Below are 55949 nucleotides of genomic sequence, written 5' to 3'. Positions count from 1 at the left end.
TACCGCGTCGGCGGGCTGGACTATCTGCTGAAGCGGGGCGACATCGACGAGAGCAAGGCGGGGAACAAGCACCCGGGGTAGCCGCGTCGCCCTGGCGAAAGCCAGGACCCATTACCCCAAGCGGTCGTTGACGCGCACAGCTGGCAACCACGAGTCCTCGTCAAACTTCTCGCGGTGGTAATGGGTCCTGGATCTGCGCTTCGCTTGTCCAGGACGACAACGGAGGATGACGCTGTCGCCTCCCCTTCCGCTACGGCAGCCCGACGATCACGCCCTCATTGCCGCGCAGATCCAGCACGCCCTCCAGCTTCTCGCCCTCGCGATCGAGGAACGTCGACAGCAAGACCTCGCTGCCGAACCTGATCGCGCTGGTGGTCACCGCGATCGGGTCGGGGCCGAGATTGAGCACTGCGATCACCGACTTGCCTGCGGCCTCGCGGCGATAGATCAGGAGGTCGCCTTGCGCCGAGATCGGATGATAGTCGCCCGCGACCAGCGGCGGGCAATCGCGCCGCAGCGCGATCAGGCGCTTGTAGAGGCTAAGGATCGAGCGCGGATCGGCTTCGAGATTGGCGACGTTCTCGCGGATGTGATCCTCGGGCAGCGGCAGCCATGGCCTCGCCTGCGAGAAGCCGGCGAAGTCGGAGGAATCCCATTGCATCGGCGTGCGGCAGCCGTCGCGACCGACGCCGATACCGGGCACGTTCTTCTCGAAGGGATCGCGCACGTCCTCGGGCGCGATCGCGAGCTGGTGCATGCCGATCTCGTCGCCGTAATAGAGCGTCGGCGTGCCGCGCAAGGTCAGCAGCAGCATGGCGGCGACACGCGCCTGCTCGGGCCCGACGCGGCTCGCCACGCGCGGACGATCGTGGTTGCCGAGCACCCAGTTCGGCCAGGCGCCTTTCGGCAGCGCCTTCTCGTAATCCTCGACGATCTTTTCGATCGAGCGCGCGCTCCAGAAGGTCGAGAGCAGCGCGAAGTTGAACGGCATCTGCGCGCCGGTGAGATCGTTACCGTAATAGGCCATCAGACGATGCAGCGGCAGATAGATCTCGCCGATCAGCACGCGGGCAGAATACGCATCCGTGACGCGCCGCATCTCGGCGATGACGCCATGCACCTCGTCCTGGTCAGTGGAATATTGCGTGAGGATCCTCTCGTTCGGCGGCCGGCCCTCGACGTAATGCGGGTTCGGCGGATTGTCGCGGAAGTCGGCGTCCTTGATCAGGTGCCAGATCACGTCGACGCGGAAACCGTCGACGCCCCTGTCGAGCCAGAACCGCATCGCATCGTAGATCGCGGCGCGGACGTCGGGATTGCGCCAGTTGAGGTCCGGCTGCTGGGCGAGGAAGGCGTGGTAATAATATTGGCCCGTGGTCTCGTCGAATTGCCACGCGCTGCCGCCGAACTCGGACAGCCAATTGTTCGGCACGCCGCCATCGGGCGCCGGATCGCGCCAGATGTACCAGTCGCGTTTGGGATTGTCGCGCGAGGCGCGGCTCTCGACGAACCAGGGATGCTGGTCGGAGGTATGGTTCGGCACGAGGTCGAGGATCAGCTTCAGGCCGCTATCATGCGCGGCCGCAATCAGCGCGTCGAAATCGTCCATCGTGCCGAACAGCGGCTCGATGCCGGTATAGTCGGAGATGTCGTAGCCGAAATCGGCCATCGGCGAGGCAAAGATCGGCGACAGCCAGATCGCGTCGACGCCGAGCGACCTAACGTAAGGCAGGCGCTGCAGGATGCCGGCGAGATCGCCGACACCGTCGCCGTCGCTATCCTGATAGGAGCGCGGATAGATCTGATAGAAGATGCCGTCGCGCCACCAATTGTCGTCGCTGTGAGCCAAGATCGTCCCCCGAATGTACTTCGCGCGGAAGGCAACGCGGGATCGCGCCAACGGTTCACACAAACGTTCCCGCCGGGGATCGAGACCAACAGGGCTTTGGGACGGCTCTGTGACGTGCGCGGCGGCGATCATGTCGTCCGGGTCCGCAAAGCGCGATTTCGCGCGGAAAGGCCGCAATTCCGGGCGAGTCCGGCCATTGTTCCGGCTTCAGCCGACCGCGATGCCAGTGGAACCTCGGTTCCGAGGGACGAAACCACTGGAGGGACCCATGAGGTCACGCATCACACTGTGCTCGCTCGTCTTCGCTCTCGCCGCCCTGCCGCTCTCGGCCGGGCTCTCCCCCGCCACCGCGAAGCCGACCGTCGAGGTCGCCTTCGTGCTCGACACCACGGGCTCGATGGCGCGCCTGATCGAAGGCGCCAAGCGCAAGATCTGGTCGATCGCCACCGCGATCGTCGATTCCAATCCGGACGCCGACATCCGCATGGGCCTCGTCGCCTATCGCGACATCGGCGATGACTACGTCACGTCGAAGATCGAGCTCACCCGCGACATCCAGGATCTCTACGCCAACCTGCTGGAGCTGAAGGCGCGCGGCGGCGGCGACTGGCCCGAAAGCGTCAACGAGGCGCTCGACGTCGCCGTCAACAAGCTGCAATGGACGCAAGGCGGCGACGTCAGGCACATCGTGTTCCTGGTCGGCGACGCGCCGCCGCACATGGACTACACGCAGGACACCAAATATCCGACGACGCTCAGCGTTGCCCGGCAGAAGGACATCATCGTCAACGCCGTGCTCGCCGGCGATGCCCGCGATACCGAGCGGGTGTGGCGCGACATCGCGCAGATCGGCCAGGGCCGCTTCATCCCGATTCCGCAGGACGGCGGGCAAGTCGTGATCATCGAGACCCCGTACGACCAGGACATCATCATCCTGCAGCAGCAGCTCAACGGCACCGTGATTCCGTACGGCCCGCGCGAGATGCAGAAGCGGACCGAGATGAAGGTGCAGCAGCAGGCGAGCGTAGCGGCGTCCGCACCGTCAACCGCCAGCGACATGGCGAGCTATATCAGCAAGCGATCCGCATCGACCTCGGAAGCCGTCACCGGCGGCGGCGATCTCGTCGCCGACGCCGCCAAGGGCAAGACCAGCGTCGCCACCGTGGCCGACGCCGACCTGCCCGAAAAGCTGCGCGCCATGAAGCCCGAGCAGCGCGAGGCCGAGGTCGCCAAACAGGTCGAGCAACGCAAGGCCCTGAGCGAGAAGCTCGCCGCGCTGGTCGCCAAGCGTGACAAATACATCGCCGATCAGGCCGTGAAGTCCCCCAAGACGTCCTCTTTCGACGGGGTCGTCCGGGAGACGCTGAAGGCGCAGATCACGCGGTAACAGGAACGCCCGGGAACGGTCCGCTTCGAACGGGCCGCTCCCGGCCCTCGCACGAATCTTTTGCTTGGCGGCATGGCAAAAATCGGCATTGTGGCGCCATGACCGAGCAAAATGACAACAAACCCAAGGCGGGCGCGATCATCGTTCCCGTGACGCTGTTCGAGCAGAACTGCACCATCATCTGGGACGAGCCCAGCAAGAAGGCCGTGGTGATCGATCCCGGCGGCGACGTGCCGAAGATCCTGGAAGCGATCAAGCAGACCGGCGTCACCGTGGAGAAGATCTGGCTGACCCACGGCCATATCGACCATGTCGGCGGCGCCGCCGACTTGCGCGATGAGCTGAAGGTGCCGATCGAGGGCCCGCATCAGGCCGACAAGTTCCTGCTCGACAACGTGGTCGAGAGCGGCGCGCGCTTCGGCATGACCGGGGTACGCAATTTCGCGCCGGACCGCTGGCTCGAGGAAGGCGAGACCGTGTCGATCGGCGACCTCACGTTCGACATCTTCCACTGCCCCGGCCATTCGCCCGGCAGCGTGGTGTTCTTCAACAAGGAGCTGCGCTTTGCCCATGTCGGCGACGTTCTGTTCGCGGGCTCGGTGGGACGCACGGACCTGCCCGGCGGCAGTCACGCGACGCTGATCAATTCGATCCTGACAAAACTGCTGCCGCTCGGCGACGATGTCGGCTTCATCTGCGGCCACGGCGCCGGCTCGAGCATCGGCCAGGAGCGGATGACCAATCCGTTCATCACCGGCGAGATGTAGGTTTTATTCGGCGGCGTCAGCCAGCGCCGCCGTCTCGCTCAGATTACGCTCGCCCCATTCGCGGATCGCGGCGACGACGGGCACGAAGCTCTTGCCTTTGCGGGTGAGGCGATACTCGACCTTCGGTGGCACCTCGCCGAAATCCTTGCGGTCGATCAGGCCGCTCTCCGTCAGCGCCTTCAATTCGCGGCTGAGCACGCGCGGGGTGATTTCCGCGCTGCCGCTCGCGCCCCGCAGCAGGCCGCTCCTGATCTCGCCATAGCGGCGCGGGCCGTCTTTCAAGTCCCAGACGATGCGGAGCTTGTACTTGCCGCTGATCATCTTCTGAAACGCCGCGACCGGACAGGTGCGCTGCCGAATTGCCTTCGCCATGTCGTCTCCTCCACGAGCAACCAGCAAGCGAAGAGGATAGGAGCGGCAGCGAAAAAGTCCATACTATCAATTTTGTCCATACTTGCAGGATCGCCCGCAAGGCGCAGATGATGACGCACAAGACGAACAGGGAGCGTCACATGAAGCACTTCATGATCCGATACGAGTTCAAGGACGGCACGACGGAGGAATGGCACCGGGAGATCGGCCGCTTCATCAAGGCGATCGACGGCGATCCGGAGCTGAAGGGACGGATCTCCTACCGCGTCCTGAAGGTCCGCGACGGCGGCAGCTATTTCCACCTTGCCGGCGCCGCCGACGAGGACGCGCAAAAAGCGCTGCAGTCGCGGGAGTTCTTCAAGAATTATCAGGCAATGACGCGGAAGGTCGCCGGCGGCGAGGTGACGGTGACGCCGATTGAGGTGATCGATCAGACGGCTTAGCCGTCATTCCGGGGCGCAGCGCAGTCGCCACAAACTCAGCTGTCGTCCCGGCCTAGCGCGCAATTGCGCGCTAGGCCGGGACGACGAGGGAGTGTTTGTTCGCTTACTATGCGCGAAAACTACTTCATCAATCCCGCGGCCGTCAGCGCACGCGTGATGATCTGGCCGAGGTCGAAGCCGCGAGCTTCCGGCTTCGGCTCGGCGGGATCGGCGACGTTCGCACGGATCGAGCGGGCGAGATGCGGCGCGGGCGAGCGGCTCGGCTTGCCCGCGACGGCCGGCTTTGCCTCCACCTTCTTCGCGGCGTCCGGAATCCATCCGGTCAGGCCGAAGAACTTTGCGATGTGATAGGACGAGGAGATGCCGGCCTCGATCAGGAACGCGCCTTCCATTCCGTAGCGCTGGTCGTTGTCGGCAAGGCCAAGCGGCGTGCCGTGCGCCATGTCGGTGATGGCGTAGGACTCGACCAGCGTCTCGCCGTCCTTGTTCCACCAGGCTTGGCGCGGATAGCCGTCGACATTAGTCTCCGCCATCGGCACGGCGGGCAGGTCATGCAGGTCGAGCCACTGCTTGACGATCTCGTTGGCATTGCCGGGATTGACGGTGCGGTCGGCGCTGCCGTGCCACACCGAGACCCGCGGCCATGGCCCGCGATGATCAGAGGCGCGCCGCACGAAATCGCCGAGCTCGCGTTCGGGCCGCTGCGGCGAATGAAACATGCCGTCGAGCGCCTCGCGCAGATTCGAGGCGATGCCGTAGGGCAGGCCCGCAATGATCGCGCCGGCCGCGAAGACTTCCGGATAGGTCGCGAGCATCACCGACGTCATGCCTCCGCCCGCGGACAGGCCGGTGATGAAGACGCGCCTGGGATCGATGCGATGAGCGTCCGCCATATGCGCGATCATCTCGCGGATCGAGCGCGCTTCGCCGCTGTCACGCGCGGTGTCTTCCGGATTGAACCAGTTGAAGCAGGTGTTGCCGTTGTTGATGCGCTGCTGCTCGGGCATCAGCAGCGCGAAGCCGTAGTGCTGGGCGAGCGTCGACCAGCCGGCGCCGAGATCGTAACCGGCCGCCGTCTGTCCGCAGCCGTGCAGCACGACGACGAGCGCGCGCGACTTCTGCAGCTGCGCCGGGACGAACGCGAACATGCGCAGATTGCCGGGATTGTCGCCGAAGCCCGTGACCTCTTCCAGCGGGCTGGATGAATCGGGGCTGCGGCCGAACTCGGCAAGGCGCAGACCGTCCAGCTTCGGCAGACGTCTCAACAGATCGACATTTCTGGCTAACGACACGGCAAGTTCCTGGTGGGCGGCTTTCAACGTTAAGCACCACCAGATAGTTGCTGCGTTGCAAAATAAAAAGACCGTGCGCTGTCGATCTCGCGAAAATCACTGGAAATTCAGCGGAAATCCGCACGTATTAACCGCAATGCCTCAACTTGATGCAGATGCGCGGCGCATCCACGTCAGAAATGCGATGCATGTCATGATTAACGTCACAAACAGCGCGAGCGAGACGAGAAATCCTGCGCGCGCTGATTGCAACGTCTCGATCGCGAAGAATACCGCGCCGATTGCGGCCACTCCGGCCGCATTTCCGATCTGCGCCGTGGTGCCGTACATGCCGGAAGCAGAGCCTGCAGCGACAGGTTTGACGCTCGCGAGCACCGCACCGGAGAGCGGCGCCATCACCAGACCCTGGCCGTATCCGAAGATGCCCATGGTCAGCGCAAGCGCCATCGGCGTCGGCGCTTCCACATGGACCGCAAGACCCGCGAGCGCCGCGAGGCCCACGATCTGCAACGCGCAGCCTTCGATCAAGACCTTGGTGCCGCGACGCCGCGCGCGTGCGCCGCTATGGCGTGAAGCCACGACGAATGCGATGGCAAGTGGAATGCAGGCAAGGCCCGCCGTGAGCGGCGGAATCTTCAGCCCGCGCTGCATGAACGGGGTCATGACCAGATAGAACGAGAGATTGGCAAGGAAGAAAAAGAACGCAGCGCCGAGCCCGCGCAGGAAGGCGGCATCGGACATCAGCGAGAGATCGATCAGCGGCATGCCGCCGGCGCGCGCCACCGCATGCTCCAGCTTTGGGAATGCGACGAGGATCACTGCCCCGACCACCATCACCACCCACAACCACGGCGCCCAGCCGACATCGTGGCCGAGCAGCAACGGCCCGATCAGGCACAGCAATCCCGCGAACAGCACGATGCTGCCCTTGACGTCGAGCCTGGTCCCCGCCCGTCGCGGCACCGACGGCATGATGCGCCAGGCAGCAAGCGCGATGACGAGACCGCAGGGCACGTTGACGAAGAACACCGAACGCCAGCCGCTGCCGGCGAGATCGAGCGACACCAGAAGGCCGCCGAGCAGGAAGCCCGCAGCGCCGGCAAGCCCGAGCACGATGCCGTAGACGGCGAAGGCGCGATTGCGCGTCTCGTCAGTGAACAGCAGGTGCAGCGTCGCCAGTACCTGCGGCACCATCAGCGCCGCGGTCGCGCCCTGCGCCAGCCGCGCGACGATCAGCTCGACGCCGGACTGCGCAAGGCCGCACCACAGCGAGGTCGCCGTGAAGCCGAGCACGCCGGACAGGAAGACAGTCCTGGTGCCGTAGATGTCGCCGAGCCTCCCGCCGGTGACGACCAGCGTCGCATAGGCGATCAGATAGATCGCGATGACGGATTCGATCTGCGCCGGGGTCGCGTGCAGGTCGACGGCGATGGTGGGAATGGCGACGTTCACGATGAAGGCGTCGACGCCGAACATGAACTGGGCGGCGACGACGGTCGCGAGCACCCACCAGCGGCGGGTCGAATCGATTGGTTTTGTGACGGTTTGATGCATTTTCGTGCGAACCTTCCCCGATATATTTGCGCGCAAGGCTCGCAGATCGGCGTCATCCGCGCGATTACCTCGGAGGTAGGACTTGCTGCATTGGCCCGATTGCTGCATGGCAATTCCTGCTGGTTTCTGCGGGCTCGGAAGTCTTCCGGATGTACGACTACGACATGGTGGTGATCGGCTCGGGCCCGTCGGGGCGCCGGGCCGCGGTGCAATGTGCCAAGCTCGGCAAGTCCGTGCTGGTGGTGGAGAAAGGCCGGCGGGTCGGCGGCGTCTCGGTCCACACCGGCACCATTCCGTCGAAGACGTTGCGCGAGACCGTGCTCAACCTCTCCGGCTGGCGCGAGCGCGGCTTCTACGGCCGCTCCTACCGGGTGAAGCAGGACATCGCAGCCAGCGACCTCATGACCCGGCTGCAGAAGACGCTCGACCACGAGGTCGAGGTTTTGGAGCATCAGTTCAGCCGTAACCTCGTGCGCACGGCCAACGGCGAGGCGCGCCTCGTCTCGCCGCACGAGGTCGAGATCACGAGCGCAATCGGCGAGACCAGGACCGTGTCCGCCGCCTTCATCCTGATCGCCTGCGGCACGCGCCCGTTCCGGCCCGACTATGTGCCGTTCGACGGCACCACCGTGCTCGACAGCGACGAGATCATCGAGCTGCCGAAACTGCCGCGCAGCCTGGCCGTGATCGGCGCCGGCGTGATCGGCGTCGAATACGCCACCATCTTCAGCGCACTCGACGTGCCCGTGACCCTGATCGAGCCGCGGCCGACCTTCCTCGATTTCATCGACAAGGAATTGATCGACGAGTTCATGCACGAGCTGCGCGACCGCAACGTCGCGCTGCGGCTCGGCTCCAAGGTGACGTCGATCGAGAAGAATGCGCAAGGAGCCATCGTCACGCATCTGTCGGACGGCCGGCACGTCACCACCGAGATGCTGCTGTTCGCGGCGGGCCGCGTCGGCGCCACCGACCGGCTCAACCTCGAGGCCGCCGGCATCGCCGTCGACCATCGCGGCCGCATCAATGTCGACCCCGTGACCCTGCAGACCAGCGTGCCGCACATCTACGCCGCCGGCGACGTGATCGGCTTTCCGAGCCTTGCCTCGACCTCGATGGAGCAGGGCCGCGTCGCGGCCTGCCACGCGCTCGGCATGGAGCCCCTGGCGCCGCCGGAGTTCTTTCCCTACGGCATCTATTCGGTGCCGGAGATCTCGACCGCCGGCCTCACGGAAGAAGAGGTGCGCTCGCGCGGCATTCCCTACGAGGTCGGCATCGCCCGCTTCCGCGAGACCTCGCGCGGCCACATCATGGGGCTGAACAGCGGCATGATGAAGATGATCTTTTCGACCAAGACCCGCCGCCTGCTCGGCGTGCACATCCTCGGCGAAGGCGCCACCGAGCTGATCCATATCGGCCAGGCCGTGCTCAACCTCAAAGGCACGATCGACTATTTCATCCAGAACACGTTCAACTATCCGACGCTCGCGGAGGCGTACAAGATCGCCGGCCTGGATGCGTGGAACAGGATGACGCGGTAGCGAGCTGGCGCGCAGTCCCGTTGCGGCCATCCTTCGAGACGACCGCTGCGCGGTCTCCTCAGGATGAGGTCTGACTGCGCGGCGAGGTGCTGGACGCCATGGCGAGGAGCCCGCGAACGGGCGTCTCGAACGATGCAGGCGGAGCAAGTCGCGGCGGTGTTTCGTCTCCGGGTGGCGGAAAGCAGCGCTTACCTCGCACTCTCCTCGTCATGCCCGGGCTTGTCCCGGGCATCCACGTTCTTGGCACCGCGGCACAGGTCGCGGATGGCCGGGACAAGCCCGGCCATGACGGTGTGGAAGCGTCTGCACGCAAGTCTGCGTGAGGGAGAAGCATCACGCATGCCTGCATTCCGCTGCGCGGGACATCGCGTGATTGCGTTCGTGCGATCGGGCACGTAGCTTTGCGCCACCAACAAACAGAAAATTCAGCCGGAGAGAACGCCATGGCGCGCCTGAAGTTCGGAGCCTTTCTTGCCCCGCATCACCCGATCGGGGAGCATCCGATGCTCCAGTTCCGGCGCGATCTGGATCTCGTCGAGCAGCTCGATGCGCTCGGCTATGACGAGTTCTGGTGCGGCGAGCACCATTCCTCCGGCTGGGAAATGATCGCCTCGCCCGAGATGTTTCTGGCCGCGGCCGGCGAGCGCACCAAGCGGATCAAGCTCGGCACCGGCGTGGTGTCGCTGCCCTACCACCACCCGTTCAACGTCGCCCAGCGCATGGTGCAGCTCGACCACATGACCGGCGGCCGTGCCATCTTCGGCTCCGGTCCCGGCGCGCTGGCCTCGGACGCGCACACGCTCGGCATCGACCCGATGACGCAACGCGACCGCCAGGACGAGGCGATCGGCATCATCCGCCGTCTGTTCAACGGCGAGCGCGTCACGGCGAAGAGCGACTGGTTCACCATGAACGACGCCGCGCTGCAGATCCTGCCGCTGCAGGAGGAGATGCCGTTCGTGGTGGCCTCGCAGATCTCGCCGTCGGGCATGACGCTCGCCGGCAAATATGGCTGCGGCATCATCTCGCTGGGATCGATGACGACACAGGGCCTGATGTCGCTGCAGCAGCAATGGCAGTTCGCCGAGGATTCCGCTAGGAAGCACGGCACCAAGGTGAACCGCGCCGACTGGCGCGTGCTGCTGACTTTCCACGTCGCCGAGACCCGCGAGCAGGCCCGCCGCGAGGCCGGCGCCGGGCTGATGCGCTGGCACAACGAATATAATGTCGGCACGCTGCAGCGGCCGGGCCTCACCGCATTCACCTCGCCGGATGAAGCCGTGGACAAGACCGCTTTCGTCGAGGGCGCGGCGTCCACCATCGGCACGCCCGACGATCTCGTCAAAACCATCAAGAACGTGATGGAGGTGTCCGGCGGCGTCGGCGCCATCATCGGCTTCGTGCACGACTGGGCCAATCCGGAAAACACGCGCCGGAGCTGGGACATGGTGGCGCGCTACGTGGTGCCGGAGATCAACGGCTACATCGACGGCCTGCGCAGGTCGCAAAAATTCGTGATCGAGAACCGCGCGATCTTCGAGCGTGCGGGACAGGCCGTGATGGCCAAGATCATGGAGAACGAGAAGGCCGCCGAAGCGCTGAAGGTCACCGGCCCCGGCCGCGTCGCCATTCCCGCCGTCAACGCACCGGATCTGCAGAAGGCGGCGAAGGGATAGGTATCGGGCCTATCGCCCAACGCTATCGCATACGACGTCCGGGCGAGACCTGAGCAAGCGCCTCGTCCTTCGAGACGACCGCTTGCAGCGGTCTCCTGAGGATGAGGCTTGGCAGCATCGGTGGCTGTTGAGATGGCTGCCGCGCACTCTGACCTCATCCTGAGGGCCCGCCAAAGGCGGGCGTCTCGAAGGATGGGCCGCTAGCCCCTACTCTCGAATGTGATCGTCCTGGCCCCTGCGCGCAATTTCGCGCCAGGTCGGGACGACAGAAGCTTGACGATCTTGTGCGCGGGACGGCCGCAGCGTCATCGTGACAGGATGTGCTATGTTGTCCGGGTGTGCCAATCGGAGCAATCGTCATGTCGATGCAGGGCGGGTCTTCTACCAAGGTCCCCTTCGCGCCACCCAGGCGTAACGAGCTGACGCACATTCCCGGCGATGAAGGCTGGCCTGTCGTCGGCAAGACGTTCCAGCTGCTGGCCGACCCCAAGGGCTTCATCGAGGCGCACGCCGCGAAACACGGGCCCGTCTTTCGAACCCATTCCTTCGGCCAGACCAACGTCGTGCTGCTTGGACCCGAGGCCAACGAGCTCGTGCTGTTCGACCAGCAAAAGCTGTTCTCGTCGACCCATGGCTGGAACCATGTGCTCGAGCTGCTCTTCCCGCGCGGCCTGATGCTGCTCGATTTCGACGAACACCGCCTGCATCGCAAGGCGCTGTCTGTGGCGTTCAAGTCCGGACCGATGAAATCCTATCTCAGCGATCTCGACCGCGGTATTTCCGCGCGCGTCGCGCAGTGGAAGGCGCGGCCCGGCGAGATGAAGCTTTATCCGGCGATGAAGCAGCTCACGCTCGATCTGGCCGCGACGTCGTTTCTCGGTGCCGATATCGGCCCCGAGGTCGAGGGAATCAATCGCGCCTTTGCCGACATGGTGGCGGCCTCGGTCGCTCCGATCCGCCGTCCGTTGCCGGGCACGCAAATGGCGCGCGGTGTGGCCGGGCGCGAGCGCATCGTCGCCTATTTCCGCCAGCAGATTCCGCTCCGCCGCGGCAATCACGGCGGCGACGACCTGTTCTCGCAGCTCTGTCGCGCGACTCACGAGGATGGCGCACTGCTCTCCGAGCAGGACATCATCGATCATATGAGCTTCCTGATGATGGCCGCGCACGACACGCTGACTTCGTCTCTGACATCCTTCGTCGGCGAGCTCGCTTCGCATCCCGATTGGCAACAGAGACTGCGCGCGGAAGTTCTGGCTCTCGGGCTCGCTCCGGATGCGCCCACCTCCTTCGACGACCTCGCAAAGATGCCGCTGTCGGAAATGGCCTTCAAGGAGTCGCTGCGGATCAGGCCGCCGGTGCCCTCGCTGCCCCGTTATTCCATGCGCGATTTCACCTTCATGGGATTGAGCGTTCCTGCCGGAACCCGGGTCGGCATCAACCCGCTCTATACGCATCACATGAAGGACATCTGGCCGGAGCCGGACCGCTTCGATCCCATGCGCTTCACCGAGGAGGCGCAACGCAACCGCCACCGCTTCGCCTGGGTCCCGTTCGGCGGCGGCGCGCATATGTGCCTCGGCCTGCACTTCGCCTACATGCAGGCGAAATGCTTTGCCCGGCACTTCCTGCAGAATATCGAAGTGTCGCTGGCGCCGGGCTACAAGCCGGACTGGCAGATGTGGCCGATCCCGAAGCCGCGGGATGGGCTGAAGGTGATCGTGAAGGCGGTGTAAACACCGCTCTCGTAGGGTGGGTTAGCCGAAGGCGTAACCCACCACTGCTCGTCTCCCCGGAAGCAGAAGCGGTGGATTACGCCTTCGGCTAATCCACCCTACGGCATCGCGCCTCGCAATGACGGAAACCCGGTCTCGTAGGGTGGGCAAAGGCGCGGAGCGCCGTGCCCACGATCTCGCGCGATGAGAAGCAGTGGTGGGCACGCTTCGCTTTGCCCACCCTACGGCACAGTCCCCGGAGCCGCCGCTACGCCCCCTGATCGAACGCGTTGCGCAAGGCGGCCAGGCCCTGCTGCTGCTGGGTCCAGTTGCGGCCGCTGGTCATGGCGCCGTCGATGACGAGGTCGTGGCCGTTGATGAAGCTGGATTCGTCGCTGGCCAGGAACACCGCGGCATGGGCGATGTCGTCGGGCAGGCCCGCGCGCGGGATCGGCTGGGCGGTCTTGTAGACGTCGCGCATCACAGCCTGCGTCTTCTCGGCGGCTTCGGTCGACAGGCCCAGCGCCTTGCCGAAAATGCCAGTCGCTATCGCGCCGGGCGAGATCGAGTTGACGCGGACGTTGGACTCGCCGAGTTCCATCGCCACGCATTTGGTGAGATGGATCACCGCGGCCTTGGCGGCGCCGTACACCACCGACGAGGAGAAGCCGGCAAGACGGCCTGCGATGCTGCCATTGTTGATGATGCTGCCGGATCCCTGCTTCTTCATGTAGGGCGCGGCGTGCTTCATGCCGAGCATGACGCTGCGCACGAGGGTCGCCATGGCCGCGTCGAAGCGCTCGACCTCGAGGCCTTCGATGCCGCCGGTCTGCGCCGGGCCGCCGGCATTGTTGAACAGGCAGTCGATGCGGCCGAATTTTTCCACCGCCAGCGCGATCAGCGCCTGCATCTGGGCTTCGACCGTCACGTCGGTCTGGCGGAAGACGCAGGCGGCCCCGAGCTGCTTTGCCAGCGCCTCGCCTTCCGGTATGCGCCGCCCGGCGATCACAATTTTGGCACCTTCGGCAACGAAGACTTCCGCAGTCCGCAATCCGATGCCGCTCGTCGCGCCCGTGATCACCGCCACCTTGCCGTCAAGCCTGCCCATTTGATGCCCCTGCTTTCGAACCCTTCGCTGCCAAGCGGCGCACACCGATCCATGACGGTGCTGTTACAGCCGGCGCCGCGACGACCACTATTCCTGCCGGCTTCCGACAAGGCAAGCTTTGCTTGCGCGCCCGAGATGCGTAACATTCAGGGCGAACGCACGTCGCAACCGGGCCGTTCATGGAGAAATTGATCGAGGAGTTTCGCAAGGGCTGGCAGGGCGTGGCACCGCCATCGCTCGGCCTGAGCATCGGCTTTGCGGCCGCCTGCCTGCTGGTTGCGACGCTGGCGCGCTGGGGCCTCGCGCATGTCCGGCCCGACGTCTATTTCACGCCGTATTTCCCGGCCGTGTTCTTTGCGGCCGCGTTCGGCGGCTTCCGCATCGGCATCATCACGGCGATCGTCGGCGGCGTGCTCGGCGTCGTCGTCAATTTCAGCGAAATCGTCGCCGATAACGCGCGATTCGCCCTGCTGGCGCTCTATTGGGCGGTCTGCGCGCTCACCATCTGGGGCGTCGAGCACTATCGCTCGCTCCTCGTCGAGCAGCGGCGGATCTCGAAGCGCCTGATCGAGGAGGAAGACTATCGCAAGCTGCTGGTCGACGAGCTGCAGCACCGGCTGAAGAACAAGCTCTCGACCGTGCATGCCGTGATCCATCAGGTGCTGCACGACCAGCCGCAGGTCTGGGCCCGGATCGATCCGCGGCTGCGGTCGCTGGCCACGACCGACGATCTGATCTCGCGGATCGACAAGGCGGGCTGCGACATCCGCGATCTCCTGATCTCCGAGCTCGGGCCCTACGGCCATGTCCGCTTCACCCTCAATGGCGACCGGCTGTTCCTGCCGCCGAAGCTGGCGGTCACGCTGTCATTGATGTTTCACGAGCTCGCCACCAACGCCGGCAAGTACGGCGCATTCTCCGCACCGCGCGGGCTGCTGCAGGTGTCATGGACCGTCAGCGACGATCGCCTGACCGTCACCTGGGACGAAACCGAAGGGCCGAGCGTGGAAAAGGTCTCCGAGCCCGGCTTCGGCACCAAGCTGCTGAAATCGGCGCTCTCGGCTTTCGACGGCAGGACCGAGATCTCGTACCTGAAGACCGGACTCCATTGCATCATGCAGTGCCGGATCCCGAAGAGCGGGTGACGGACCGGCAGGACCAGGTAGAATCGGATCACCGCGGCTTCCACTGCGTCATGGCCGGGCTTGTCCCGGCCATCCACGATCTTTGTTTTGCGGTAGCCAAGAACGTGGATGCCCGGGACATAGGCGAGCGGAAGCGACGCCGTCCTGCGGACGGCTATGCCCGGGGATGACGACCTCTGATCGCGCAACACGACTCGAAACAAGCGAAAGCCACACGCGCACTCGCTGCGCAGTTTCGCTTGCCGCGTTGACCCTCTGTTAATGACGATTTTCTGCGCGCGTCGGATCGCCGCAAAACACCCCCGTATTTCTCCGGACCCCTTAACCAAACTTAAGAGGGAACCGCGCATGATCGCGTGCATTGCAAAGGCGCGCTGAAACAACAAGATTCATGACTTCTATGAACGACAACAAATATTCCGGCGCGAGCGAAGCCGAACTCGGATTCCTCAAGGAAATCGTTAGAATGCTGCCTGCCGGCCTGACCGTGCAGGACGCGCAAGGACAGCTTCTGCTGGTTAACGATGCCGCCGCCGCCCAACTCGGCATGGACGGCAGCCGTCCCTCGCCGGATCTTGCGCCGCGCCGCGAAGCCTGCCGTCAGGCGCTGAGCGCCGGCCAGGCCGTCGTCACCGAGGAAGCCTTGCACGAGGGCGCCGCGCGCCAGGTGCTGCTCACCACCCATCGTCCGGTCAGCCTCGGCGGACGCGAGCTCCTGATCTCGGCCTCCTCCGACATCACCGAGCAGAAGAATTTCGAGGACCAGCTGTTTCGCTCGGCCTATTTCGACGAGCTGACCGGCCTGCCCTCGCGCCGCGTGATCGAGCATCGCGCAAACAGCCTGCTCGCGCGCGATGGCGGCAGCGAGCCGTTCGCGCTCGCCTTTCTCGACGTCGACAATTTCAAGCATATCAACGACTATTACGGCCACGCCGTAGGCGATGCGCTGCTCGTCGAGCTGTCGAAGCGGCTCGGGCGGGACCTGCGCGATTCCGACATGCTGTCGCGCATCTCCGGCGACGAATTCCTGCTGCTGCTCTCGCCGATCCAGAGCCAGGAGGAAGTGGCCGAGTTCATGCAATCGACGCTGGAGCGGCTGACCGCGCCGTTCTTCATCGACCATTCGGAAGTGTTCGCCTCGACCTCGGTCGGCATCAGCCTCTATCCCGACCACGGCCGCAGCTTCGAGACGCTGCGGCAGAACGCCGACATCGCGATGTACCGCATCAAGAACAACGGCAAGGGACTGGCCGCGTTCTTCGATGCCAGCATGGAGCGCGAGGCGCTGGCGCGGACCAAGATCGAGCAGTCGCTGCGGCTCGCCATCCTGGAGAAGCGCTTCTGCTGCGCGTTCCAGTCCAAGGTCGACATCCGCACCCAGGCCGTGAAGGGCATCGAGGCATTGGTGCGCCTGCGCGACGACGAAGGCGTGATCCAGGCGCCCGGCTCGTTCATCAATCTCGCCGGCGAGCTCGGGCTGATCGACGAGCTGACTCATCTCGTGCTCGCCGAGATCGTCAAGTCGATCGACCTGATCAACGACACCTTCGGCGCGGAAGCGACCATCAGCATCAACGTCGCCGCCAAGCAGGCCGGCAATCCCGAGTTCATGCGCAGCTTCGCGAAGGCGCTCGACAATACCGGCTTTCCGCAGCGCTTCATGATCGAGGTGACCGAGGACGCCTTCGTCGCCAAGAATCATTTCCAGTCCGAGATCCTGCCGATGTTCCGCAAGCTCGGCGTCGGCATCTCGATCGACGATTTCGGCACCGGCTATTCCTCGCTCTCCGCGCTCGCCGACATCACCGCCGACGAGATCAAGATCGACCGCTCCTTCATCACCGACATCCATAAGCGCCCGCGCAGCCAGGGCATTTTGCGCGCGATCGAGTCCTTAAGCGAGGCGCTCGGCATGACCGTGATCGCCGAAGGCCTCGAATCCTACGAGGAGCTGGCGTATTTGCAGGCCGCGACCAAGATCCGCTACGCGCAGGGCTATTACTTCTCGCGGCCGATCTTCCTCGAGGAGCTGAAGCTGGCAACGCCTGCTTCCAGCGAGTCCCGCCCCGGCATCGCGAACCGCCCGATGCAGCAGAACCGCCAGGGCTATTCGCGCGCGAGCGGGTATCGCAGGTAGGCCGACAGCGGCGCGACAAACATCGCTGTCGTCCCGGCGAAGGCCGGGACCCATAACCACAGGGAGAAGTTTGGTGAAGGCCGGTCATTACCCGCTCGCCTCACGACGTCTGCCTCGGAGTATGGGTCCCGGCCTTCGCCGGGACGACACCGGGAAAGGTGGCCCGCATCCTTCCCCAATTCTCCCTTTGAAATCGCTGCCCTTTTGGTAATACACAGGCGGGCTTCCCGCGAGGCACGCCATGTCGATCCCTTCCTCCATCAGCGATCCCGCCTATCTCCGTGCGCGCGCGATGGAGACGCTGTTCGAACGGCTGGAGAACCTCTGCGAGGGCGCCATCGCAATCGATCGCGGCGGGCGCGTCGTCTACGTCAACGAGAAATATCTTTCCTCGCTCGGCCTCTCGCACACCGCGGAAGCGATCGGCCGGCCGATCGAGGAGATCATCCCGAACAGCCTGATGCGGAAGGTCGCCGAGACCGGCGAGCCGATCCTGCTCGACATCATGGAGCTCGGCGGCGAGCAGCTCGTCGTGACGCGCATGCCGATCGAGGACGAGAACCGAAAGGTCATCGGCGCGATCGGCTTCGTGCTCTATGACCATCTGGAGAGCCTCAAGCCGCTGCTCGCCCGCGTCACCCAGCTCGAGAGCGATCTGCGGCTGGCGCGGCGGCAATTGTCCAACGCGCGCGCGGCGCGCTTCACCTTCGCCGATTTCGTCGGCACCACACCCGCCATCGCGCAAGCCAAGGAGCTCGCCGGCCGCGCCGCGCGGCAGAGCGTCACCGTGCTGCTTACCGGCGAGACCGGCACGGGCAAGGAGATGCTGGCGCAGGCGATCCACAATGCCTCCTCCCGCGCCGACAAGCCGTTCGTCAGCGTCAACGTCGCTGCAATCCCCGAGACCTTGATCGAGTCCGAATTCTTCGGCACCGCGCCCGGCGCCTATACCGGCGCCGACCGCAGGGGGCGCGAGGGAAAATTCCGCATCGCCGACGGCGGCACGCTGTTCCTCGACGAGATCGGCGAGATGCCGCTGCAGCTCCAGGCCAAGCTGCTCCGCGTGCTGCAGGAGCGCGAGATCGAGCCGCTCGGCTCGGACAAGATCAGCAAGGTCGACGTCCGCGTCATCGCCGCGACCAATGTCGACCTACGCAAGCGCGTCAGCGACGGCGCATTCCGGCCGGATCTCTACTACCGCCTGAACGTGCTCTCGGTGGACCTGCCGCCGCTGCGCCAGTGCCTGGACGATCTCCCTGATATCTGCACCCGGCTGCTCGACGACATCAGCGCCTCCGGCGACTATTTCAAGGCGAAGATCACGCCGAGCGCGCTGGCCGCGCTCGCCCGCTACGACTGGCCGGGCAATGTCCGCGAACTCCGCAACATCCTCGAGCGCGCGCTGATCCTCAGCGATTCCGGACGGCTGACCGGCGACGATTTCGTCCGTATCCTCCCCGTCGGCACCGACATCAGGCCGGCGGCACTGGTGCGGCCGGCCGGTCTCGTCGTGCCCTATGCCGAGGCGGAGGCCGAGTTCGAGAAGCACACGCTCGAGCAGGCGCTCGCCGCCAGCAACGGCCAGATCGCCGAAGCTGCCAGGATGCTGCAGATCTCGCGCGCGACCTTCTACAAGAAGCTCGCCAAGTTCGGTCTCGCCGCGGGACCGGCCGCCGTCTGAGTTTCGAGACTCGAACTGTCCGGAGTCTCGGATTCCTGACACGGCTTCTGGCGCGCCGTCGCGCGCCGTTTCGCTGAATCTGCTGTGTTTTCCGGCATTTTGCGCAGACCCGCGGCTTCTGGCGCGGAGCTTGCTCTTCGCTTTGCACAATGACGCGTGCTGCACACGCGCATTCGCAACCAGGGAGGACGCAAGATGAGTGAAGCGATCTCGGTCCATCAGCTTCAGACGAGACAGCCCTCGCACGTCACGGTCGCCACCGCGAGCCTGATCGGCACGGCGATCGAGTGGTACGACTTCTTCCTCTACGGCACCGCCGCGGCGCTGATCTTCAACAAGCTGTTCTTTCCGACCTTCGACCCCATGATGGGAACGCTGCTGGCGTTCGCGACCTACGCGCTCGGCTTCATCGCGCGCCCGCTCGGCGGCGTCGTGTTCGGCCACTACGGCGACAAGATCGGCCGCAAGACCATGCTCTATCTGACGCTGCTGATCATGGGCGCGGCGACCGCGGCGATCGGCTTCCTGCCGACCTACGAGACCGCCGGCATCTGGGCCGCGATCCTGCTTGTCGCCTGCCGGCTGATCCAGGGCTTCGGCCTCGGCGGCGAATGGGGCGGCGCGGTGCTGATGGCGGTCGAGCACGCGCCCGCGGACAAGAAAGGCTTCTACGGAAGCTGGCCGCAACTCGGGGCGCCGCTCGGCCTCGTGCTCGGCACGCTGGTGTTCTCGGTGGTGTCGGCGATGCTGACCGACGCGCAGCTCTACTCCTGGGGCTGGCGCATCCCGTTCCTGTTCTCGATCGCGCTGGTGCTGGTCGGCCTGTGGATCCGCTTCACCATCGCGGAATCGCCGGAGTTCCAGAAGGTCAAGGACACCAAGCAGGAGGTGAAGATGCCGATCCTCGAGGCGATCAGGATGTATCCCAAGAACATCCTGCTCGCGATGGGCGCGCGCTTCGCCGAGAACGGCTTCTTCTACATCTACGCGACTTTCGTGCTCGCCTATGCCACGCAGTCGCTCGGCATGAACAAGCAGGACATGCTCAACGGCGTGCTGATCGGCGCCGCGATCGAGACCTTCACCATTCCGGCCTTCGGCGCGCTCTCCGACAAGGTCGGACGGCGGCCGGTCTACATCTTCGGCGCGGTGTTCTCGGCTCTGATGTCGTTCCCGCTTTTCATGCTGCTTGCGACCAAGAACCCGCAATATGCCTGGATCGCGATCGTGCTGGGCCTCGCCATCGGCCATGCCGCGATGTACGGGCCGCAGGCGAGCTTCCTGTCGGAGCTGTTCGGCACCAAGGTGCGCTATAGCGGCGTCTCGCTCGGCTACAACCTCGCCTCGATCTTCGCCGGCGCGCTGTCGCCGCTGATCGCGACGGGATTGATGACGGCCTATGCGCCGGCGACCTGGCCGATCTCGCTCTACATGATCGCGCTCGCGATCATCACCATCGTGTCGGTCTATTTCGCCACCGAAACACGCAAGATAGTGCAGTCCTGACTGTCCTGATGCTGCCCCCTGTCGCGAGGAGCAACCTGTTCCAGGGCCGCTCCTCGCGATATGATCGACGACAACAACGGCATGCGGTCCAAGGATCGGGAGGAACGCCGTGAGCCACCACCCAGCTCTGCCTTACTTGCGCAATTCCGAGAAGGGCAAGATCGTCTCGGCGGCCGAGGCCGTCATGCTGATCCGCGACGGCGACACGGTGGCGACCGGCGGCTTCGTCGGCATCGGCTTTGCCGAGGAGATCGCGATCGCGCTGGAGGAGCTCTATCTCTCCAATGAGGGCGATGCGCCCTACACGCAAGGCAAGCCGCACAATTTGACGCTGGTTTATGCGGCGGGCCAGGGCGACGGCAAGCACCGCGGCCTCAATCATTTCGCGCATGAGGGCCTGGTCCGGCGGGTGATCGGCGGGCATTGGGGCCTTGCGCCGAAACTGCAGCAGCTCGCGATCGCCAACCAGATCGAGGCCTATAATCTGCCACAGGGCGTGATCACGCATCTGTTCCGCGACATCGCGGCGCGCCGGCCCGGCCATATCACCCGCGTCGGCATGGGCACCTTCGTCGATCCCCGGCACGGCGGCGGCAAGCTGAACGCACGCACCACCGAGGACATGGTCGAGCTGATCACGCTGCGCGGCGAGGAGTGCCTGCTCTACAGGACGTTCCCGATCCAGGTCGGGATCATCCGCGCCACGACCGGCGATCCCGACGGCAACCTCACCATGGAGAAGGAGGCGCTGACGCTGGAGGCACTCGCCATCGCCATGGCGGCGCATAATTCCGGCGGCATCGTCATCGCCCAGGTCGAGCGCGTCGCCGAGAGCGGCAGCCTCAATCCGCGCCAGGTCAAGATTCCCGGCATCCTCGTCGATTGCGTCGTGGTGGCGCGACCCGAGAACCACTGGCAGACCTTCGGCACACAGTATAATCCGGCCTTCAGCAGCGAGATCCGCGTCCGCGCAGCTTCCCTGCCCGTGATGCCGGTCAGCGAGCGCAAGATCATCGCCCGCCGCGCCGCTCTCGAACTCAAGGCCAACAGCGTCGTCAATCTCGGCATCGGCATGCCCGAGGGAATCGCTTCGGTCGCCAACGAAGAGCGGATCATCGATCTCATCACCTTGACGGCGGAGCCGGGGGTGATCGGCGGCATCCCGGCGAGCGGCATCGATTTCGGCGCGGCGATCAACACCCAGGCCGTGATCGACCAGCCCTACCAGTTCGACTTCTACGACGGCGGCGGTCTCGACGCCGCTTTCCTCGGGCTCGCCCAGGTCGACCGCGCCGGCAACCTCAATGTCAGCAAGTTTGGGCCCAAGCTTGCAGGCGCGGGCGGCTTCATCAACATCAGCCAGAATGCCAAGGAGGTCGTCTTCGTCGGCACCTTCGGCGCGGGCCGGCAGCGCATCGCGGTGAATGACGGCAAGCTCGTCATTCTCGACGAGGCGAAATCGCGCAAATTCGTCGACAAGGTCGAGCACGTCACCTTCAGCGGCCCATTCGCCGCCGCGCGCCGGCAGCGCACGCTCTATGTCACGGAGCGCTGCGTGTTCGAGCTCAGGCCCGACGGGCTCGAGCTCACGGAGATCGCGCCGGGCATCGACATCGAGCGCGACATCCTGCGCCTGATGGATTTCAAGCCGCTGATCCCGCGCGATCCCGCGCTGATGGACGCCCGTATCTTCGGCGACGGACTGATGGAGCTGCGCGAGCGCCTGCTTACCATCCCGCTCGACCAGCGCTTCACGCTGGACGAGCAGCAGAGCATGTTCTTCGTCAACCTGGAGCGCTATCCGCTGCGCAGCAAGGCGGAGATCGATACCATCGCTGAGATCGTCGAGGCAAAGCTGGCGCCGCTCGGCCGCAGGGTCTACGCCATCGTCAATTATGACAACTTCACGATCCTGCCGGAACTGATGGACGATTGTTCGGCCATGGTGCGCAGCCTGGTCGACCGCTTCTATTCCGGTGTCTCGCGCTACACCACGTCGGGCTTCCTGCGCATCAAGCTCGGCGAAGCCCTGGAGAGGCGCGGCGTCGCGCCGCATATCTTCGAGAGCGCGGAGGAAGCGCAGTCGGATCGGCGTCAGGCCGAGGGGGCCGACGTATCGCGCACCACGCGGCAAGCCCAAAAATGATGCATGCTCGAAAGGCCGACTCGTTCGGCCGGAGGTTCAATTGCAATGTTCGTAGCGTTGTGCAAATCGCTGTTGCCGAGAAACTTTGAATCAGGAGGGACCATCGTGCGTCGATCATTCATCATAACAACAACCATCCTCGCCCTCGCCGCGAGCACCTCCGCGCGGGCCGACGACCTCAAGGTCGCGCTGATCTACGGCAAGACCGGCCCGCTGGAAGCCTACGCCAAGCAGACCGAGACCGGCCTGCAGATGGGCTTTGAATACGCCACCAAGGGCACCATGACGCTCGACGGCCGCAAGATCGTCGTCATCACCAAGGACGACCAGGGCAAGCCGGACCTGTCGAAGGCTGCGCTCGCGGAAGCCTATCAGGACGACAAGGCCGACATCGCGATCGGCACGACCTCGTCGGCCGCGGCGCTGGCGATCCTCCCCGTCGCCGAAGAGAACAAGAAGATCCTGATCGTCGAGCCCGCCGTCGCGGACCAGATTACCGGCGAGAAGTGGAATCGCTACATCTTCCGCACCGCGCGCAACTCGTCGCAGGACGCGATCTCCAACGCGGTCGCGATCGGCAAGCAGGGCGTCACCGTTGCGACGCTGGCGCAGGACTATGCCTTCGGCCGCGACGGCGTCGCCGCGTTCAAGGACGCGCTCGCCAAGACCGGCGCGACGCTCGCTGCGGAAGAATATGCCCCGACCTCGACCACCGACTTCACCGCCGTGGGCCAGCGCCTGTTCGACGCGCTGAAGGACAAGCCCGGCCGCAAGGTGATCTGGGTGATCTGGGCCGGCGCCGGCAATCCGCTGGCAAAGCTCCAGGACATGGATCCGAAGCGTTACGGCATCGAGCTTTCCACTGGCGGCAACATCCTGCCGGCGCTCGCGGCGTACAAGGGCCTGCCCGGCATGGAAGGCGCGACCTACTACTACTATGACATTCCGAAGAACCCGGTGAACGACTGGTTCGTCGCAGAGCACCAGAAGCGCTTCAACGCGCCGCCGGACTTCTTCACCGCGGGTGGTTTCGCCGCCGCGATGTCCGTCGTCGCCGCCGTCACCAAGGCGAAGTCGACCGACACCGAGAAGCTGATCACCGCGATGGAAGGCCTGGAGTTCGACACGCCGAAGGGCAAGATGGTGTTCCGGAAAGAGGACCATCAGGCGCTGCAGAGCATGTATCACTTCAAGGTCAAGGTCGATCCGAACGTCGCCTGGGCCGTGCTCGAGCCGGTGCGCGAGCTGAAGATCGAGGACATGGACGTTCCCGTCAAGAACAAGCGCTGAGCTGTTCTTCACCTCTCCCGCGTGCGGGAGAGGGTTTGTCCTCTAGGAGACTGTCCCGTGGCGGAAACACCCTCTCCCCCACCCTCCCCCGCAAGCGGGGGAGGGAGCGCAGCGTGCCCGCGACTAAATCCTCGTCCTCATCATTTGCCTGACACCATATGACGCTCACCCTCGAAACCCGCGACCTCACCATCCGCTTCGGCGGCCATGTCGCGGTCAACAACGTCACCTGCACGTTCCGCCCGGGCGAACTCACCGCCATCGTCGGGCCGAACGGCGCCGGCAAGACCACCTATTTCAACCTGATCTCGGGCCAGCTGCGCGCTTCACACGGCAGCATCCTGTTCGACGGCACCGACATCACCCAGCACTCCGCGCCGCTGCGGACCCGTGCGGGCCTCGGACGCGCGTTCCAGCTGACAAATCTGTTTCCGAATCTGACGGTCGAAGAGAACGTCCGTCTCGCAGTGCAGGCCGCTGATGGCACCCATTACGACATGCTGCGGCCGTGGATGGTCCGGCGCGACCTGATCGCGCGCGCCGACGCCATCCTCGACCAGGTCGCGCTCGGCAATCGTCGCGGCGTCGCCGCGACCGCGCTGTCGCATGGCGACCAGCGCAAGCTCGAGGTCGCCCTGATGATCGCGCTGGAGCCAAAGGTCTTCATGTTCGACGAGCCGACCGCCGGCATGAGCATCGACGAAGTCCCTGTCGTCCTCAACCTGATCGCGCAGCTCAAGCAAGACAGGAGCAAGATCATTCTTCTGGTCGAGCACAAGATGGATGTGGTGCGCTCGCTCGCCGACCGCATCATCGTGCTGCATAACGGGCAACTCGTCGCCGACGGCCCGCCGGCCGATGTGATCGCCTCGCCGATCGTACAGGAAGCCTATCTCGGCGTTGCTCCGAAGAGTGCCGCATGACCGATCTCCTGAAACTTTCCGGCGTACACACGCATATCGGTCGCTATCACATCCTCCAGGGCATCGACCTCGCGGTCCCCCAGGGACAGGTCACGATGCTGCTCGGCCGCAACGGGGCCGGCAAGACCACGACGCTGCGCACCATCATGGGCCTGTGGCAGGCCTCGTCGGGCGAGATCAGCCTCGCCGGCGAGCGCATCGAAAGCCGCGCCACGCCCGACATCGCCCGGCTCGGCGTCGGCTATGTGCCGGAGAGCATGGCGGTGTTCTCCGATCTCACGGTGAAGGAGAACCTCGTCCTCGCCGCCCGCAACGCGCCGATGGACGACAAGCAGCTGGAATGGATTTTTGGTTTCTTCCCGGCGCTGCGCCGGTTCTGGCTGTCGCGCGCAGGAAGCCTCTCGGGCGGACAGAAGCAGATGCTGTCGATCGCCCGCGCGATCGTCGAACCGCGAAAACTGCTGCTGATCGACGAGCCGACCAAGGGCCTCGCGCCCGCCATCGTCATGGCGCTGATCGAGTGCCTGAAGGAGATCAAGCGCAAGGGCGCCACGATCCTCCTGGTCGAACAGAATTTCTTTGCCGCCCGCGAGCTCGGCGACAACGTGCTGGTCATGGACAACGGAAAGATCGTCCATCGCGGCGAGATGGCGGCGCTCGCCGCCGACGTGCCGCTGCAGGAGCGGCTGCTCGGCCTGAGCCTGGAGGCGCATCAGTGACTGAAATCGCCGCAAACGATCCGCTGCCGAAGCCGAAGCGCGATATCGCGCCGATCCTGCTGCCGATCGCGGTCGCGCTGCTGATGATCCCGCTGATCGGATCGACCTCCTCCTGGCTGACGCTGACCGCGGCGAGCCTCGCCATGGGCATGATGATCTTCATCATGGCCTCGGGCCTGACGCTGGTGTTCGGCCTGATGGACGTCCTGAATTTCGGCCACGGCGCCTTCATCGCCGTCGGCGCCTATGTCGCGACGCTGGTGCTGGCGCCGTTCGCGGCCTCCATCCAGGCGGATTCGCTCTGGGTGAACCTTGCCGTGCTGGCCCCGGCCGCACTGCTGTCGATGGCCGTGTCCGGCGCGCTTGGCCTCGTCGTCGAGCGCGTGCTGATCCTGCCGGTCTATGGTCAGCACCTGAAGCAGATCCTGATGACGACCGGCGGCCTGATCGTTGCCGAGCAGACGCTCTATGCGTTGTGGGGACCGCAGATCATCCCGATGCCGCTGCCGGCCTCGCTGCGTGGTTCCTTCATCCTCGGCGATGTCGCGATCGCCAAATACCGCGTGCTGGCGATGCTGATCGGGCTTGCCGTCTTCATCGCGATCCAGCTCGTGCTCAACCGCACCAAGCTCGGCCTTTTGATCCGCGCCGGCGTCGAGAACCGCGAGATGGTCGAGGCGCTCGGCTATCGCATCCGCCGCCTGTTCCTCGGCGTGTTCATGACGGGATCGGCGCTCGCCGGCCTCGGCGGCGTGATGTGGGCGCTCTATCGCGAGCAGGTCCACGCCTCCATGAGCGACGACCTCACGGTGCTGATCTTCATCGTCGTCATCATCGGCGGCCTCGGCTCGATCGGCGGCTGCTTCATCGGCGCGATCCTCGTCGCCATGGTCGCCAATTACGGCGGTTTCCTGGTGCCGAAACTCGCGCTTGTCTCCAACATTCTGCTGATGGTCGCCATTCTGATGTGGCGGCCGCGCGGCCTCTATGCGGTGACCAGCCGATGATGATTCTTTCGGGCGATCCGCCGAAGAGCCGAGTCCTCACGCTTGTTCTTCTCGTCATCATCCTGGCGCTGGCGGCGACGCCGTTCCTGTTCCCGGGCGCTAAGGCGCTGAACGTCGCGGCCAAGATCTGCGTCTTCGCCGCGCTGGTCGCGTCCTACGACCTGCTGCTCGGCTACACCGGCTCGGTGTCGTTCGCGCACACCATGTTCTACGGCATCGGCAGCTATGCCATCGCGATCGCACTGTATGGCATGGGGCCGAACTGGGCGGCGGTCGCGACCGGCATCGTCGCCGGCCTGCCGCTCGCCGCGCTGCTTGCGCTCGCCATCGGCCTGTTCTCGCTGCGCGTTGCCGCGATCTTCTTTGCCATGATCACGCTCGCGGTCGCCTCCGCCTTCCAGGTGCTGGCCTCGCAGCTGTCCTGGCTGACCGGCGGCGAGGACGGCCGCAGCTTCCAGCTCCCGGAGCTGCTCCGCCCCGGCACGGTGCTGATCTCCAAGAACCTGTTCGGCTTCGAGATCAACGGCCGCATCCTGACCTTCTACCTGGTGTTCGCGATCTCGGCGCTGATGATCCTCGGTCTGCTGCGCGTCGTGAACTCGCCGTTCGGACGCGTGCTGCAGGCGATCCGCGAAAATCGTTTTCGCGCCGAGGCGCTCGGCTTCCGCACCGTGTTCCACCTGACCTATGCCAATTGCCTCGCCGCGCTGGTAGCCGCCGGCGCCGGCATCCTGAACGCGCTGTGGCTGCGTTATGCGGGTCCCGACACCTCGCTGAGCTTCTCCATCATGCTGGACATCCTGCTGATGGTCGTGATCGGCGGCATGGGCACGATCTATGGCGCCATCATCGGCGCCACCATCTTCATCCTCGCGCAGAACTATCTGCAGTCGCTGATGGGCGTCGCCTCGAAGGCGGCGAGCGAAGCCGGCCTGCCGCTGCTGCCGGGGCTGCTGCATCCCGACCGCTGGCTGCTGTGGCTCGGGCTGCTCTTCATCGCCAGCGTCTACTTCTTTCCGACCGGCGTGGTCGGCCGCCTGCGCAGTGGCGGCGGCGACAAGAGCAAGGGCGCCTCGCATTAAGCTCCGGTTAACGATGCAGTGCAGCGATTACTGCATGCATCGCACAACCGGCGCGTGATTCCCGCCCCGCTGCATGAGCGCGTCCCCGTGCAACCGGATTAATGCTTAGGTAACTGGTTTTCCTAAGGTTTGCGCCATTTGTGGGGTGTATTCATGTCCTTCCAGGGAGGGGGGAATGCGTCGGGTCTTTGCAAGGATCGCAGCTGGAATATCCCTAGTCGCCAGAGGCGGCTGGGAAGCAGCGATTCGCCGCGGACCGGTGCTGTGGCTGACCCTCTGCGGCGTGCTGCTGGTCGCCGGGATCTTCGCCGTGACCGCCATGGCCGTCGGCGAGTTTCGCGAGCGTACGCTGACCAACCGCGAGCGCGAGCTGGAAAACACGGTGCAGCTGATCGCGCGGCACTTCGACCAGCAGTTTGAAGATTCCGACGTCGTCGCCGCCGACCTGATCGGGCAGATGAACCTGCCGGAGATCACCTCGCCCGCCATGTTCCGCGAGCGCATGTCGGGACCGGCCGCGAACCAGATGCTGCGCAGCAAGATCAGCGCGGTCTCCTATCTCGGCGACATCGCGATCTACGATGCCGACGGCGAGCTGATCAACTGGTCGCGAAGCCAGCCGCTGCCCAAGATCAACGTCTCCGCGCGCGCCTATTTCCAGACATTCAAAGCAGATCCGACGGGCGAACCGGTCATCCTGGAATCCGTCCGCAGCTTCATCATCGGCAAATGGACCACGGTCGTCGCGCGGCGGCTGACCGGCGCCGACGGCACCTTCCTCGGCGCGTTGGTCCGGCGGATCGATCCCGACAGCTACCAGCAATATTTCGCGTCCGTCGCGCTCGCCGAGGGCACGGCGATCTCGCTGTTCGACCGCGAAGGCAAGATGCTGGCGCGCTTTCCGCATGTCGACGAGCTGATCGGCAGGAATTTCAGGGACGCGCCGCTCATGCGCAAGATGCTGAGCGACGGCGGCCGGCACACGCTCCGCGTCAAGGGACCGATCGACGGCGAGGACCGCCTCGGCTCGGCGGCCTCGCTGACGCATTTCCCTCTCATCATCGTCGCCACCAACACCACGGCCGCAGCGCTCGCCGACTGGCGGCAGCAGACCGGCTTCATGGTCACGACGGCCGCGCTCTCGGCCACGGTGATCGCGCTGATCCTCTATCTGATCATCCGCCAGATCCACCGGCAGAACCGCGAGGCCCAGCAGCGCATCGAGGCGGAGCGCCTGCGGCTCGACACCGCCCTCAACAACATGTCGCAGGGCCTGATCCTGTACGACGCGAACGGCTACATCGTCACCTGCAACCGCCGCTACGCCGACATGTTCGGCCTGTCCCATGACGTCATCAAGCCCGGCTGCCATATCCGCGAGGCCATGCAGCATCGCAAGGATCGCGACGCGTTCGGCGGCGACGTCGAGGCGTTCTGCGCCGACGTGATGCGCGTCGTCGCCGAGGGCACGGTCTCCACCAGGATCCACGAGCTGCCCAACGGCCGTGCCTTCCAGGTCATCAACACCCCGCTCGCGCAGGGCGGATGGGTCGCCACGATCGAGGAGATCACCGAGCGGCGCAATCTGGAGCAGGAGCGCGACCGCAACTACATGTTCCTGCGCGAGATCATCGATCACATCCCCTCGCAGATCACGGTGAAGGACGCGCGCACGCGGCAGTATCTGCTGGTCAACCGGACCGCCGAGGAGCAGTTCGGCCAGTCGCGCGAGGACATCGTCGGCAAGACTCCCTCCGAGATGTACCCGGCGGACGCCGCCAGGATCGTCAACGAGGACGACAGCCGGGCACTGCAGGCCACGAACGGGCTGTTCATGGACGAGCATGCCTGGCAGAGCCAGACCAAGGGATTGCGCTACATCACCTCGACCCGGATCGGGATCCCCGACAAGTCGGGCGAGCCGCGCTACCTCATCAGCGTCGTCGAGGACGTCACCGAACGGCGGCGCGCGCACGAGAAGATCGCGCATATGGCGCATTACGATGCGCTGACCGACCTGCCGAACCGCACGCTGTTCCGCGAGCAGATCGAGCGCGAGCTGGCCAAGGTCGCTGGCGGCGAGCAATTCGCTCTGCTCTACATCGACGTGGACGAATTCAAGGGCATCAACGATTCGCTCGGCCATCACGTCGGCGACGAGCTGCTGAAGGCGATCGCGACCCGCCTGCGCGGCTGCCTCAAATCGGGCGACCTGATCGCGCGGCTCGGCGGCGACGAATTCGCGGTGATCCAGACCGGGGTGCGGTCCTCCACCGACGTGCTGTCCTTTGTCACGCGCATCTACGAGGCGATCCGCCAGCCCTATCATTGTCTCGGCCACCAGCTCTCCACCGACGCCAGCATCGGCATCGCGCTGGCGCCGCAGGACGGCGCCGATCTCGACCAGCTCATCAAGAACGCCGACCTTGCGATGTACGGCGCCAAGGCTTCGGGCCGCCGCACCCACCGCTTCTTCGAGCCCGAGATGGACGCGAGCGCCAAGGCGCGCCTGACTCTCGAGCAGGATTTGCGCCAGGCGCTGGTCAATGGCGGCTTCGAGATCCACTATCAGCCGCTGGTCGATCTGCGCTCCGGCGAGGTCTCCGGCTGCGAAGCGCTGCTGCGCTGGCGCCATCCCGAGCGCGGCATGGTCTCGCCGGTCGAGTTCATTCCGATCGCCGAGGACACCGGCCTGATCAACGAGCTCGGCGACTGGGTGCTGCGCACGGCCTGCAACGAGGCCGCGACGTGGCCGGCGCATATCCGCGTCGCGGTCAACGTCTCGCCGGTACAGCTCAAATGCGACACGCTGGCACTGCGGATCGCGGGCGCGCTGGCCGCCTCCGGGCTTGACCCGCGCCGGCTCGAGCTCGAGATCACCGAGGCCGTGCTGATCCGCGACGACGAGGCGGCGCTCTCGATCCTGCACCAGCTTCGCGCGATCGGCGTGCGCATCGCGCTCGACGATTTCGGTACCGGCTATTCCTCGCTGAGCTATCTGAAGCGCTTCCCGTTCGACAAGATCAAGATCGACCGCTGCTTCGTCGCCGACATCGCGGAGACGAGCGGCGCGCCCGTGATCGTGCAGGCGGTGGTGAACATCGCCGCCGCCAGCAACATGACCACGGTCGCCGAGGGCGTCGAGACCGAAGCACAGCGCGAGCTGCTGCGCAGCCTCGGCTGCACCGAGATGCAGGGCTATCTGTTCAGCGCGCCGAAGCCGGCCACCGAGGTGCGCAAGCTGTTCGGCGCGGGCGGCACCGTGCCGGTGGCGGCGGTGGCCTGATGGCAAAGCCAGGCAAGATCCCGGCGAAAGCCGTCGACGTCGCGGACTCCTACGCCGTGCGGCTGATGCAGCATCTGGTGGTGCCGACCTTCGTGATCGATCCGAAGCGGCGCGTCGTGATCTGGAACAGGGCCTGCGAGCGGCTGACCGGTGTTGCGGCCTCCGAGGTGATCGGCACCAGCAAGCACTGGCAGGCCTTCTACGAGACCAAGCGCCCGTGCCTTGCCGATCTGGTCGCGCTCGACCGTCCCGAGCAACTGCCGGAGTTCTATTCGGAATATGCGGCGCGCGGCCATAACGGGCTCGGCTTCTCCGCGGAGAACTGGTGCGTGATGCCCAAGCTCGGCAGCCAGCTCTATCTCGCCATCGACGCCGGCCCCATCCATGACGAGGCCGGAAACCTGATCGCGGTGGTGGAGACGCTGCGCGACCTCACCGACCAGAAGCGCGCCGAGACGACGCTGAAGGAGCTCGCCACCAAGGACGGACTCACCGGTCTTGCGAACCGCCGCGCGTTCGACCAGATGCTGATGAGCGAATGGGAGCGCGCCCAGCGCACGCAGAAGCCGATGGCGCTGCTGTTCGTCGACGTCGATCATTTCAAGCTGTTCAACGACCGCCACGGCCACCAGAGCGGCGACGAGTGCCTGCGCGCGGTCGCCACCGTCGTCAGCGGCTATGCGGTTCGCCCGCTCGACCTCGCCAGCCGCTATGGCGGCGAGGAGTTCGCACTGATCCTGCCGGAGATGGACTGCGACGCCGCCTGCGCCATCGCCGACGAGATCCGCACCGCGGTCATGGCTTTGAGGATCGCCCATGGCGCGAGCGGGGCCGGCGACCACGTCACCCTCAGCGTCGGCGTCGCCAGCCACGTTCCCGGCGAAGCCGACGGCAGTCCCGACCGGCTGCTGGGTGCAGCCGACCAGGCCCTCTATGCGGCCAAACGGCTCGGCCGCAACCGCGTCATCTGCACTGAGCGCCTGCTCGCCGAATTCGCCGGTCTCGGAAGGGAGATCGCGCTGGTTCCTGGCCGGACGGCCCGCAAATCAGCCTGACCGAAGCCGCCGGAAGCGGTTGCCCGCCCCCCGCCAATCGGTTAAATGAACCCTCGACTGCACCCGTAGCTCAGCTGGATAGAGCGTTGCCCTCCGAAGGCAAAGGTCACACGTTCGAATCGTGTCGGGTGCGCCAGTAAATTCAAGTACTTATAGGATTTTTGGCTTCCGGCTCAACCCTTCGGGTAAGCACCGGGTAAGCAGGGGAATTGCTATCGTGGTACGTCCAACCTTATTGCTCGCACTTCTGATCGTATCCGTCGCCTGCACGCAAGCATTCGCATGGGACGGGACCAATACAACAACGGGCACGAGCGTCGAGATCGAGCGAGGCCAGCTTGTTCGCTCCGGTCGGACGATAGAGGTGTACGACAGCGAGCGCGGCTATAAGGAATATGATGTGGACAGCATTCGACGGTACGGCCGATCTGTCGAGATCGAGGCTACGGATACCGAAACCGGAGACAGCACCACGCTCGAAATGGATGGGGACTAAGTTTTGTAGTCTTCCGGCCGCTCCAAGGCTTTTCTACAGGGCGGCACCCACACCAGGCGTGGAGGCTGCTTGATCCTCTTCTCCCAAATGATCCAAGCATAGCCGGTCGCAGTCGAAGCCTTTCGATCTAGCCTGCCCTTCACCATCGGAACGCGCTCGGTGAATTGAGCAAACTTGGTCGGTGGCGTTTGCTCGAAAATCTCGCGGTAGCGCCCTACGCTCTCGATAAATACGGTTCGCGCCAGGATGGCCACACCATGTCGGGCCCCGATCAGCGCTCTCTTGATGAAATCCTCTGCGAGCCTGAACGGAGGATTGGTGATGACCCAATCGACGGAGCCTGCCTCCAAAGGAGCGGTTAGGAAGTCGGCAACAGAGCCATAGCCGTAGGCGTGAATGTCCGACGCCTTTACCTTCCCGAAGTACTCCTTGAGCGGCTTCGCCATGTGCCCAGCCCCGCACGCTGGCTCAAGGCAACTCAGCTTGCGAAATGGGCCGGCGTCGGCAATCACATGCTCGAGGAGGGCTCTTGTGGCCCATGGTGGCGTTGGGAAATTATCGAGACTGTCTGCTGCTTCAACCCGCTGCGCCATTACGGCATGCGATGTATTCTGCATTTTACCCCTCAGATCCGCTCCAGCAGCTCGTGCAGCTTCTGGCGGAAGTATGCATTCGCGGTCTCAACCAAATCGTACACACCGAAGCCAAAGTGATCGTTAAGCTCGGCGCCAATCAACGAATACGGTCGCGGCAGTGACCGAATCCCGTAATAGAAGATAACACGCGCCTCTGCCTTTACGGGGTTCAACTTGAAAGTTTCCCCGTAGCTTCTCAGGAGCATTTGGGTGACGCTCAGATCGCGGCGGATCGATCGAATTTTGCCGGCGTCGAATGCACCGTTGCCGCGTTTTATTTCATAGGCGCGCAGAGTCTTGTCCGCATCGTCGAAGGCAATCATGTCGATCTGCAATGTGCGTACAGCCTCGCCATATGGAAGGATTGTGGACGAATGCGCTTCGTCAGGCTGTTGACCGACGATCTGGTCGGCAGCGCGGGAGACCTTGAAGGCATCCTCCCTCCAGACCCGGTGCCGGTTACTTTCACGAAGGCTTTCTCTAATTGCAACTTCTAGAATCGCGCCATGACGCTTGTATGCAGAGCTGATGATGCTGGTCTGCCTAGAGAACTTTTCGCCGGAGATCGGATCAACCAAGAAACGCTGAGATGCCAGCCTAGAAATTGTCAGATCTACTACTGGCGTGACTCTGTCGAGATAAGCCATAGGTGGAATGCCGCCTGCTAGAAATGACGCGACACTACAACGTGAAAGTGCCCCCGCCCTGACTTTCCCTAGAAGTGGTTAATGTCACCAGATTTGCCGGTCCTTGGATTGGTGAGCGCTATGCATGCGATTTCCGCTGGTGCGAGCAGAATGGCTTGGCGAGAACAACCGCCGCGTTGGCAACGGCGAACAATACCCTACCGGCGCCGATGCGGCGTTGCAGCATCCCGCTCCCCCTCAACGGAAGGGCTGTTGGCAGCTGGGGCGCGAATAACGTTGCAAAAAAGACTCACATTCAGCAATTTCAGGTTGATTTCGGTTCCGTATTGATTGAGGTCTTTACTTGTGATTCGCACTTCCCATATAACTCTTTCCGTTAATCCCGCATGGTTCGCCCAGCGGCCCCCGTTAGCTCCGGCTGGCGGGGTTTTGCTTTTTGGGGGCCCATAAATGACCCCCGTGTGCTTCTACATAGACGGCTTCAACCTTTATCACGCCCTAGTCAAATTCCAGGATGACAAGGTGAAGTGGTTGGACTTGGCCGCTCTCGCCAAACGGCTAATTCTGCCCACCACTGAGACGATCACCGGCATCTACTATTTTTCAGCATATGCGGATTGGCTGCCAGGTCCGATGTCCCGGCATGAGCAATACGTAAGTGCGCTCGGAGCTACCGGGGTGGATTGTATCATGGGCCACTTCAAGGTGAAGGACCGCGGCTGTAAAGCGTGCGGCTCAAAATGGAAAACCCATGAAGAGAAAGAAACCGACGTAAGCATCGGCATTCACTTGCTGAATGACGCCTACAAAGGTCAGTACGAAAAGGCTTATCTTGTAACTCGCGATTCCGATCTAATGCCCGCGGTCAGGATGGTTCGGACTGAGTTTCCTCAAAAGCACATCGTAGCCGTCGCACCGCCACTGATGGGCCATTCCAACGATCTCATAGGCGTGTGCCAGTCGAAAAAGAAAATCACCCCTGCCCAAATAAACTCATGCTTGCTCCCCCAGCACCTTTACGGTGCCGCGGGGCAGATCGTTGCCACTAGACCTCCTGAGTACGACTAGCGCGCGATCCCGCACAGCATGTGCCCCGCTGCCTGGTTCGCATCCGGCCGACCGTGGAACGCCCCACTGCAGCAAGTAGCCAATTACCTGGACTAAGACGAAAGCCGCTAGTCGTCCTACGGCTTCCTCTTGCGCACGTCTCCAGGTTGCGGAACAATATCCTGCAACGGGGGTCCAAATGGTTATTCGGCGCGGGGCAGGTTCAGTCGCGATGTTGCTCTTGATCGCAGCATTCTCGAGCCGTGGCGAGTCTGCCGAGATCAAGGTAGGGGTGGGCAAGTCCGGCCAAGCGACCATCTGGATCACCGGAGAAATTGTTCCCGGCGATGCCGACAAGTTCTCTCAATCACTTCGCCAAGCGAACGATTCTGGGAAGTTCGTTGCGAACGTGAGACTGGATTCTCCCGGCGGCAATTTGCTTGAGGGCGTGAAGATCGCCGACGCAATTAGGTACGGCAAAACATCCACGAATGTGGGCAAGACAGCAGTCTGCGCCTCGGCGTGCTTTCTGATGTTCGCCGCCGGTTCGACTAGGAACGCCAGTTATGGCGCCCAGATCGGAGTGCACGGAGCTTCTGGCGAAAACGGCGAGGAGACAGTCGCATCTGGTGCAGCAACAGTCTCTATGGCCAAAATAGCGAAAGAGCTGGGCGTCCCGTCCGCGATCATTGGTCGGATGGTCGTCACATCTCCCCAAGATATGGTCTGGCTCAGCCCGCAGGAACTTCAGTCGATGGGCGTCACGATGATGGGTCGCCCTTCGCAATCGGGTCCGCCAGTCGCAAACCTGCAACAAACTCCAGCAAAGGAGCCCTTGCCGCTGTTGCCGTCAAATACGGGCATCACCGCTTCCCAAACTTACAAGCCAAACGCTGCACCCACCTGGGCCGAACTCGTAAATCGAGCGATGGAGCGTTCGGCCAGCCAAAATAACGGCAAGCCGCTTTTCAGTCGCTCATGCCAACCCGAGCTAAAGGTCTGCAACGTAGGCGTGAGCTATGTTGATAGTCAGGGCAAGATTGCCTTTGTGAAGACCGTTGAGGATATGACCGGCAAGGTCATCGCGCGCGAAGCGTGCACGTTAAACGATTTCAATGATGTTCGCACTTGCATCAACTGGGACAACGGCAACTCTCACCGCGACATGAAAGACAGTAATGGCGTCTGGTCAAAGGTAGCCGACGAGTAGACGGCGAGCGATAGAGCCCGCCGACGTAACCGGCACGCGCTATCAACGCACTTTCCGTGAAGCCTCCGCCGCTCCGCCGTGCAACCGGTACCACTCGCGCTTCAGCTCTCGCACTTTTTCGGCCAAAAGAGAGACTGCGAGCATCGCAAGTTCTGCATCCTCTGTGTCCGGTACTTCGACGCAGACCTCATTCTCATATTTCAAGTCGCCGATTGCTCTGTGTAGCTGGCGCTCGGCTAGTAGAGCCATCTGCGCAAGGTCGCAGAGGTCGGGTTCAAGATCGCGGAACGCTTGCGCGAGGTTCTTGTCTGCCTGAGACGGCGGAGGAAGTGGCGAGGCGTCACTGGTCGAAATCGCGGTCATTATGTTCATGGTCGGATTCCTTCGTGCCGATCAAGAGCTTTGCTTTGGGTCATCCGGCCGCCGGCTTACGCTGGCGGCCCACGTCGGACAGACCGATCAGGCGATGAAGCGCTTCCGCAACTCGTCCGCTTCTTTGCCGCCCATAAATTCGAGGAGCAGATGGCGTGCCATCATTGTATCCCAGTCAGCATCCTTGTCGGTATCTTGCCAATCTAGGCTCATGCAACATGCAACGAGCACCTCGAATTTTGCTCGCCTTCCGTCCGCCGTGCGCGCCTTGATCGGCCACATCTCCTTCACTAGTGCTTCGATCTGGTCATGATAGGGGTCGGTAAGCTTGACCAGACGCTCGTGCTCTTTGCTTTCCGCCGTCTGGGTGATGAAGTCCCACCGCTGCTTGCTGTCCATGTCGGGCCGACTCTCGCTGAGGGCCTTCAGTTGGTCCACACAATGACAATGGAGCCTCGTCATCTCATCGTCGTGTTGGTGCGCCAGTTCGTACAGCCCCCATATGCGAGCCTCGATATCGAGAAGCCGAGTATCTTCCGATAGGTCGGCAACTGCGATCGAGGGAGCGGCAACGAGAGCCGCAGCGTTAACAACGACGTTCATGAGTGACCTCCTGCTGATTTGTACCCCGGGCACAGGAATGTTTGAGCCGGCGGATAGTTCTGCCCCGGCCGGTCCGGGCTGGCATGCGCCTGCCCCGCTTTCCTGCTTGTGGGAAGATGATGACAATAGGCCGGCGCCCGTGGCGCCATTAGCTACCGCGTTGCTCATGTCGTTTCTCGATATTGGGGATTGATGGATTGACCGCGCACCGCCCGTGCTCGGTCTGTGACAGACGGCAAGCCTAAGGTTGCTCCACCTCCTTCCGAGCTTGCCAGCCAAACAGCTGGGGCCAGAGGGGATCGAAGTGCTCGCAGAACTCCTGAAACGCTACCTGCGCAGCGCTCTCGATCAGTTCGATGTGCAGACGGGGCCAAACCGCCGTCGCCTGAACCTGCGGCGTCCAATGCGCCGAGCTAAAGCCCTTGCGCACGCCTTCAATGGTGTCGTGGAAGTAGCCTTCGCACTGGCCGACCGTGCCGAACCTGAGCGCGAGCACGCCGATTGTTCGCTGCTGTTCCAGTGAGAGCAGGTCCCAAGCGTTACCGGCATCGAAGCCGGCGAGTTCGTGGAAGGTTGGCAGGCGATCGGAGAGTGGGATTTCGGCGCTGACGTCCTCGTTGGCGGCCTTGGGCGTGTCACGGCGCACAACGATGACCGTGCCTGCGTTCCAAATGGCCTTGCGTTGGCGACCCGCCTTGTCGAGATACACCTCCACCTTGCCGCGAGAAGTGGCAACGCCGGCACTCACGCCGAGAACGGTTTCGTTGGAGCCAGTGACATCGCCCTTGAGAAGCAAGCGGGCTGGGACGCGAATGCAGGTGGTGTTGACGGTCGGGGAAAGCATCCTCAGTTCCTTTATGCCCAACGCTGCGGGGGGAGTTCGAAAGCCGGCGCCATGCCAGTACGCGCAACGCGGGCCTCAGCGAAGCCGCTGCGCATCTGGAGCGCGAGGTAATAGCCATAGGGTCGGTTGACGTGATGGGCGCGGCCGCGGCAGGCGAGTTCGTCGGCATAGTCCGCCTTGGCGCGGGCGTGGGCCTCGGTCATGAGCTTGGAGCGGAGCGCGTTGGCCGCTGACCGCAGCTTGGCATTGACAGGAGCCTCGCGGTGTCCCGCCGCAGGGCTGTTGACCAACTGCTCGCTCTGTTGATTGGCGAGGAACGGTGCGGGCATAGCTCCGCCGCTCACCGGGAAGGTGCTCTTGCTCATCTGGGTTGCCTTCAGGAGTCAGTCTTGATACAAAAGGATCATACACAATGATCTAAAAGGATCAAGAGCCTTTGGTAGATTTTTCGCAATTGAGAGCAGCGCGTGCGCTGACCGGCCTTTCACAGCCCGAGGTCGCTGAAGCTGCTGGCGTATCTGTACCGACGTTGAAACGTGCGGAGGCGGGAGGCCCAATCAAGGTTGCAGAAGAAACTATCGATGCAATCGCCAAAGCGCTTGAACGAGCAGGCGTCGAGTTCATCCCAGAGAATGGCGGCGGCGCCGGTGTGAGGTTGAAGAAGCGGAAGCGCTGATTTTTATTTCAGAAGTACCCCACCCCTTTTGGGGCCCCAGGCTTCCTACTTCCGAGCGACAAAAGGGCATTTGCTGGGGCTGGTAAATCCGACGAACTTACACACCCCATAAAAGAGGGAATTATTCTGTCCCAAAATTCACGATTCCCCTATTCTTGAAGGGTAGAAATTCATCTTGAAAATCGAAATAAATCGAATTTTCGGGCTCGCCCTGGCAATTTCCGTTCTGCCCGCTCTCACAGCCCGTGCGGGCGATATAGTTGGGCAGGCCAGCGTGATCGACGGCGATACGATCGAGATCCACGGTCAGCGCATAAGGCTCTGGGGGATCGACGCACCGGAGAGCACCCAGCTCTGCCGGAATGACGACAGCAATCTCTACCAGTGCGGACGCGCCGCCGCGACAGCGCTGGCCGGTCTGTTCTGGGCCATCAAGCGGCCCGTCACCTGTTCTCCGGTCGATCGAGACCAGTACGGACGCACGGTAGCGACGTGCTCACTGGGAACGCCAGGTCCCGACATTGGACACTGGCTTGTCGCGAACGGTCACGCGCTCGATTGGCCGAAATACTCCAAGGGCAAATATGAGGACGCCCAGCGCAGTGCGGAGAAGGCCAGCCGCGGGATTTGGGCTGGAAGCTTTGTCGAGCCTTGGCAGTACCGCGCTTGCGCCAAGGCTGGCGGCCGACCGGCAGCATGCTCTGATGACGCGAACGATCGTCGCTGATGGTGGCTATTTTGGATCCTCGGACGATGGACGACCAATCTTCGCCGTCAGCTCGGCTATGCGCTTATCGTCCTTCGCCTTGATCGCCTTGCGAAGCTCTTTCAGATCGCCCTCGTCGAAACTAGCACGTCGCCGGGCCGGCCTTTGAGCAGAGGGCTGGGGCGCTGGCCCCAGTCGTTCGCCGAACCTGCGCTTGGGTTTCTCCGCTGTTGGGCCGAGATCAAGGTCATCCCAGCTGCTGGCTAGGCTCTTTGCTTGCCTCGGTCGCGGCTTGGGAGGTGGCAGAGGGCGCTTTAGCTCCTCAAGCATCTTAATTCCCTGCTCGATCACTCCCTCGGAATGCATCCCGCCAAAGGCCGGCTCTTCGCCGAGAACCTTGTGCGCCGCCAGACGGAGCCCTCCTTTCATAATTACATCCATGCCGTGTTCGCGAATCCAGCGACGATATCGCCAATCGTCGTCCGCCGAATGCTCCATCTCTGCGTGTGAAAGGCGCAGCGCTTTCTGCAGCTCTGCAGCCGACATTCTCCGATCGGCCTGTTTCTCGAACTTGTTAATCGCCTGCACGACGAGACCCAGTCGACGTATGAGATAGGCTGCTTCTGTATCGTTTCCCGCCATTGTACGAAGCAACGCGGCGGCGAATTGAGACAGTGCGTTCTCGACTTCGCTTTTGGCCAGTTCAGTCTGTCGATCGGCACGGGCATTCGGGTCGCCGCTGACAAGCCTCAACTTGGGAGACTGCTCCTCCTCTTTGTCATCGTCGCTACCTGCCACGCAGCTTCTCCCTCTTGCCGGCTCAGCTTATAGCCTGGGCCCTCCAGCGACTACCTCCGCGGCGCACCAAGCGCCAAGGCCTTGAATTTTCTTGCCAAAGCGATTTTACCCCTCCAATCTTTCATCCCGGCCAAACCCTTCGTGCCCTCTTGCACTCATCTCTGAGTTGCGGTTGGCTATGACCTTTCCGCGAAGTGAGATTATGACCGAACTCCGCTCGTATCACACACCCCCCAATGCTCCGCTCGCCGCTGGCGCTAGGTTCATCAGGGGTTTCAGAAGGGTCGGCATCGTGGTCGCAGCTCTCGTGTTCCTTGCCGGGATCGGGATCACGTTGACGATCGCGATCGAGCAGCAGAACGGAGCACAGAGGCGCTTCGAACAAGCAAGTTGCATCGCAGGCTTGGTCCGGGACAAGCGTCCCTTTAAGATGAAAGCCTACGATCAAACCAAGATCGACTACGAGGAGTCTGGCTGTGGGGGCTATTACTTCTACGGAGACTCCCTCGAGACAGTCTTGAGCGCGGCAAGGGCGGGGCCGCCTGCCACGCTCGAAAATGCAGTGCAGCCGCTTTTCATCGGAATGGTGATCACGCTGATTAGCGCGACGCTCTCTTTCTCCGGCTTCTGGCTAATCGGCTGGCTCTGCGCCGGCTTTACCCGCGACTGAGGGCGACGGTGAGCGAAGCAATTTGGCACGCCCTAGTCGGGAATGAAGAGCGCGGCCCAATGAGCCGAACGCAGGTGCTGGCCTATTTGCGGGGAGGCGCTCTCACAGGAGATGACCTCGTTTGGCGGCCTGGATTTGAAGACTGGCTTCCTCTTCGAGAGATCCAAGAGTTTTGGCTCCCGCCAGCGCGCGGGCAGTCAGCGAGATATGGCGCGCCCAATCAACCCATAACCGACAAGGACGAGACCGCTCTCGCTCCGCCTGCTCTACCTGTTGAAGCTGAAGGACCAAGAGACCAGCAGGACGAGAAATGGAGCCTATGGGGAGCTGCGAGCGCGGGACTTGTGCTCTCAGTCGCCACGCTCGTGATCGGCGCGCTCTCGAAAGATGGCTACAGTTTGGCTAGTTATGTCCACACTCCAACCGCCGATAGCCTGGCTTATCTATTCGGACAGCTATCGTTTGGTCCCCTGTTGTTTATGGTAGTTGCAACAGTCCGGAATGGAGTGAAAGGCTCTAAGCTGCGCCCGTCCAGCGCAAGCGCCGTCAAACGCGCCTTGATCTTCGTCGCCATTGCTATCGTGGTCGTGGCATCTCTGAAAACGTATGGAGAGCTTTACTTCTCTCGCCAGGAAGTTATTGGCGGCGAAGCTCGCGCCGACATCGTCAAGTCCTTTATGTCAGGATGCGTCCGCTCACAACAAAATATGGCAGCTAATCTCGGCGCGACCGAAACCCAGATCGGTAGCTATTGCAATTGTCTCGCGGCATCTCTTGGCTCGCTCACGTATAAGCAGATCGGAATGAGCAATGCGATGGATTACATAAAGCAGGCAATCGAGCCCGCCGTACCAGCATGCCGAATTAAGCGCTAAACCTACGAGCCGCCCTCTGCCGCCAACGCTTCGGCGGTTCTCCGCATGTCTCTAATGAGCGCGGCAGTTTGGCGTCTCTCGGCTATGTACCTTGCCGAATAGCGCCCGTGCTTGAAGGCATTTTGGTTGCCCTTCGGGGCTCCTGGCGAAAGACCTCCGTGCATCCGGCAGCGACCGTTAGGCATTGCCGGCGACTGGCAGGGCTTCCCGTTTCTGCTCTTCGTCCTCGCGCCGCACCGGGGAGCATTCTGCATATCCAATAGCATGGGGTTGAGCCTCCAAAATTTTCCCAGACCCCCCTGGGGTCACCTGCCCGACGATGGCTTGGCCGCCCGGGTAGACGTGCACATGCTCAACGACGACCTTCTGCTGACCCTTGCCGCGGTACTTTGAAAGAGCTGCAGCCTGCTCAGCATTCGCCTTCGTCAGCTTGGCTGCCAGCGTTAGGTTCATCTGCTTGCCCTCGACGCTCTGGTCAGGAAGCATCGCCCGGCGATAACACTCCATGGCGGCTGCGTGAGAGGCGAAGAGCTGGGCAGCCATCATGCCCTCGATGGGGTCCTTCGGGTTCGCTCCAGCCATGAAGGCGAGAATGGCCGTCCTCTTGTCGTCCAGGTCTTTGCCCGGCTGCGGGTTGCGACCGTACCAGGCGGTGCTGATTACCTGATTGCAGAGCATCAGGTTCCACTCATCAGACTTCGACCCGCCTAGGTGCTTCAGCTCGGGCACGCTGGTGTCGAGCTCATCCGGAGGCGGGCAATAGGCAACGCTCGCCTTGGTCTCTGGTGTCGACGTCGCCGGGACCTGCTCGGCAGGAGCGGCGCTCTTCTTGGCCTTACGTGCCACATTAACCTCGCAAGCTGTCCAATCGTTGAGCCAAGACATCCACGAGCCCGCGGATTTCGATCGAACTGTCCGGCTCCTTGGTTGTCTCGAAGTATTGCCGCTGAACGGGGATCGTGCTGGCGGTTGCCGCGGCGCTGCGAATTTCCGTTCCATTGGCTGCACGCTCGGCCAGGCACAGAAGCTGCTCGCCTGCATTCACCCGATCGACGACGTCGGCCTTAGAGAATGGCCCCAGGTTCAAGAACTCATTCTCGCGGCCAATGCGGCTCAAACTCTCAATCTGAGAGCTTGAAATTTGCTCCGGCCGATAGTGGAACACGCCCCGCGCGCTGACATGCCGATCGAGCCCAATTGGCAGAGGAAGCTCGGGCGTTCCCGTTGGGAACATTTGTACGGCGCGGCGGCCTTCCAAGAGCTGCCGCTGCTGGATGCGCAGGGTTTCGCTGCTTTCCGCGATGCAGGTTTCAGTCATTAGTATGCCGCGCCTGGGAGTGCGAAGTGGTGCTGGAAGACTTTCCTCCCATCTGAATTATCCTCTAATTGTTACTTTGAGCGCGGAGCGGAAGCCATCGTTGGCGGACGCCCAGTACAAATTGAACGTGCCCGTGCTGCCGTTTCCTGCACCAAGAGCAGTGGCGTAGTGATAGCCCTCGCTGAGACGGCGGCTTGCGTAGGCAGCCACAGGCCTGAGCGAACCGGCCGTACCATCCGAAATTGCGGCCATGCCGTCTTCCGGGGTGGCGCCGTCAAAGCCGATCGCAGCGTAGACCGCCACGCTGGCGGCGCCAGGATAGCCAGAGCCAGCCAGCAGAGCCTGCACCACTTCATCAGCCCATGTTAGAAATTCGCAGCGGATCTCACTGTTGAGCTCGACAAAGGTCGTGCTCGCCGTGCTGCGAGTTGCGGTGATGTGATTGGCGAGACCCTTTGACCCGCGATTGAAATAGGAGAGCACAAACGCCTGCGTCGCGCTGTCGGTCCAGGCAGGACCGGAAACAGGGCGTGCCATTCCGACAAGGGAGCGCGCGTCATCGCCGCTCTTGATCTCGGTCCCTTTGTTGCCGCTCGTCGTGGACGTTGCATGCGCGGTTGTCGAGGCCTCGAGAGCGTTAACAACTCCAGCCGACGCGGTTGCGTAGATGTTGTAAGTGGTGCCCGCCGAAAGGCCGGATGCAGCTAGCGACACCCCAGCATCAGGGACCGAGCAAGGCGCACCGTTAACGGTCAGGAGATTGCCACTGAACGGCAGCAGGACCAAGTTTCCGCCCGAGAGCGTCAGCCTGCATTGACCAAGGCCAAGCCCCGTAACCCCGGCGATCGGCATTCCCGTCGCGTTGGTCAGCGTCGCAGAGGCCGGCGTACCGAGCGCGCCTCCAACGAAATAGGCGACGCCCGTGCCGGTTTCGTCCGTTAGCGCCGCGCGAAGGTTGGCGCTAGAGGGAGTGGCGAGGAAGGTGGCAACGCCAGTGCCGAGACCGGCAACACCCGTGGAGATCGGGAGACCCGTGGCGTTGGTCAGCGTACCGCTTGAGGGAGTGCCGAGCGCCCCACCATTGACCACGATGGACCCGGCAGAGCCGACATTCGTTGCCAGCGCAGTCAGAACGCCTGTGCCCGTGCCTGAAATACCCGTCGAGAGCGGAAGCCCCGTCGCATTCGTTAGCGTGCCAGACGAAGGAGTGCCAAGGGCCTGCCCCGTCAGATCCCCGACGATCGTGTGCGCGGCATTCCAGGCCGCCAGATCGACCTCTGCGGTCGGATCAGCGGTGCCGGTAGTGACCTTCGCGTGCGTGATGGATAGCGTCATTCGGCCGTCCAGTTTCTCGATGCTGCCGCCTTGCGGGACCACACCCCAGCGGTCGAGCCGGTCGAAAAGGCGGGCTTGGGCGAGAAGCCGAGAGCAAACGGGCGGGTCTGGCGCTCGCGCGGCCAGGCCTCGGGCTGAATGGTCTTGCCGTCCCAGACGCCCGCGACAGATCCGGTGTCAAAGGCTGGCGCACGGTCGAACACAAAAGGATCAAACGCGCGCTTAGTGACCACCTCGGTAGTCCACGTCTCTGCCTGCTTGGGCTTAGGCGTCCAGGTCATCAGGCCATTGCTCCGGAGACGGAGAACACTCCGGCGGCAAGCGGCTTCGAAGCGAACACAGGCTTGGGCACCACTGGGTAAACCCGGACAACCCTGTCACCGTCCAGGCGAAGCGGGAGCGGCTTCAGGCGCCAGTGCAGCGCCGGGTCAAACGGCTGGTCGTCCTCGTTCTCGATCGGCAGCCATTCGCCACCGTCTGGATCTTTGACGGGCTTGAAGCTGGTGCTGACCAGTTCGCCGCCCCGAACCAAACAATACTGCTGCTCGCCGAGGGGGTAGCTCCCGTCTGACTGTAGGCGGTCGACCAAGGCTTGTCTGATGAAGTCTGATTTCGATTGGCAACGCTTGCCGGCCGCCCTCCCGATCGCCTTCGATAGGTTCGCAGGCGCCCGAAATTGTATCAGTTGCTCGAACGTGCCGTGATCGTCCATCGCTCGTCCTCATGCAAGCTGCATGAGATTGTAAGTAGGAGAAACGACCAATTCGCACTACTTCAATGCTGCTAATCTTGTAGATGTTGCTACTTACGTGCTGTTCGTGCTGGGGGTGCCGTCCGTATTTGACCTCGGTGTCCTGAATCCGGGGGTGTCCTAGTTTCGATTTAGGTGCGTGCGGAAAGTCTTTTCTTCGTTGAGTAAGGTTAACTGAGCCGGCCTCAATGCAGCTTGCCCTGGAGCTTGCGGAGCAGATCGCGCAGTTCGGCGGCGTACTCCTCAAGATTCCGTCGCGCCTCGTCTAGGCGAGACGGTTTGGCCTCTTGACCCTCAGTTTGTTTGTTTGGATCGGGCATGGCCCTAGTCTCGCCCATGGAAGGTGCAGTGCTTGATCTAGGTCAAGGGCAACTGCGGCTTACTCGTCAATCTCGCGCAACTCTTTCAGAAGGCGCTCCATCTCAGCGCGAAGTTTTTCGGTTTCTTCTGTTGTCCAGCCCATTTGTCGGAGTTCGTGACGAAGGCGCAATATCTTATAGGCGAGTTCCACTCGTTCGTTGTCGTGAGGCACGGCGGCATTCCCAATCTTTTCTATAAGACTACGAAATGTACCGTTTGTTCAGATGCCACCGCGGTTTTCCGAAGGCGGCGTGGATATCGATGATGAACCCCGTTTAGGTGATCCCATCGTCCGATCCGCGTTGGTTGTCGATGGCCTTCTCAAGCTCGCCAGCGAGAACCCTATGATGTTCGGCTAGACGCGCGAACAGCTCTCGCTTTTTGGGATCGGTCGCGAGGTCCCTGACGATCTCGCATTCAGCGATTTGGACCCGGAGCTTTTCCAGGTGCTCTTGCATGTCCTTCATGGCGCCCCCACGCTGGCAAACGGAACCGACGCTCTTAGCCGGAGAACCACGGGGGTACCTTAACAATGATTAGGACGCTCGAATTAAGGTCGTCCGGGCATCATCGACGTCGGCCAATGGATTGGACCACCCCAGCATCGAGCGGCTGTCGATTAGGTGCGGAACCGTTCCGCACCTTCGTTGACCATGCGTGGCCCCAGCCTCGCCCAAGAGGCTGGGGCTTTTTCATCGGGACCGGCGCCGCGTCGGAATCGAAAGGGGCCACCTCGTGGTGGCCCCTTGCCGGTTGCAATGAATGTCCGTGCTGAAATGCCAGCCCCGGCGCCAGATCAATTAGGCCCAGCGCGACTACGGATCAAGTGAGGACAATTGCCACTTTCCCTGATTGCGTTAGTTCCCCTCGGGCGTTCCTTCTGGCGCCCACGCATAGTAATGCTCCAGTCGCCCACCCACTGCGTCCCGCAAAGACGACCGCTAGAGGGCAGGTTTTTATTGAAGTACGCTAGGCCCAAACCCCTGCCTCGGCAAGGAGAGTTTCGGCTCAGGCCAGAAGCTCCCCCTCCGCAAGGTTCTTGCCGCGTCCGGTCAGCCTCCAATCGCAGCGGGTTTTGCTATGGGCAACCCGAAGCGACCAAAGTAATGAGCAACTTTCGACCCTGATCGATCGCCGGAGCGGTACGCGGCGAGAGCCGCCATATCTCCGTCCAAAAACATTGCCAGAGCAACTTGGCTGACGACCCAAACGCCCCCCCCGACACGGCGGCCAAGGCCATGCTGGGGGCACCAATTGCGGATCGTCGTTTCTGACTTGCCGGCCCTTTTCGCGGCCATGGCCAAGGTGATGCCTTCGCGAGGATCGTAGGGTGTCAAAACTCTCCAAGTGGTCTCCTCAGCAGATTGCATGCTGCCCTCCGCAGAGAAGTACGGTGTCGGACATCGGCTTGCGTCGATACGTCAGCGTCGATCCGGAAGGTCGCCGGAAAGTCGCGGTCTGCTCGGTCAACGCGAACACGGTCCCGCCTCCAAGCAACACCACGAGTCCCATGGCATCGTATCGGTACCCCGGCGCGACGGCGTGTACGCCGAACAGATCCAGAGCTGTCCATCCGAGATCGCGAGCCGCTCGATCCCAGTTCGACAGGAAGGCATCGGTGTCGTCAATCACCTGAAACCATCGCTCCGCTCCTGCCCACTCGGGTGCTTGCATTCGTTTCAGCTCCTGCAGAATTGCATGCCATCCGGCGGTGTCGTCGTCGAAGACTTGTGCCCTTCGCCCTTCTTCAAAATTAGTGGTGGCAGTGGGGACACTGGGGACACTGGGCGTAACCACTTCAATTCTCGACGTTTTCATGTCCCCACTCGCGGCCAGGCACTGTCCCCACTCGTTTTTGAGTGGGGACACGGCCGTCTCTTGAGTGGGGACAAAAAAGTCATTGCGCCGCAGGGACTTCTCGGAAGTGTCCCCACTGCCACCACTGTCCCCACTCATTTTGATGAGGGCCGTGATGTCCCGCGAGAAGGCTTGCAAGTCATGCTTCATTTGCATCCTCCAGGAAGCTCGAGCGGATGTGGTAGAGGCGCATCTTCCCGTGGTCGGGGACCCGGACTGACTTCGCCATATGGGCGCCTTCGCCGTCGATGTACCCCTTCTGCCTCAGCGTCGCGGCAACACGGCGCGGGTCCAGACCAGCGCAGATTTCCTTCCAAGCGGTGGTGGTGACGTAGAAGTCCCAGCCGTCACCCATCTGCTCCCTGAAGCCAGCGACGTCGCGCGCCTGCATCCCCTTCGGGGCATTCTCCTCCCAAGCGGGGATGAAACGTGACATTCCGTCCTTCAGGAGGAAGGTTCTCACCTGCTCCATGCCCGCCGCGGTCTCTGCCGCTTCATGCCCACCTCGAGCAGCGAGCCACTGCTCGAAGCACAGGGCAGCTGCCTTCACGGCGTCTCCTCGCGCCCAGGGCAGGATGCCGTACAAGGTCGCGATCTCTCCGCCCGCAGCGATCAGTCCGAACCGCTGGGCCACGCGACCAACCTGCCCGTCCGCTCCTGCCGGCACGTAGGTTTCGCAGAAGCTCTTCACGACATCCTTCACGATCTTCCGGATCTCATCGATCTGGGGGACGACGGCAGCGAGGTACTCCCGGGCGGCAACGCCGTGGTGCTGCTGGGTCGCGGTACGCAGATGAACGGCGAGCGCGTCCGGCGAGGCGAATCCGTGCAGTTGCTCGAACATGCCCATCCCGGCGCCGGCATCTGCCGACACGTCCACGATCCGGATCTGTTGACCGGCCGCCAAACGCTTTCCGCGACCATCCTCCGCCACCTTGTCGGAGAGGCCGATTTCACCCGATGACAGGAAGAGAACGCGCCACTTCGCTGCCCGACGGGCCGAGCCGTCTCGCGTGCTGCGAGACTTGCCTGAGCCGTTGGCGAGCATGTAGGCGGCTTCTCCGGCATCCTTCGCCGCCAACTGGGACAGCTCGTCCAGGCACAGCAACGTGTCGCAGTGCGCCAGTGAGACGCCCTCCAGGCCATTTGCCGTCGATCGCCACGACCGGATGTAGCCGTTGGTATCGCCGCCACCCCAGACGCTGCCGGCGACATGCAGGGCTGTGCTCTTGCCGGTCGAAGAGGCGCCCTTGAAGTGAACGCCGCCACCTTCGGCAGCACAGGGGCCGACCAGCGGACCCGCAAAGGCTGCGGACAGCGCCAACACCAGCCGGCTGTTACCGACGGCGTAGCGGGCCACGTTCTGTTGCCAGCTATCGAGGCTACCCGCCTGGCGGAATGGATGCTCGTGGGCTGTCGCACTTTGCAACAGCAATAGGTCTCGCTGATCGGCGCCGAAGGAGTCGTCAGGCATGACGAATGAGTTCCCATGCCAACCCACGCGCTGAGTTGCCCGTGCTCGGTTCGGCGACTTCACCTGGAGCAGAAACGAGTTGAACAGATTGCGAGCGGTGTTGCTCGGGAAGATGAAGAAACCGCCATCCATCAAGATCCGGCGTGCCTCCGAGCCGTCGCCAGCCAACGTCGCACGCGGCAGCGCGAACTGGTGCTCGCGGCCGTCGTGGTCTTTCCAGTGGAGCAACACGCCCCAGCTTGCCCCATCGGGATCGCGGGTTTCAGCCACGACATCGAAATGACCGGCGACCAAGACCGCAGGCCTATCCAAATCGTCCGGATTGCTCCACATCAGCCCCCGATCAGAGAAGCTGTAGCCGACGGGGAGGGCCGACTTCTTCTCGGCCCGGGCCTGGATGTGCTCCTCCTCCTGGTTCAGCTCTTCCGCTGAGGGCTTCCATTCCTCGGTCGTCCGCGCTCGCTCCTCGAGATCCTGGAATGATTGCCCCGCTTCGAACCAGTCGGACACGTCCTGCTTCTTCTCGAGTTCAAGGAACCGTACGACACGGACGCTCTCGGCGACGCCGAATGCGAGCCCCGCCTTGGCCTGGGCGTGGTCTGAGCCCTCATCATCGTTGTCAGCCAGGATGACGAGGTGCTTGCCTGCGAAGAAATGCTGGCACCCTTCCGGCAAGCCGTCGCCGACGCCGCCGAACGTCACGGCGCAACCGCCGCGCTTGCCGACGGAGTCCGCGTCCTTCTCGCCCTCCGGCCAGAAGACCATCGGCGAGGCATCGAGATCACCAGTCACATACGGTACTGACTTGTAGCCCTCGGGCTTGCGATACTGCCAACCCGTGCGGCCGTCGGCGTCTGCAACTCGATAGGCGTTGAAGGCGCGTTGGTCGCCGCGAGTCATGATCTTGATGCGAACAGGCACGCCGCCACACATGTAAATGTGGCGCCGCTTCTCGTTGTCCCGCGGACGCGGTCCCTCATCGCCAGCCACCATGAAGCGGGGCTTTCCGTCCTCGTCCGGCTTCGTCCGCGGCGGGAAGATGGGCGCTTCCTTGGCTTCGGCCGGCGTCGCCGCGACGTTCGCTGTCACCTTCGACTGGTTATCGCGCACATTCCCGGTCAGGTTGGTCGTATCCGTAGACTGGACGTTCAGCATCGACGCCAAGTCTCGCGCCGCATCCAGCTTCGATTTGCCGTCGAGGTACGCCTTGAGATCGATGACGTCGCCGCCCTTGTCGCCGGTGGCGAAGTCGCACCAGACACCGTTCCTCAGGTTCACCTTGAAGCTGCCCGGCTTCGCATCGTTGCGCGTGGGATTCCGCGCGACCCACTCGCCGGACTCGCGGCGTCCGCCAGGCAACAGCTGGGGGATGACGAAGTCCAATGCATTGAGGGCCGCCGAGCTGACAGCCTTGAAATCGACGCGCTGGGCGTTGTTGAAGCTATTCATGATCCTTCCCATTAGCGGGATCCTTCTGAGACCTTCGCGGCGCGCCAGCACTGGGCCGACATGCCGGAGGTGTTCTTGCCGCGCGTACCGTCGGGCTCGATCTCGCCTTGCAGGTGGAGCTCGGAGACCCGCGGCCTGACAGTCAGGAAGCTGATCTCGAGGCGAGCAGCGATTTGGTCCGGCGTGAAACTCGCGGGATGCTGCGATCGGAGAAACTGAAGGACGCGCTCGCGAACGGTGGCTGCCCGCTGCGTCATCTCCCGAGCAGCTTCACTGCTGGGACCGGCGGCTTTGAAGCCGGGGCTATCGGGGTAGCTCATTGGCGCACCTCACTTCCGAGGCCCGCCAGATCTGCGACCAGGTCGGCGAGGGCGGGATGAACGCGGTAGCGGCGGGCGACGAACAGGCCGGCATGGCTGCTCGGCTGAAGGACGGTGACGCGCCATGAGAAGAGCGGCAGGTCAGAAACCGATTGAGATGTTCGGGGTCGTTTGGTATGGATCTTCACGCTATAAATCCTTGGAAGCCCGGTACGCATGATCTGATCCGCCAAGATGTGGATCGTGCAGCCGGGTTTTCTTTTGAGGGATGGAGTCAGGCGACGCGGCGAACCTCGGAGGTTGATCTGACCAAGGGTCCGATCTTCCTCTGTGCCCAGGCGTCGAGGCCGGAGATGGGGTAAAGCGGGAAGCGCCCCGCGAGCCGAAAGGGCGGGCCTTCCGAGCTGATGCAGGCGAGTTTCGCCAGCGTTTTGGGGGAGCAGGGGACGTTGTACGTGTCTGTCACGTACTTCGCGGCCTCCTTCCTACGAAGGTGCCGCTCATTCATGTTTGCGTCGTCGGTATCCATTATCGTCTCGCATAATCACGGATCAATCTCCGTGGGTGCGAGGTAAATGGAGCGCCGAGAAATCCGCGGTAAAGATACGCGGCTGTAATCGCTGCGGATTTGGTCCGCGGATTAGCCCGCGTATATGGCTGCGCGTTAGCCGGACTTTTTCTCACCACGTCCGCGGGTGGGGAATCTCTTGCGGAGTTGGCGCACCTTGTCTCGGCCGACCCCCAACTGCTTCATGTGAGCGATATCTTCGTGCTCCGTCGGGATGTAGCCGTCGGGCTGCTGCTCCCGCCAGTGCCTGAACGCGGGCTCGATCTTTGCCTCGGCGAGACGGCGGGGTGCCTTTGCTGGCTCCTCCCCTGGCAGAGCAGCGGCCAACACGGTAGCGGCGGGTTTGGCAGCTTGCTCGCCCTCGGCGAGGCCACCAGGAGCGCAGCTCATCAGGCTCTCGCGAGTGACGAAAATCCATTGGAATGGGTCGCTGCCGATCCCCAGGTTATACGGGTCATCGGGTCTCAACTGGCACAGGTCGAACCGGTCGCGAATGCGTTCTGAGTTCCACCACCTCCGCGGAATGGGCGTCGGATCGCCGCCGGCTTTCTCGCGAATGGCAGTAATGAGCAGGCCAGCTTCTGCCAGGTGGATTATTCGGGACCGAACCTCGTTGAAGCGCGTGAGGCCTGGCATCTGCTGCTCATTGTGCTTCTTCACGATCATTACAGCAGCCATCCATTCGTTACCCGTAAATTCGAATGAGTGCTGGTACGGCTTCCGTGGTTGTCGATTGTATTCCGGATGGTGCTTCACAAGCAGATCGTGCGCGAGGCGCGCCCGCCAGCCGGACTTCTCTGGAAAGATCGAGAACTCCGTCATCAGGTCGCGGCAGGGCTCATCGCCCGTCCATTCCGTCCCAAACATCGATCGGCCCATCGCGTGTACCGCTCGCCCCAAGAATACATATGAAGCGTTATCGTTCGGCCAGCCTAGTGACCTTTTCCAGAACTCAGCCCTCATGCTGAGTTCTTTCTGTATTAGCTCGAGACTCATTGCACTTCCGCTTGTGCTCCGCATGTTGACGACGCGGCAGGCTGGTGCGGACCAGCTTTTCGGGAGCCACCCTAGCCGCGCCGATTCGTTGTCAGGCCGCCCGCCGCTGGGTGGCCTTCGACTTCTTTCCGTTCATGGCATCATCGATGTGCCTGGCGATCCGGTCGGCAGCTGCGAGCAGCGCCGAATCGATCTTGTGAATGTAGCCCATCGTAACGTTCCCCTTCTTGGAGTGTCCGATGAGAGCCTTGATAGTTGGGAGGGTGTAGCCGAGATCCTCGGCGGCCGAGCTGAATGAGTGCCGCAAGCCGTGACTGGTAATCCCCGGCACTTCCTTGGCTGACATTTTCTGAAGCCATCTCGTGAGGCCGGTGTGATGTTTCGCCTCGGTCGTAATGGCAGGGAACACATACCTCGACTTCGACTTGGCCATGGCCGTCTTCAAGACAGCAATAACGGCGGGCCCAACAGGACGGATGCTCTTGCCCGTCTTGCTGTCGCCGAGGCGAAGGGCCATCCCGACGGTATCGACCTCCGTCTTCAGCAACCCTTCCACCTCGTCCAACCGGCAACCAGTCATGGCGGACGTCCGGCTCGCCAGGACGCGCTGCCAATGCTCGCCGTTTGCCTCGGCGGTGGAGAGGCACTTACCTAGGCGGCGATACCCGGCGTCATCTAGGCGCCACTCTCTGGTCTGGTCTTTTGGGCGCCGAATGCCGCTGACCGGGTTGTCTGGCCGATAGCCCTCGTCAACGGCATAACTGAAGATGCCGCCCAGCAGCCCCATCGTCCGGGCCGCTGTTCCCCTCCCGCCGGTCACAATCGCCCGGCCCCGGGTTTTGGTCTTCACGTCGGCCGCTGATTTGCCGGCGATGATGTCGCGCTGGAGACCCTTTGCGTCTGTGGAAGTAAAGCCCTTCACGGTCTTCTTGCCGGCAAGCTTGATGATGTGACGCTCGATACGCCCCTTGTCGCTGTACAGGGTTGTCTTGCTTTTGACCTCGCCCCGGCGGGTCAGGATCAGGCCGCGCTCGGCCTTGTCGAGGTATTCCCGGCAGAGTTCCTCGACGGTCATTGCGCCGCGGGCCAGCTTCTTAGCCTCGACCGGATCCGCGCCGCGGACAGCATCCGCTAGTGCCAACTTGGCGTCGCGGCGAGCTTCTTCAGGGGTCAGGACGCCATACCGGCCCAGAGTAAGCCGTCGGCTGCGACCGTTCGCGTTGCGATATTGCACCACGAAGGATTTCGCGCCGCTCTTCTTGACGCGCAGGCCGAACCCCGGCAACTCCTCCTCCCAGAGGAACAGGTCCTTGCCGGTCGTTTCCGCCGCATCAACAGTGCGTTTCGTAAGCTTTGGCAATTTTCCCTCGGGTAAGCACCGGGTAAGCAGGCGCCGGAAAACGAGGGAAATTCGGAGCAATGACCGTAGCCCCCAAATCAGGCTGGTTTCAGCCTATATCTGGGGGCCAGCAATTCCAAGGGATTTCAGGTAAGCAAGGGTAATTTCTCCACCCTTGCCCTCCGAAGGCAAAGGTCACACGTTCGAATCGTGTCGGGTGCGCCAGTCTGGAATGACCGGAATTTAAGGCATTTCCAGCAATTTAGGCCCTCCTGCCCAGCCGCCCAAAAAGCTCGCTGTCACAACCGTGTCACAGCGAGAAAAAGCATGGCCACAATCCGACAACGAGGCAAGAAATGGCAGGTTCAAATCAGGCGGGCTGGCTCGGGGGCCGTGTCCAAGTCCTTCCTACGAAGGAAGGACGCGGACGCTTGGGCAAGGCAAATGGAAGTTCAAGCCGACCGGTCCGAACTGCCTGCCGACAGTAGCGTTCTTAAGAGCGTTAAGTTGGGCGACCTTATTACCCGCTATCGCAAAGAGGTGACGCCTAAGAAGCGCGGCGGGAAGGTTGAAGACGCCGTTCTCGCGCGGATGCTGCTCGATGCGATCTGCAAACTACCGCTTTCAACTCTAACAACAGCCGACTTCGCGCGCTATCGCGACCGGCGGCTGGCTTGCGTCGCACCCACAACGCTTAAGCGCCAGTTGAACCCCATCCAGCACCTGTTTGAAGTCGCAAAGCGCGATTGGGGATTTCCCATCAAGGACAATCCTATCAAGGCGCTTCGCTTCTACGCGAAAATGCGCATGCGCACTCGGCGGCTACGCCCTGGAGAATTGAACAGACTGTTGAAGGCTACCCGTTCCTGTCGAAACCCGGCAATTGCCCAGATCATCAACTTCGCCCTTGCTACTGGCATGAGAAGGGGCGAAATCGCAAATATGCAGTGGAAGGACCTCGACCTTAAGAGGCGGCTTCTAACTATTCCCGTCACCAAGAACGGCCACGCAAGAACGATTCCGCTTTCAAACGATGCCATCAAAGCGCTGCCAAAGCGACGCTCGATCGACGGACGTGTGTTTGCGATGACAGGAAACGCAATACATCTATCTTGGGATCGTATTACGGAGCGCGCCGGAGTTGACGACTTGCGATTCCATGACCTTCGCCACGAAGCTATCAGTCGGTTCTTCGAGCTAGGACTAACCATTCCAGAGGTCGCAACGATAAGTGGCCACCGAGATGCGACCGTGCTGCTCAGATATGCGCACGCATCGTCAAGCGCGGTCTTCAATAAGCTGAATCGCTTGGCAGCCTGAGGCTACCCTCCCTAGGAAACCTTACGACGTGACATGCGCCGTGGCGAACGGAATGCCCGCCCGCCCGGCGCTTCCGCGAACGATCGGGACGCAATCAGAGACAGGTAATGCTGTCCTTCTTGACCTGCTCCTGCCACTCTGGACCCAGCGTGTCCCGCGCAGACAAAGCGTTGCTACCTTGCGGGTCACCGTCCTTGAACATCTTGATCACCAATCCCTGATTGGGTGCGATTATCGGCTGCCCACCCGTAGCCATAACCGTGCCACCGCCCAGGTTCTGAACCATGATCGGCGTATTCCCGGCATAGGTACCGCCAGCTTGTGCATTCAGCACAATGAAACGATCATAGCCCCGTCTAATGGTCTCGACGGCAGCTTGCTTGAAGGCCAGCTTTTCAGCTCCGACAGAGCCGCAGATCGGAGCGGCCCGCGCGGTAATCTGAACCGTGTCTTGCGCAAGCGGTATAGTGGATGCTCCAGCGCAGCCACCGAGTATTGCGGCAAGCGCGAATGCCGGAAAAGACCTTCTCATTGTTTCCCCCCACAGCTAGAACTTGTAGTGCTCCGTTCTTCGCGGCGTCAAGATGCGTGGGAGCTTACGAAAGTCGTAGATGCCCCCGCTAGTCGGAGCAGGCCCCCGGGCTTCTGCCAGTGCGCGTGCAATCGCGGAAACGCCATGGCTGAACGAAGCTCCCCGCCCACATGCCACGTTCTGCGCTCTCCGCTTCCTTCTGCTCACGCCCGTACTTGCCTTTGGAGTATAGCGGCCAATCAAGCGCATAACCGTGGGCTACAAGCCACTTCGCTAGATCAACGCCTCCCACCAAACAGGTGGCAACGGTTCGGCCGTATCGGTCGGTATCAACGGCCGAACAAGATACGGTCCGCGCGCCAATGAACCGATCAAGTTCATTCGCTGCCTTCGCACCGCAGCGATACAGTAAGCTATCGTCACCCCGGCAAAGTTGATCATGTTCGGGCGCGTCGATACCCCATAGTCGGATACGCGTGCCATGAATTTCTAGTGTGTCGCCGTCAATGACGCTGGCGCGGCCGGTCAAGTCCGATGCGAGAGCAAAGCTTGCGATCGACATCGCACAAACGAGCACAGTTATTCTGAACCTGCCTTGCATCGGTCGAGACTACCGCTTCTGCACCGTGACTACCGTTGACAATTTGTCGGCAGAGCAGACAAACGAGAATGCCCCGAAATCAGAACTATTATCGTGTTCCCGCTTCACCGATGCGCGCCTCAAGCAGCGTCTCGCGCCTTCCCGAATAATGTCGCTCCTTCCATGAAGCACGACGGCTCCCGCCGCGCCGAGAAAGTCGAAATAGTCGCCCCTTGGATACGCGCCCTCCACGACTGCAACAAAATTCCTGAAAGGCAAACATCCGATCGACGCGTATTTTACCGATGGATGAGCGAGAAATACCACCACCGAAGTACGGCGTGCCAGGGAGACATCTGGTACGCGCGCGGCGACCTCTCCCGCCATTGCTTCACACTCGTCGGCAATTGTCCGTGTCGATGGCGCAAGAAAAGTGAGGACTAAGGCAATGATTAGCGCCGGACCTCGCGAGAACGTGGTTCTTATGTGC

58 protein-coding genes, 1 tRNA gene and 1 pseudogene (2 of these 60 only partly in view) are annotated in these 55949 nt (G+C 62.7%); 29 read left to right on the top strand and 31 right to left on the bottom strand.

What is annotated here, in order from left to right; all coding sequences use genetic code 11:
* Positions 1–81, top strand: the 3' end of a protein-coding gene (locus tag A7X65_RS15155; RefSeq protein WP_063686068.1) for an alpha-amylase family protein. It extends 1617 nt beyond the left edge of the window; only the last 81 of its 1698 coding nucleotides appear in the window; its start codon lies off the left edge, out of view; the stop codon is at positions 79–81.
* A 169-nt stretch (positions 82–250) separates the two neighbouring features.
* On the opposite strand, the gene A7X65_RS15150 is transcribed toward A7X65_RS15155, so the two are convergent.
* The gene (locus A7X65_RS15150) at positions 251–1849 is read right to left on the bottom strand and encodes an alpha-amylase family glycosyl hydrolase (RefSeq protein WP_063686066.1); all 1599 of its coding nucleotides are present in this window, start codon (positions 1847–1849) and stop codon (positions 251–253) included.
* Between the two features lie 268 nt (positions 1850–2117).
* On the opposite strand from A7X65_RS15150, the gene A7X65_RS15145 reads away from it, so the two are divergent.
* Both A7X65_RS15145 and A7X65_RS15140 read left to right on the top strand, forming a co-directional pair.
* Complete coding sequence (locus A7X65_RS15145; protein WP_063686064.1) at positions 2118–3236, top strand: vWA domain-containing protein; 1119 nt, start codon at positions 2118–2120, stop codon at positions 3234–3236.
* A 98-nt stretch (positions 3237–3334) separates the two neighbouring features.
* On the top strand, positions 3335–4003 hold the full coding sequence (locus A7X65_RS15140; RefSeq protein WP_063686062.1) for an MBL fold metallo-hydrolase: 669 nt from the start codon (positions 3335–3337) through the stop codon (positions 4001–4003).
* A gap of 3 nt (positions 4004–4006) precedes the next feature.
* On the opposite strand, the gene A7X65_RS15135 is transcribed toward A7X65_RS15140, so the two are convergent.
* The gene (locus tag A7X65_RS15135) at positions 4007–4375 is read right to left on the bottom strand and encodes a winged helix-turn-helix transcriptional regulator (RefSeq protein WP_063686059.1); all 369 of its coding nucleotides are present in this window, start codon (positions 4373–4375) and stop codon (positions 4007–4009) included.
* 140 nt (positions 4376–4515) lie between these two features.
* On the opposite strand from A7X65_RS15135, the gene A7X65_RS15130 reads away from it, so the two are divergent.
* Complete coding sequence (locus A7X65_RS15130; protein WP_245323554.1) at positions 4516–4818, top strand: hypothetical protein; 303 nt, start codon at positions 4516–4518, stop codon at positions 4816–4818.
* 119 nt (positions 4819–4937) lie between these two features.
* Here the strand turns inward: A7X65_RS15130 and A7X65_RS15125 are convergent, their stop codons facing one another.
* The gene (locus A7X65_RS15125; protein WP_063687710.1) at positions 4938–6110 is read right to left on the bottom strand and encodes an extracellular catalytic domain type 1 short-chain-length polyhydroxyalkanoate depolymerase; all 1173 of its coding nucleotides are present in this window, start codon (positions 6108–6110) and stop codon (positions 4938–4940) included.
* 141 nt (positions 6111–6251) lie between these two features.
* Positions 6252–7664, bottom strand: a complete 1413-nt coding sequence (locus A7X65_RS15120; protein WP_063686055.1) for an MFS transporter — start codon at positions 7662–7664, stop codon at positions 6252–6254.
* Positions 7665–7813: 149 nt separating this feature from the next.
* On the opposite strand from A7X65_RS15120, the gene sthA reads away from it, so the two are divergent.
* The 3 genes from sthA (at position 7814) to A7X65_RS15105 (ending at position 12617) form a co-directional block, all read left to right on the top strand.
* Positions 7814–9205, top strand: coding sequence for a Si-specific NAD(P)(+) transhydrogenase (sthA, locus tag A7X65_RS15115; protein ID WP_063686053.1), 1392 nt, complete (start codon positions 7814–7816; stop codon positions 9203–9205).
* Positions 9206–9648: 443 nt separating this feature from the next.
* Entirely contained in the window at positions 9649–10881 is a 1233-nt protein-coding gene (locus tag A7X65_RS15110) for an LLM class flavin-dependent oxidoreductase (protein ID WP_063686051.1), read from the top strand.
* A gap of 359 nt (positions 10882–11240) precedes the next feature.
* A complete protein-coding gene (locus A7X65_RS15105) occupies positions 11241–12617 on the top strand; it encodes a cytochrome P450 (RefSeq protein ID WP_063686049.1) in 1377 nt (458 codons plus the stop codon).
* 247 nt (positions 12618–12864) lie between these two features.
* On the opposite strand, the gene A7X65_RS15100 is transcribed toward A7X65_RS15105, so the two are convergent.
* Positions 12865–13704, bottom strand: a complete 840-nt coding sequence (locus A7X65_RS15100; RefSeq protein ID WP_063686047.1) for an SDR family NAD(P)-dependent oxidoreductase — start codon at positions 13702–13704, stop codon at positions 12865–12867.
* Between the two features lie 179 nt (positions 13705–13883).
* On the opposite strand from A7X65_RS15100, the gene A7X65_RS15095 reads away from it, so the two are divergent.
* From A7X65_RS15095 to A7X65_RS15030, 14 genes are all read left to right on the top strand, one after another.
* Positions 13884–14849 carry a sensor histidine kinase gene (locus tag A7X65_RS15095; RefSeq protein ID WP_063686045.1) on the top strand — a complete coding sequence of 322 codons (966 nt, stop codon included), beginning with the start codon at positions 13884–13886 and terminating at the stop codon, positions 14847–14849.
* A 400-nt stretch (positions 14850–15249) separates the two neighbouring features.
* A complete protein-coding gene (locus A7X65_RS15090) occupies positions 15250–16986 on the top strand; it encodes a putative bifunctional diguanylate cyclase/phosphodiesterase (RefSeq protein ID WP_063686043.1) in 1737 nt (578 codons plus the stop codon).
* Between the two features lie 241 nt (positions 16987–17227).
* Complete coding sequence (locus tag A7X65_RS15085; protein ID WP_063686041.1) at positions 17228–18667, top strand: sigma-54 interaction domain-containing protein; 1440 nt, start codon at positions 17228–17230, stop codon at positions 18665–18667.
* Between the two features lie 195 nt (positions 18668–18862).
* On the top strand, positions 18863–20173 hold the full coding sequence (locus A7X65_RS15080; protein ID WP_063687709.1) for an MFS transporter: 1311 nt from the start codon (positions 18863–18865) through the stop codon (positions 20171–20173).
* Between the two features lie 109 nt (positions 20174–20282).
* Positions 20283–22319, top strand: coding sequence for an acyl CoA:acetate/3-ketoacid CoA transferase (locus tag A7X65_RS15075; RefSeq protein WP_063686039.1), 2037 nt, complete (start codon positions 20283–20285; stop codon positions 22317–22319).
* 105 nt (positions 22320–22424) lie between these two features.
* Positions 22425–23609, top strand: a complete 1185-nt coding sequence (locus tag A7X65_RS15070) for a substrate-binding domain-containing protein (RefSeq protein ID WP_063686037.1) — start codon at positions 22425–22427, stop codon at positions 23607–23609.
* Positions 23610–23767: 158 nt separating this feature from the next.
* Positions 23768–24532 (top strand): ABC transporter ATP-binding protein, encoded by a 765-nt coding sequence (locus tag A7X65_RS15065; RefSeq protein ID WP_063686036.1) that lies wholly within the window; start codon positions 23768–23770, stop codon positions 24530–24532.
* Entirely contained in the window at positions 24529–25251 is a 723-nt protein-coding gene (locus A7X65_RS15060) for an ABC transporter ATP-binding protein (RefSeq protein ID WP_063686034.1), read from the top strand. The genes A7X65_RS15065 and A7X65_RS15060 overlap by 4 nt, the downstream gene beginning before the upstream one ends.
* Entirely contained in the window at positions 25248–26258 is a 1011-nt protein-coding gene (locus tag A7X65_RS15055) for a branched-chain amino acid ABC transporter permease (protein WP_063686032.1), read from the top strand. Before A7X65_RS15060 ends, A7X65_RS15055 begins: the two co-directional genes overlap by 4 nt.
* Complete coding sequence (locus tag A7X65_RS15050; protein ID WP_208608612.1) at positions 26255–27340, top strand: branched-chain amino acid ABC transporter permease; 1086 nt, start codon at positions 26255–26257, stop codon at positions 27338–27340. Before A7X65_RS15055 ends, A7X65_RS15050 begins: the two co-directional genes overlap by 4 nt.
* A gap of 175 nt (positions 27341–27515) precedes the next feature.
* Positions 27516–30626: a bifunctional diguanylate cyclase/phosphodiesterase gene (locus A7X65_RS15045; protein WP_063686028.1), complete on the top strand. Its 3111-nt coding sequence runs from the start codon at positions 27516–27518 to the stop codon at positions 30624–30626.
* A complete protein-coding gene (locus A7X65_RS15040) occupies positions 30626–31681 on the top strand; it encodes a sensor domain-containing diguanylate cyclase (RefSeq protein WP_063686026.1) in 1056 nt (351 codons plus the stop codon). The genes A7X65_RS15045 and A7X65_RS15040 overlap by 1 nt, the downstream gene beginning before the upstream one ends.
* A 59-nt stretch (positions 31682–31740) precedes the next feature.
* A tRNA-Arg gene (locus A7X65_RS15035) sits at positions 31741–31817 on the top strand.
* A gap of 81 nt (positions 31818–31898) precedes the next feature.
* Positions 31899–32177 (top strand): DUF5334 family protein, encoded by a 279-nt coding sequence (locus tag A7X65_RS15030; RefSeq protein ID WP_245323548.1) that lies wholly within the window; start codon positions 31899–31901, stop codon positions 32175–32177.
* Here A7X65_RS15030 and A7X65_RS15025 read toward each other — a convergent pair.
* On the bottom strand, positions 32174–32623 hold the full coding sequence (locus A7X65_RS15025) for a class I SAM-dependent methyltransferase (protein WP_245323546.1): 450 nt from the start codon (positions 32621–32623) through the stop codon (positions 32174–32176). The two genes, A7X65_RS15030 and A7X65_RS15025, sit on opposite strands and share 4 nt — an antisense overlap.
* 179 nt (positions 32624–32802) lie before the next feature.
* Positions 32803–33459, bottom strand: coding sequence for a hypothetical protein (locus A7X65_RS15020; protein WP_063686017.1), 657 nt, complete (start codon positions 33457–33459; stop codon positions 32803–32805).
* A 129-nt stretch (positions 33460–33588) separates the two neighbouring features.
* Between A7X65_RS15020 and A7X65_RS43835 the strand changes: the two are divergent.
* The 3 genes and pseudogenes from A7X65_RS43835 to A7X65_RS15010 form a co-directional block, all read left to right on the top strand.
* A pseudogene (locus A7X65_RS43835) lies at positions 33589–33733 on the top strand (IS1595 family transposase); the annotation flags it as partial.
* Between the two features lie 176 nt (positions 33734–33909).
* Positions 33910–34527 (top strand): NYN domain-containing protein, encoded by a 618-nt coding sequence (locus A7X65_RS15015; protein WP_063686015.1) that lies wholly within the window; start codon positions 33910–33912, stop codon positions 34525–34527.
* A gap of 211 nt (positions 34528–34738) precedes the next feature.
* A complete protein-coding gene (locus A7X65_RS15010) occupies positions 34739–35716 on the top strand; it encodes a COG3904 family protein (protein WP_167358249.1) in 978 nt (325 codons plus the stop codon).
* Between the two features lie 42 nt (positions 35717–35758).
* Here the strand turns inward: A7X65_RS15010 and A7X65_RS15005 are convergent, their stop codons facing one another.
* From A7X65_RS15005 to A7X65_RS14990, 4 genes are all read right to left on the bottom strand, one after another.
* The gene (locus A7X65_RS15005; RefSeq protein ID WP_063686011.1) at positions 35759–36088 is read right to left on the bottom strand and encodes a hypothetical protein; all 330 of its coding nucleotides are present in this window, start codon (positions 36086–36088) and stop codon (positions 35759–35761) included.
* A gap of 87 nt (positions 36089–36175) precedes the next feature.
* Positions 36176–36691 carry a hypothetical protein gene (locus tag A7X65_RS15000; RefSeq protein WP_063686009.1) on the bottom strand — a complete coding sequence of 172 codons (516 nt, stop codon included), beginning with the start codon at positions 36689–36691 and terminating at the stop codon, positions 36176–36178.
* Between the two features lie 241 nt (positions 36692–36932).
* Positions 36933–37535, bottom strand: coding sequence for a hypothetical protein (locus A7X65_RS14995; protein WP_063686007.1), 603 nt, complete (start codon positions 37533–37535; stop codon positions 36933–36935).
* An 11-nt stretch (positions 37536–37546) separates the two neighbouring features.
* Positions 37547–37900, bottom strand: coding sequence for a hypothetical protein (locus A7X65_RS14990; RefSeq protein WP_063686005.1), 354 nt, complete (start codon positions 37898–37900; stop codon positions 37547–37549).
* Positions 37901–37971: 71 nt separating this feature from the next.
* Between A7X65_RS14990 and A7X65_RS40625 the strand changes: the two genes are divergently transcribed.
* Positions 37972–38211, top strand: a complete 240-nt coding sequence (locus A7X65_RS40625) for a helix-turn-helix domain-containing protein (RefSeq protein ID WP_082884953.1) — start codon at positions 37972–37974, stop codon at positions 38209–38211.
* Between the two features lie 172 nt (positions 38212–38383).
* Complete coding sequence (locus tag A7X65_RS14985; RefSeq protein ID WP_430643193.1) at positions 38384–38938, top strand: thermonuclease family protein; 555 nt, start codon at positions 38384–38386, stop codon at positions 38936–38938.
* A gap of 6 nt (positions 38939–38944) precedes the next feature.
* On the opposite strand, the gene A7X65_RS14980 is transcribed toward A7X65_RS14985, so the two are convergent.
* Positions 38945–39715, bottom strand: coding sequence for a hypothetical protein (locus A7X65_RS14980; RefSeq protein WP_063686003.1), 771 nt, complete (start codon positions 39713–39715; stop codon positions 38945–38947).
* A 202-nt stretch (positions 39716–39917) separates the two neighbouring features.
* On the opposite strand from A7X65_RS14980, the gene A7X65_RS14975 reads away from it, so the two are divergent.
* Positions 39918–40385, top strand: coding sequence for a hypothetical protein (locus A7X65_RS14975; RefSeq protein WP_063686001.1), 468 nt, complete (start codon positions 39918–39920; stop codon positions 40383–40385).
* 8 nt (positions 40386–40393) lie between these two features.
* Positions 40394–41260 carry a DUF4339 domain-containing protein gene (locus A7X65_RS14970; protein ID WP_167358248.1) on the top strand — a complete coding sequence of 289 codons (867 nt, stop codon included), beginning with the start codon at positions 40394–40396 and terminating at the stop codon, positions 41258–41260.
* A 2-nt stretch (positions 41261–41262) separates the two neighbouring features.
* Here A7X65_RS14970 and A7X65_RS43560 read toward each other — a convergent pair whose 3' ends face one another.
* From A7X65_RS43560 to A7X65_RS14910, 16 genes are all read right to left on the bottom strand, one after another.
* Positions 41263–41514 (bottom strand): HGGxSTG domain-containing protein, encoded by a 252-nt coding sequence (locus A7X65_RS43560; RefSeq protein ID WP_283806163.1) that lies wholly within the window; start codon positions 41512–41514, stop codon positions 41263–41265.
* Entirely contained in the window at positions 41438–42106 is a 669-nt protein-coding gene (locus A7X65_RS14965; RefSeq protein WP_245323540.1) for a hypothetical protein, read from the bottom strand. The genes A7X65_RS43560 and A7X65_RS14965 overlap by 77 nt, the downstream gene beginning before the upstream one ends.
* A 1-nt stretch (position 42107) precedes the next feature.
* Positions 42108–42578: a hypothetical protein gene (locus tag A7X65_RS14960; protein WP_063685997.1), complete on the bottom strand. Its 471-nt coding sequence runs from the start codon at positions 42576–42578 to the stop codon at positions 42108–42110.
* A gap of 57 nt (positions 42579–42635) precedes the next feature.
* Positions 42636–43913: a hypothetical protein gene (locus tag A7X65_RS14955; RefSeq protein ID WP_063685995.1), complete on the bottom strand. Its 1278-nt coding sequence runs from the start codon at positions 43911–43913 to the stop codon at positions 42636–42638.
* On the bottom strand, positions 43910–44194 hold the full coding sequence (locus A7X65_RS14950) for a hypothetical protein (protein WP_063685993.1): 285 nt from the start codon (positions 44192–44194) through the stop codon (positions 43910–43912). The genes A7X65_RS14955 and A7X65_RS14950 overlap by 4 nt, the downstream gene beginning before the upstream one ends.
* Complete coding sequence (locus A7X65_RS14945; protein ID WP_063685991.1) at positions 44194–44625, bottom strand: hypothetical protein; 432 nt, start codon at positions 44623–44625, stop codon at positions 44194–44196. Before A7X65_RS14945 ends, A7X65_RS14950 begins: the two co-directional genes overlap by 1 nt.
* A 224-nt stretch (positions 44626–44849) precedes the next feature.
* Positions 44850–44984, bottom strand: a complete 135-nt coding sequence (locus A7X65_RS43555; protein ID WP_283806159.1) for a hypothetical protein — start codon at positions 44982–44984, stop codon at positions 44850–44852.
* Between the two features lie 59 nt (positions 44985–45043).
* Complete coding sequence (locus tag A7X65_RS41720) at positions 45044–45196, bottom strand: hypothetical protein (RefSeq protein WP_156527814.1); 153 nt, start codon at positions 45194–45196, stop codon at positions 45044–45046.
* Positions 45197–45299: 103 nt separating this feature from the next.
* Positions 45300–45491 (bottom strand): hypothetical protein, encoded by a 192-nt coding sequence (locus tag A7X65_RS14940; protein ID WP_063685989.1) that lies wholly within the window; start codon positions 45489–45491, stop codon positions 45300–45302.
* 889 nt (positions 45492–46380) lie between these two features.
* The gene (locus tag A7X65_RS14935) at positions 46381–47031 is read right to left on the bottom strand and encodes a hypothetical protein (RefSeq protein WP_063685987.1); all 651 of its coding nucleotides are present in this window, start codon (positions 47029–47031) and stop codon (positions 46381–46383) included.
* A complete protein-coding gene (locus tag A7X65_RS14930; protein WP_245323538.1) occupies positions 47021–49804 on the bottom strand; it encodes a DUF927 domain-containing protein in 2784 nt (927 codons plus the stop codon). Before A7X65_RS14930 ends, A7X65_RS14935 begins: the two co-directional genes overlap by 11 nt.
* 11 nt (positions 49805–49815) lie before the next feature.
* Entirely contained in the window at positions 49816–50124 is a 309-nt protein-coding gene (locus tag A7X65_RS14925) for an HTH domain-containing protein (RefSeq protein WP_063685983.1), read from the bottom strand.
* The gene (locus tag A7X65_RS41715; RefSeq protein WP_156527813.1) at positions 50121–50312 is read right to left on the bottom strand and encodes a hypothetical protein; all 192 of its coding nucleotides are present in this window, start codon (positions 50310–50312) and stop codon (positions 50121–50123) included. Before A7X65_RS41715 ends, A7X65_RS14925 begins: the two co-directional genes overlap by 4 nt.
* Positions 50313–50398: 86 nt before the next feature.
* Entirely contained in the window at positions 50399–50653 is a 255-nt protein-coding gene (locus A7X65_RS14920; protein WP_063685981.1) for a hypothetical protein, read from the bottom strand.
* A 135-nt stretch (positions 50654–50788) separates the two neighbouring features.
* Positions 50789–51559, bottom strand: coding sequence for a hypothetical protein (locus tag A7X65_RS14915; RefSeq protein WP_156527812.1), 771 nt, complete (start codon positions 51557–51559; stop codon positions 50789–50791).
* Positions 51560–51779: 220 nt separating this feature from the next.
* Positions 51780–53048: a tyrosine-type recombinase/integrase gene (locus tag A7X65_RS14910; RefSeq protein WP_063687706.1), complete on the bottom strand. Its 1269-nt coding sequence runs from the start codon at positions 53046–53048 to the stop codon at positions 51780–51782.
* Between the two features lie 423 nt (positions 53049–53471).
* On the opposite strand from A7X65_RS14910, the gene A7X65_RS14905 reads away from it, so the two are divergent.
* Positions 53472–54347, top strand: a complete 876-nt coding sequence (locus tag A7X65_RS14905) for a site-specific integrase (protein WP_245323534.1) — start codon at positions 53472–53474, stop codon at positions 54345–54347.
* A 94-nt stretch (positions 54348–54441) separates the two neighbouring features.
* Here the strand turns inward: A7X65_RS14905 and A7X65_RS14900 are convergent, their stop codons facing one another.
* The 3 genes from A7X65_RS14900 to A7X65_RS41710 form a co-directional block, all read right to left on the bottom strand.
* Positions 54442–54879 (bottom strand): hypothetical protein, encoded by a 438-nt coding sequence (locus tag A7X65_RS14900; protein WP_063685975.1) that lies wholly within the window; start codon positions 54877–54879, stop codon positions 54442–54444.
* An 88-nt stretch (positions 54880–54967) separates the two neighbouring features.
* Complete coding sequence (locus A7X65_RS40610) at positions 54968–55441, bottom strand: thermonuclease family protein (RefSeq protein WP_245323532.1); 474 nt, start codon at positions 55439–55441, stop codon at positions 54968–54970.
* A gap of 48 nt (positions 55442–55489) precedes the next feature.
* Positions 55490–55949, bottom strand: partial view of a hypothetical protein gene (locus tag A7X65_RS41710; RefSeq protein WP_156527811.1) — the 3' portion only. 50 nt of this gene lie beyond the right edge of the window; the window shows 460 of its 510 coding nt (coding positions 51–510); its start codon lies off the right edge, out of view; it ends in the stop codon at positions 55490–55492.

It is taken from the genome of Bradyrhizobium stylosanthis, from assembly GCF_001641335.1.
In the GTDB taxonomy this organism is placed as follows: domain Bacteria; phylum Pseudomonadota; class Alphaproteobacteria; order Rhizobiales; family Xanthobacteraceae; genus Bradyrhizobium; species Bradyrhizobium stylosanthis.
The sequence above is the reverse complement of the archived record's forward strand: the minus strand, read 5'-3'. Positions and strand labels throughout refer to the sequence as shown.

Excerpts from the sequence above, each read along its gene's own strand:
- A7X65_RS43555 (WP_283806159.1), bottom strand. The coding sequence starts at position 44,984 with ATGCCCGATCCAAACAAACAAACTGAGGGTCAAGAGGCCAAACCGTCT.
- A7X65_RS15100 (WP_063686047.1), bottom strand. The coding sequence starts at position 13,704 with ATGGGCAGGCTTGACGGCAAGGTGGCGGTGATCACGGGCGCGACGAGC.
- A7X65_RS15020 (WP_063686017.1), bottom strand. The coding sequence starts at position 33,459 with ATGGCTTATCTCGACAGAGTCACGCCAGTAGTAGATCTGACAATTTCT.
- A7X65_RS15095 (WP_063686045.1), top strand. The coding sequence starts at position 13,884 with ATGGAGAAATTGATCGAGGAGTTTCGCAAGGGCTGGCAGGGCGTGGCA.
- A7X65_RS40610 (WP_245323532.1), bottom strand. The coding sequence starts at position 55,441 with ATGTCGATCGCAAGCTTTGCTCTCGCATCGGACTTGACCGGCCGCGCC.
- A7X65_RS14955 (WP_063685995.1), bottom strand. The coding sequence starts at position 43,913 with ATGACGCTATCCATCACGCACGCGAAGGTCACTACCGGCACCGCTGAT.
- A7X65_RS14930 (WP_245323538.1), bottom strand. The coding sequence starts at position 49,804 with ATGAATAGCTTCAACAACGCCCAGCGCGTCGATTTCAAGGCTGTCAGC.
- A7X65_RS15065 (WP_063686036.1), top strand. The coding sequence starts at position 23,768 with ATGACGCTCACCCTCGAAACCCGCGACCTCACCATCCGCTTCGGCGGC.
- sthA (WP_063686053.1), top strand. The coding sequence starts at position 7,814 with ATGTACGACTACGACATGGTGGTGATCGGCTCGGGCCCGTCGGGGCGC.
- A7X65_RS15015 (WP_063686015.1), top strand. The coding sequence starts at position 33,910 with ATGACCCCCGTGTGCTTCTACATAGACGGCTTCAACCTTTATCACGCC.
- A7X65_RS14960 (WP_063685997.1), bottom strand. The coding sequence starts at position 42,578 with ATGACTGAAACCTGCATCGCGGAAAGCAGCGAAACCCTGCGCATCCAG.
- A7X65_RS15085 (WP_063686041.1), top strand. The coding sequence starts at position 17,228 with ATGTCGATCCCTTCCTCCATCAGCGATCCCGCCTATCTCCGTGCGCGC.
- A7X65_RS14935 (WP_063685987.1), bottom strand. The coding sequence starts at position 47,031 with ATGAAGCATGACTTGCAAGCCTTCTCGCGGGACATCACGGCCCTCATC.
- A7X65_RS14905 (WP_245323534.1), top strand. The coding sequence starts at position 53,472 with ATGGAAGTTCAAGCCGACCGGTCCGAACTGCCTGCCGACAGTAGCGTT.
- A7X65_RS14940 (WP_063685989.1), bottom strand. The coding sequence starts at position 45,491 with ATGAAGGACATGCAAGAGCACCTGGAAAAGCTCCGGGTCCAAATCGCT.
- A7X65_RS15000 (WP_063686009.1), bottom strand. The coding sequence starts at position 36,691 with ATGAACGTCGTTGTTAACGCTGCGGCTCTCGTTGCCGCTCCCTCGATC.
- A7X65_RS15045 (WP_063686028.1), top strand. The coding sequence starts at position 27,516 with ATGCGTCGGGTCTTTGCAAGGATCGCAGCTGGAATATCCCTAGTCGCC.
- A7X65_RS15105 (WP_063686049.1), top strand. The coding sequence starts at position 11,241 with ATGTCGATGCAGGGCGGGTCTTCTACCAAGGTCCCCTTCGCGCCACCC.
- A7X65_RS15145 (WP_063686064.1), top strand. The coding sequence starts at position 2,118 with ATGAGGTCACGCATCACACTGTGCTCGCTCGTCTTCGCTCTCGCCGCC.
- A7X65_RS15110 (WP_063686051.1), top strand. The coding sequence starts at position 9,649 with ATGGCGCGCCTGAAGTTCGGAGCCTTTCTTGCCCCGCATCACCCGATC.
- A7X65_RS14945 (WP_063685991.1), bottom strand. The coding sequence starts at position 44,625 with ATGGACGATCACGGCACGTTCGAGCAACTGATACAATTTCGGGCGCCT.
- A7X65_RS14995 (WP_063686007.1), bottom strand. The coding sequence starts at position 37,535 with ATGCTTTCCCCGACCGTCAACACCACCTGCATTCGCGTCCCAGCCCGC.
- A7X65_RS14925 (WP_063685983.1), bottom strand. The coding sequence starts at position 50,124 with ATGAGCTACCCCGATAGCCCCGGCTTCAAAGCCGCCGGTCCCAGCAGT.
- A7X65_RS15005 (WP_063686011.1), bottom strand. The coding sequence starts at position 36,088 with ATGAACATAATGACCGCGATTTCGACCAGTGACGCCTCGCCACTTCCT.
- A7X65_RS14920 (WP_063685981.1), bottom strand. The coding sequence starts at position 50,653 with ATGGATACCGACGACGCAAACATGAATGAGCGGCACCTTCGTAGGAAG.
- A7X65_RS15040 (WP_063686026.1), top strand. The coding sequence starts at position 30,626 with ATGGCAAAGCCAGGCAAGATCCCGGCGAAAGCCGTCGACGTCGCGGAC.
- A7X65_RS15135 (WP_063686059.1), bottom strand. The coding sequence starts at position 4,375 with ATGGCGAAGGCAATTCGGCAGCGCACCTGTCCGGTCGCGGCGTTTCAG.
- A7X65_RS15130 (WP_245323554.1), top strand. The coding sequence starts at position 4,516 with ATGAAGCACTTCATGATCCGATACGAGTTCAAGGACGGCACGACGGAG.
- A7X65_RS15120 (WP_063686055.1), bottom strand. The coding sequence starts at position 7,664 with ATGCATCAAACCGTCACAAAACCAATCGATTCGACCCGCCGCTGGTGG.
- A7X65_RS15050 (WP_208608612.1), top strand. The coding sequence starts at position 26,255 with ATGATGATTCTTTCGGGCGATCCGCCGAAGAGCCGAGTCCTCACGCTT.
- A7X65_RS15080 (WP_063687709.1), top strand. The coding sequence starts at position 18,863 with ATGAGTGAAGCGATCTCGGTCCATCAGCTTCAGACGAGACAGCCCTCG.
- A7X65_RS14975 (WP_063686001.1), top strand. The coding sequence starts at position 39,918 with ATGACCGAACTCCGCTCGTATCACACACCCCCCAATGCTCCGCTCGCC.
- A7X65_RS15060 (WP_063686034.1), top strand. The coding sequence starts at position 24,529 with ATGACCGATCTCCTGAAACTTTCCGGCGTACACACGCATATCGGTCGC.
- A7X65_RS14990 (WP_063686005.1), bottom strand. The coding sequence starts at position 37,900 with ATGAGCAAGAGCACCTTCCCGGTGAGCGGCGGAGCTATGCCCGCACCG.
- A7X65_RS15010 (WP_167358249.1), top strand. The coding sequence starts at position 34,739 with ATGTTGCTCTTGATCGCAGCATTCTCGAGCCGTGGCGAGTCTGCCGAG.
- A7X65_RS43560 (WP_283806163.1), bottom strand. The coding sequence starts at position 41,514 with ATGCAGAATGCTCCCCGGTGCGGCGCGAGGACGAAGAGCAGAAACGGG.
- A7X65_RS15140 (WP_063686062.1), top strand. The coding sequence starts at position 3,335 with ATGACCGAGCAAAATGACAACAAACCCAAGGCGGGCGCGATCATCGTT.
- A7X65_RS14900 (WP_063685975.1), bottom strand. The coding sequence starts at position 54,879 with ATGAGAAGGTCTTTTCCGGCATTCGCGCTTGCCGCAATACTCGGTGGC.
- A7X65_RS14950 (WP_063685993.1), bottom strand. The coding sequence starts at position 44,194 with ATGACCTGGACGCCTAAGCCCAAGCAGGCAGAGACGTGGACTACCGAG.
- A7X65_RS15025 (WP_245323546.1), bottom strand. The coding sequence starts at position 32,623 with ATGGCGAAGCCGCTCAAGGAGTACTTCGGGAAGGTAAAGGCGTCGGAC.
- A7X65_RS14915 (WP_156527812.1), bottom strand. The coding sequence starts at position 51,559 with ATGTTTGGGACGGAATGGACGGGCGATGAGCCCTGCCGCGACCTGATG.
- A7X65_RS15090 (WP_063686043.1), top strand. The coding sequence starts at position 15,250 with ATGAACGACAACAAATATTCCGGCGCGAGCGAAGCCGAACTCGGATTC.